The sequence below is a fragment of the Deinococcus sp. Arct2-2 genome (assembly GCF_004801315.1).
Lineage (GTDB): Bacteria > Deinococcota > Deinococci > Deinococcales > Deinococcaceae > Deinococcus.
Genome location: NZ_SSNW01000036.1, coordinates 1 through 52,063, shown reverse-complemented (window position 1 = coordinate 52,063; position 52,063 = coordinate 1). Strand labels below are relative to the sequence as shown.

The window sequence follows — 52,063 nt, the reverse complement described above, 5'->3', positions numbered from 1 at the left end:
TCATGGGGTGCCTCCTATAATCGGGGCTTAACTCCATGTGTGCAAAAGCGACTTAACCTCAATCACTGACTGTGACCGAATCCCAGGCCTGACCACACCCACAGTGCCCTGTCACAGGAAGTGTCAGGACGTCATCAGGATGTTCGACCATCTTCAGCATCTTGCCCGGGTGACCGGGTTGAGCGCCAGAAGACCGGCCGGTCTTCTGGCGCTCACTCTTCGGCGTCCACGGCTTGTCCTGGCTCGGCGGCTGATTCGAGGTTCTGCTGTTCAGCCCGAGACGCGCCTTGATGTCATGAAGCTCAGCAAGCACTGTGGCCAGCTGAGCTTCCAGTTTTTTGCAATTCGGGCAGGGATCGTCGGAGATGCCTCCAGCTTACCCGCTCAGCCATGTCTACGCCCCTGCTGAGTAGTAGCAAACATTTTTCTACGAACGATGACCCTGTTCTCCTGTGGTCGGTCCCAGTCTTGCCGAGTCAGGGGCTGATCCCAGGGTGCCGACGGGTTCGAGCCAGGGCGCGAGCAGCCGCTCGGAGAGCACCCACAAACGCTCCTGCGCGAATTGGTCATAGGCGAGCGGATTGGCGCGGGCCACCTTCTGCCTGAAGAAATACTGCCCGCTCACGCCGTTCACCGCTGGCGACGTGGCGAGGTAGAGACTGGTTCGGGCCCCCTGTTCAGCCGAGATGGCCGTGAGGTTGGCCGCCCAGCTGACCAGCCGATTTAGGCCGGTGGTCGTCTTGCCAAAGCCGGAGTTGATCACGCCGGGATGCAGAACGTTGCTGGTCACGCCGGTGCCCTGAAGCCGCCGCGCCAGCGCAAAGGCAAACAGCACGTTCATCAGCTTGCTCTGCCCGTAGGCCAGCCAGCCGGAGTACCCGGACTGATACTGAAGGTCGTCCCAGCGCATCCGGGCTAGGTTGTTGCCGCTCGAAGACACGCTGACGATCCGGGCACTCCCGGCGGCATTGAGACTGGGGCGAAGCAGATTGGACAGTAAAAAGTAGGTCAAATGATTGAAGGCGAAGGTGTATTCGAAGCCGTCTGCTGTGAGCAGCCGCCGGTCGAACAGACCGCCCGCGTTGTTGATCAGCACGTCAAGTCGGGGGTGGGCGGCGGTCACCTCCAGCGCGACGCGGCGCACGTCAGCCATGCTCGACAGATCGCCGACGAACAGTTCCGGGGCGGCGTCGCGACTGCGAGCCTGAAGTTCACCGAGCACCTGTCGGCCTTTGGCTTCGTCGCGGGAGGTAATCAGAACCCGGAAGCCCTGTCTTGCCAATTCGAGCGCCGCCACCTTGCCGATGCCGTTGGTCGCGCCTGTGATCAGGACGGTTTTTTGCGCTGTCATGCTCTGTGGTCGCGGGATCTGGTGTGTCGTCATATTGGGCAGCCTCGAATTGCAATGAAAATGACCTTGGGTCTGGAAGATGTCCCGCCCACCCCGATGGTGGATGGAGCCTCATAACCAACTGGTTACTTTGGCATTAGATCATGGCGGCACCAGTCTGTCAACTAACTTGTTAGATGAGAAAAATCTAGATATAGTCGAATCATGAAACGTGACGCCCAGGCCACCCGACAACGCATTCTTGAGGCAGCTACGGCGGAATTCTCTCGGTACGGCATTGCTGGCGCGAGGGTCGACCGGATCGCGGCGGCGTCTGGCAGTAACAAATCTCTAATCTACGTCTACTTCGAGAGTAAGGAAAACCTACTCCGGGTGGTGGCAGACGAACTGGTTAAGCACTATATTGAAAATGTGCGGCTCGATGTCCGTGACCTGCCTGAGTTTGCCGCCCAGATGTATGACCAGAACCAGGCATACCCGGAGGTCGTGCGGCTCCTGAGTTGGAACCGTCTCGAAAGTGGAGGAGCAGATCCCAGTGAGACATATGCCTATGAAGACGCTGGTGCCAAGGTTCGGTTGCTGGAACAGGCGCAGCAGGAGGGCGTTATCAACCGCCGCCTACCCCCTGCCCTCTTGCTTGAATTTATCGTTGCCCTCAGTCAGACCGGTATGCACACCGTTGGAGGGATGACCTCGCCCGACGATCAAGCTCAGCGTCGTCAGGCGATCAAGGACGCGGTTCAGCGCTTGGTGGAAAGCTAGACCACCTGATACGGTTGTGTTGCCTTAAGTTGGGTTCAGGTGTGAGGAGGGCAGGGGTGGCCTGAGATTCAGGCCACCCCTGCTGCGACGACTGACCACGTCTGGAACGCTTGTTTCTGATTTCTTCTTTGGGTAGCGGCGGAAACGCTCGTTCGGGAATGATGGTGAAGGTTCGTGATGCGGGCGTGCAACCCCAGGAATTCTTGAGCGCGTTTCCGTCGTCTGAATCCCTGCTGACTTCGCTCCTGTCGTCGTGTCGAGCGCTGTTCCTGCTCAAGAACAGTGTTGCCGCGGGCCGTGGAGATCACCTCCTGGTGGTCGACGTCAGCCAAGCTCGGCATGTCTCGGATCGCGGCTCCGTAACTCTAGAGCTGACCCGGTATGGATGACCTCTGGGACGTCGTATTCACCCAGCAATCTGGCGAGGAAGGTTTTCGCCGCTTCGGTATTTCGGTGCCGTTGAAGAAGAATGCCCTGCACGAAACCGTGCTCGTCTACCGCACGCCACAACCAATACCGGACACCAGCTTCCGTCGTACAGACATCAATCAAAGACCACCGGGAACCCCGCCGGGGTTCCCGGTGACGCAGTGCGTCAGCGAACAGGGAACTGAAGTTGATGCACCACTCGCGGAGGGTCTCGTGGCTGACTTGGAGGCCGCGCTGGTAGAGCAATTCTTGAACATCTCGGTCACTGAGCGGAAAGCGGTGGTACAGCTGTTTGGGCGTGCTGGATGATGGTCGTTGGGAATCGGTGGCGATAAGGTTTCGGCTCGGTCACGGCGGGTTAGCCTACCCCAACCTAGTTAAGGCAACACAACCCTTAGAGCAAAGTAAAAGGCGTCATGACGCCTTTTCGTTGCACTGCGCGCACCACGCCCCAACGTTGTGCGCGACGATCTTCCAGGGCTGCTTCAATATCGTGCACAATCTCCTGTGGCGGTTCTGCCATGGAACACCAGGTGAATGCCGCGATTTCGTCAGGATCCACAATGTGCGGCGTTCCAGACACGATCGTGGCTTGGAAAACATGTGCGAGGATATCTGGCCAACCCCCGCCTTGTAGCAGGTAGATGCCGATCACTTTTTCAATGTTGATCTCAAGTCCGGTTTCTTCGAAGGCTTCACGTATCGCCGCTTGCATGGGCGTTTCGCCAACTTCGACAATGCCACCAGGCGCGCCCCACTGGTGCGCTCCGTAATTCTGCTGAACGAGGAGAACTTCGCCATGAGCGTTAAAGACCAGCGATGCAGCACATTGGCGCAGTGGAAGTGTCATTCATCTAGCGTAGCCGAGGTTCGGTTTTGTCACCCCAAGCTGTGTGCCCACCCTGCAAGGCAGACACGGATGGATCCTGGATTGGGCGGGATGCTCATCAGAGACAACGCGACTCCTGTCCCTGAGCGATACTGCGTGCCCGCCTGAGCCCACGCTTGAGCAGGCGAAAGAGCCTCAGCATGCCCAAAGATAAAATTCCGACCTATCATCAAACCCACCCTCCAGATCTCGCCACCATTGAGGCCCTCAGACTTGAAGGCCTGCAACCCGCCGCTGGTCAAACCGTGGCCGCCCTGTTCAAACTGCGCACGGGTAATCGCGAACACCTTAGCGGCCTGTACCGACGAGCAGACGCCGTGCCCCTGCAGGTCAAAGAGTCCAGTTGAGCCTGCCAGCAGGAGGGCTGGAACAGGCATTGGCTGTCCGCGTCACCCAAGCTGTTCTGACTGCAGCAGCCTCAAGATCACCCCATTTCAGGCTGGCCTAGCCCAGACCCCAGCACCCAAAAGGATCGCTGGGCCGGGCCTTGATGTCTGCTTCGCCGTGGACTTTGGCGTGTTGCAAGGGCGAGAGAACCCAGGGTACAGCACACCAAGAGCCATTAACGGGCACAGGTCATGGCTAATTCTGCCGAAGGTGTCGCCCGCACAGAGGAGCAAAACCTACGCTGTTGGCCGTCCGTTGAGCGAGGCCAACCTCACTCGCTCTCTGCTAACGCTCGGCAGAACCGCCGCAACAAAGGTGGATTCACTGGCCCAGTGGAGCGACAGCAGACCGCTGCGTTCAAAAGTAGTGCTCTGTGTGCCCCCTTCAAGTACAGTTCGACAGCCGAACACAGCCTTGACTGCGTTTTGTTCGAGCTGACCGCCAGCTGACACCTCCATCATGCGGCCTTGACCTCTTGATATTAGGTTCTCAATATGACAAACCAAGGCCCATCCCTGATTGATGAACGCTCACCCGCCGTAGAGCAAAGCTTCTGGCACCGGTTGCTCGACCGTCAACTGACGCGCCGAGGCGCCATTGGTACTGCGGTGGCGACCGCTGCAGTCGCCGTCTTGCCCGTCACGATCAGCTCCGCCGAAGCGGCCGCCAACAACGGCGGCCCTGTCAGCACCGTCGATCCCAAAAGCGTCAACCCCCGCACCTATCCCCCCTTCCGCGCCATTCCTACCGGCCACGCCGATACCCTGACGCTGCCCACGGGCTTCCCCTTTCAGACTGTGGCCTCCTGGGGAGAAGTCTTCACGCTGGATGGCCGCGAAATCGGCTTCAACCATGACTTCATCGGTTACTTCCCCATCGATATGCTGGACGGCGGAACGAGCAGCACTGAAGCCCTGCTCACCATCAACCATGAATATGTCAATGCGCTGTTCGTCGGGGGCGACACCAAGAACCGCACCCCGGCCCAAATTGAGGCCGAGATGAAAGCCGTAGGCGTGAGCGTGGTGCGGGTTCGCAAAGAAGGCCGCGAGTGGAAGGTTGTCATGGATCCCCGCAACCGCCGCATCGACGCGCTGACCGACATCGAACTCACCGGCCCGGTGCGGGGCAGTGCCGCCGTGAAGGGCGCCACGATGGTCAAGGGCAGCGTCGGCAACTGTTCCGGTGGGCAGACCCCCTGGGGCACCCTGCTGACCTGCGAAGAAAACGTGGACGGCTACCAAAAGGCGTGGGAAGGCAGCGGCTACGAAGCCCTGCATCAGGGCTGGGTCACCGAAATCGATCCCTTTGACGCTGCCTGGAGGCCTAAAAAGCGCACCGCCATGGGCCGCTTCCGGCATGAAAACGTCGCCCTCACGGTGGCCAAAGACGGCCGTGTAGTGGGCTATATGGGCGACGATATGCAGGACGCCTGCGTGTACAAGTTCGTGAGCCGGGGCAAATACGACCCCGCCAACCGCGCTGCGAACCGTGATCTGCTGACCGAAGGCGACCTGTACGTGGCCAACTTCGGCAACGGCAGCTGGGTGCTGCTGGATTACGACAAGAATAAAAAGCTGCAAGAGGCCAAAAGCCCCGAAGGCAAGGCGCTGTTTGCCAGCCAAGCCGATGTGCTGGCGGATGCCCGCGCCAGCGCCCTTGCGGTGGGCGGCACGCCGGTTGACCGCCCCGAAGACATCGAAATTCACCCCAAAACAGGCGAGGTGTACGTGGCCTTGACCAACAATGCTAAGCACGGCAACTACTTCGGGCAGATCGTGAAATTCCGGGAAACCGGCGACGACTGGACGGCCAGCACCTTCCTCTGGGAAGTCTTTGCCGTGGGCGGCCCCCAGAGCGGTTTTGCCAGCCCCGACAACCTGGTGTTCGATCCTTACGGCAACCTCTGGATGGTCACGGACAACAGTGACCTGGCCACCAACCCCATTAAGGGGTATCACGGCAACAACGCCATGTTCTTCTTCGCCACCGAAGGCCCCAACGCAGGCCAGGCCCACCGCTTCGCCATCGGGCCAGTAGACGCAGAAATGACCGGCCCGGTGTTCTCGCCCGACGGCAAGACGTTGTTTTTATCGGTGCAGCACCCCGGCGAAGACAGCGAGAGCCTGGAGAAGCTGCGGTCCAACTTTGCGGCCAAACCCGGCAGCAACGTCCCTCGTCCGACCTTGGTGGCCATTGAAGGCTTCCCCGGGTGGCGGGCATGACGGCTGGCCTCACTCTGACGCCCAAAGCGCCGTGGATCGTGGGCCGCACGCCGCTGCTGGAGCACGCTGCCGCCGACTACCTGAATGAACTCACCCGGCAGACGCCCTGGCTCAAGGCCCGCCGGGAAGAGTTGTTGGAAGCTTTTGATGCTTATTTGGGCGAACCTGCGCCGCTGTTGGCCTACACCCCTGTGAGTGGCGAGGCTTGGACGCTGACTCTGCCCGAATCCGAACAGGCCGAAGCCGCCGAACTGCTGGCCGATTTCCGGGCCTACCTACATGATTGGGGTTGGCGGCCAGACAACTCTCTCGTAGAGTTGACCGAGTAAGAGCAGCGCTTGGCAGAAGAGCCTCAGAAACATTCCTGAGGCTCTTCTACAGGATTTAGAAAACTACTGGGATCAAGCGGACTTTGAGCCTTCTGAAAGAGAGGAGGAAGGGCATTGGCCCTTCCTCCTCTCCTGGCTTGTCCCGCTTTCAATCGAGGCGCGTGATCCGGCCCACTGCGGGCGCACTGATGGTGCTGCTCTGAAGGTAGCTGCGGAAAGCGTCGATATCGAGGTCGCCGCCGATTAGGTCTTTGCCCTGACGGAAGGTGGTGAAGCCGTCGCCCCCATCGGCCAGGAAGTTATTGACGGCGACGCGGTAGGTGGTAGCGGGATCAATCGGCGTGCCGTTCAGCACCAGTGCACTGACTTTTTCACCTTTGGATTTGCTGTTGTCCCAGGTGTAGGTGAAGCCCTGGCTGACTTGCAGGATGCGGTGTTGTCCGGCAGCAGGATTGTCGAACTGCTGTTCCAACGGTTGTGTTGCCTTAACTGGGCCGGGGTACGCTGACCGTCCGTGACCGACGCCAAGCCCTACCGCCACCGTTTCCCAATGACGATCATCCAGCACGCCGTGTGGTTGTACCACCGCTTTCCGCTCAGCTACCGGGACGTCCAAGAATTGCTGCACGGGCGCGGCATCGAGGTGAGTCACGAGACCCTCCGCGAATGGTGCATCAACTTCACCTCCCTGTTCGCGGAAGAACTGCGCCACCGGGAACCCCGCCGGGGTTCCCGGTGGCATCTGGACGAGGTGTGTACGAGCGTCGATGGCGTCCGACACTGGTTATGGAGGGCTGTCGACGAGCACGGTTTCGTGCTCGATATCTTGCTTCAACGGCACCGCGACACCGACGCTGCAAAGGCCTTCCTGACCCGGCTGCTGTGTGAATACGACGTTCCAGAGGTCATCCACACCGATCAGCTCCGGAGTTACGGAGCAGCCATCCGGGAGCTCCCGAGCTTGAGAGGGGTCAATCACCAGCAAGTGATTTCCACGGTGCGGTGCAACAACCTTGCCCTGCAAGAACACCGATCCACTCGACGACAGGAGCGAAGTCAGCAGGGGTTCAAGCGGCGAAAACGCGCTCAAGAGTTCCTGGGTTTGCACGCCCGCATCACGAATCTTCACCATCATTCCCGAACGAGCGTTTCCGCCTTGACCAGAAGAAAAAATCAAAAACAAGCGTTCCAGACGTGGTCAGCCATCGCGGCAGGTGTGGCCTGAGATTCAGGCCACACCTGCCCTCCCCATACCCAGCCCCGAATTAAGGCAACACAACCCCACCAAGAGATCGCCTGGAACGTGAGTCAAGAGGTGTTGAAAGAAGCCAATCACCTGGGGGCCTGTGAAGGCCCCGTGCTGCGTGTGCTGCAGAAACTGGCCGGCACTAGTGATCGCACCTAAGGTGGAGACCTTGTCCCAACTGGCTTTGCCGAAGACCACCGGGGTCTGCCCACGCAGAGCCCACGTCTGCTTCACGGTGCCTTTCAGACTGAACCCTACTTCATCGAGAAAGATCAGCGTCGCACCAGCAGCTACTTTTTTTCAGCTCCGCAACCGTGGTTTGAATCCAGGTCGCCACGGCGTCTGGATTCTGTTCCAGGGCGCGTTTGTCGGGCTTCTGACGTGAGAAGCCCATCTGGTGCAGGATGCGACGCACATGATCCCGGTGATGCCAGATGTTGAACTGCCGACCGATGACCTCCCTGACCCGCAGGGTCGTCCAACTCACGTCCGGGAAGCCGTGAACCTGCGCCCCTTCGTTGAGAAGTCGCTTCAGGGTCTCCCGTTGTTCTTGGGAGAGCGCTGACGCTCTCCCAGTGGTGACGGTGGCCTGCAGCGCGTCTGAGCCCTGCTGACGCAGGCGTTGTTTCCAGGTGCGGATGGTACCCATCGAAACCCCCAAAAACTCAGCAAGCTGCTTAGAGCTGTACTGTTGAGCCTCAAATAAGTGGAGGAAGTGCAGTCGACGTTCTTCGAGTTGAGCTCGTGTCAGGTGCGAAGGCTGCCAATGGTCGGTCACCCATACAATCTACCGTCTCCTACTTCAGCCGAGATCAATAATGGTAGTCCGTTGAGTTGTCTTGGTGATCCCAGAAACACGTTGTTTTTCGCGGCGTGGGTTGGTCGACCTCAGCGATGGACACGGCCCCTGGCTCGTTCATCAGGCTCAGTCAACGGACTACCAATAAGCAGCTCAAGCTGTTCGTGGCCGTTGCCGAGGAGCGGAACTTTTCATCACCTCTCTACAGGGTTTGCACCCAATACGACGCTCAACTCAAGAGGAGAATGACAGCATGCGAATTTTTGTTACTGGAGCGAGTGGATTTATCGGTTCTGCGGTGGTGCCCGAGCTGCTGGCTGCCGGTCATCAGGTGCTCGGCCTGGCGCGTTCGGACGAGTCAGCGGCAAAGCTCAGCGCGGCCGGGGCCGAGGTGCAGCGTGGCGCTCTGGACGATCTGGACAGCCTGCGAGATGCAGTCAGCTCGTCGGACGGCGTGATCCACCTGGCCTTCATTCACGACTTTTCCAATTACGCGGCCTCCATCCAGGCCGATGCGCAGGCCGTCAGGGTAATGCTGGACGCACTGGACGGGTCGGGCAAGCCCTTTGTGGGCACCTCCGGCACGTTGGGGCTTTCGCGGGGCCGCCTCGCCACGGAGGACGATGCGCCGTCTTCACAGAGTCTCCGCGCCGCCACCGAGGAGCTAGTGATTGCGGCGGCTGGGCGCGGAGTGCGCTCCAGCGTGATCCGCTTGTCGCCCACGGTTCACGGCGCGGGGGACTACGGCTTCGTGCACACCCTGATCGACATCGCCCGCCGCAGCGGGATGGCCGCTTACGTGGATGGTGGCGAGAACCGCTGGCCCGCCATCCACCGTCAGGACGCCGCGCGCCTGTACCGCCTCGCCCTGGAACGGGCCGCCCCCGGCACACGTCTGAACGGTGTGGCCGAGGAGGGCATCCCCATGCGCAACATCGCCGGAACGATTGGCGAGGGGCTCAGCCTGCCTGTCCGGAACATCTCTGGGAACGAGGCCCCCGCCCACTTCACCTGGCTGTCCACCTTCGTCTCGCTCGATAGCCCCGCCTCCAGCGCCATCACCCGCGAGACGCTAGGCTGGGAGCCCAAAGAAATAGGACTGCTCGAAGACATGCAGGCGCATTACTTTTTGTCGGTCGAGCCGGTCTGACGCGTTGTAAGCGCATCTTGCGCAAGCACATCAACCCTTTCGGGCGTTCCCACTTCGACCTCAGCCGCCTACGCTCCTGACCCAGCCACGGCTTGACTGGGCTTGAATCGGTTCTGCGCACATCTGGTTAAGCCACTTGAGCTTGGCGCTCAAACTCGTATGGTGTCAAGTCGTCCAGGGTCGAGTGGCGTCGGCGTCGATTGTAGAAGACTTCAATGTATTCAAAGATGGCTTGCCGCGCTACCGTTCGGCTTTCAAAGGGAGCAGTGTCCAGCAGCTCCCGTTTCAGGGAGCTGAAAAAGCTCTCTAGAACGCTGTTATCCCAGCACTTGCCCTTCCGGCTCATGCTCCCTTGCGCACCGATGCGCGTCAATTCGGCTTGAACAATTTTGCTGGCGTATTGACTTCCACGGCCCTGCGTGGTGGAGGAGACCAGGCGAAGGTTTCCTTGCGCCCACGGCCATCCGCAAGGCTGCTAAGGGTAAGGTCGCTCGATATTCTACTTCAACGCCACCGCGATACCGACGCTGCAAAGACCTTTCTGACGAGATTGCTTGGTGAATACGCTGTCCCTGAGGTCATTCATACGGATCAACTGCGGAGCTATGGAGCCGCAATTCAAGAGATTCCGAGCCTGGTGAACCTTGACCACCAACAGGTGATGAGTGACGCCCGCTGCAACAACATTCTTGAGCAAGAACATCGTTCAACACGGCGACACGAGCGAAGTCAGCAAGGATTTAAGCGGCGAAAACGCGCGCAGGAATTTCTGGGTCTGCACGCCCGAATTGAGAATCTTCACCATCACTCCCGAACCACCGTTTCCGCCTCCACCAGAAGAAACAATCAGAAGCAAGCATTCCAGACATGGGTAATGGTTGTGGTAGGGGTGGCCTGATCCTCAGGCCATCCCTGGGCTCCGCCTGCTGTACGCCAAGTTAAGGCAACACAGCCCCCATTCATATCCCCGGTGGGTTTGTGGTCTTGAAACGTAGATGGGTTGTCGAACGCACCTTCGCTTGGTTCGGGAAGTCGAGACGGATGAGCCGTGATTTCGAACCACTGGCGGAAACCACCGAAAACCTGGTCTATGAAGTGATGATTCGGCTCATGGCTCGCCGCCTCCCTACGAAGTGCAGGGTCCGTACCAGACGGACTTCCCTGGCCTCCACTCGTCTTGCTGACAGAGTTTTCAGACGCACTTTTATCTCTAGGTCGTGGCAACATTCCTGATCAGAATGAGCTGTCCGGCCAGTCCGGGTCAGCAAGCCAGTACGCACTTTTGGTCGTTCGAGACCGAGCTCTAGATCTGGCTGATCCGGGCGCTTTCTTGCAGACTGCACCCTATATCAGGCTTCGAGCCTGTAGATAAGAGCCAGTCCAAGTAAAGCAGAATTGACCTGACCACCCCACTTTTCGGGAGGTTTTTTATGGTTGTGGTTGGCATCGACATCGGCAAAGACGTGTTCTTTGCCCATCTGCGGACCGCTGAAGGCGGCCCACCGTTCACGCCTTGTGCCCTGCATGGCGTTGCAAACACGGTGTCTGGGTGCGCGCAACTGTTGGAATGGGCCGCGTCCCATGGGCACGCACCGTCTGACTTTCAAGTGGTGATGGAAGCCACGGGTGTGTACTGGGAGACCTGCGCGTTGACGCTCCACCAAGCGGGCTGCCAAGTGAGCGTGATCAACCCGGCGCAGATCAAGCTGTTTGCCCGATCGGTGTTGCGGCGCGGCAAGACCGACACGATGGACGCCGAGATCATTGCTCGGTATGGCGTGGTGATGCAGCCCAGCCCTTGGCAGCCTCCACTCGCCTCCACCGAAGAACTGAAGGTCTTGGTGCGGGAACGCGAAACCTTGCAGCACACCTTGACCCAGGAGCGCAACCGACTGCATGCCCTCCAGCACAAAGCTCGCAGCATCACCACAGTGGTGGCCTTGGTCCAACAACGGATTGATCTGCTCAAAGAGCAGATCACCGCCCTCGAAGGTGCCATGCACGCTCTCGTGGCTCTGAATCCGGCGCTTTCCGAACCGTTGAATCTGTTGTTGACGGTTCCGGGATACGGGTTCGTGACGGCAGTCAGCGTGCTCGCCGAGACTCAGAGCTTTCACGGCCTGCAGTCCAGCCGTCAACTTTTCGCCTACGCGGGCATTGCCCCAGCCCCACATCAATCGGGAGGAATGACGGGGCCAGCCCATATCTCGAAAACTGGCAACGCACATCTCCGTCGCACGGCGTACTTGGCCGCTGTCGGCGCCATGAAGTGCAAAGGGCCTGTGGGACAGTACTATCGTCAGCTTCGTGCACGGGGGAAGCCTGCAAAAGTCGCCCTGGTGGCTCTGGGTCGGAAATTGCTCGGGATCGGATTCGCAGTCGTCACCTCAGGGGTGCCGTACGACGAAGCGTTCGAAAGCAAGCGAAAAACGGCTGCCCAGACTCAGCAGGTACCCTGTTGATTCGCCCCTTGACGCCTCGCCTTTCAGACCCTATCTATTAGTACTCCGTTGAGTTGTCTTGGTGATCCCAGAAACACGTTGTTTTTCGCGGCGTGGGTTGGTCGACCTCAGCGACGGACACGGCCTCTGGCTCGTTCATCAGACTCAGTCAACGGACTACCACTATTGATCTCTGCCAAAGTTGACGACGCTTTTTGCTCTTTAGTTGTTGAAGTAGAACCAAAATTCCGCACTGGGACGATGCCCCTGCACTCATAGCGTCGCAGACTTGTGCAGAGATCAATAACTAGGGGTAAAACGCTCCACTGAGGTCTCCATTTCAAGCTCGAAGTCGCGGATTTCATAACTCATTAACTTCGGGCTAAAGGTAAGTTTCGGCGCACGCGTCATACGAATCGGCAGGCTCAGCAGGCGCTGCAGAAAATGATCGCTTTCATGGATGGCGAGAAACGCACCTGGACAACGGTGCGGGCCGTCCCCAAAACTCATCGCCTGAGGTTGTACGCCGCTCGGAAGGGCACGGTGCGGGCACAGTTCCAGCGGCGCGGCACCCACGGCGGCAGGATCGGCGTTGGCTGTGCGGATGTCCAGCACGATGCGGGCCCCCGCCGGAATCGTCTGTGTGACGCCGCCCTGCTCAATCTGGATCTCGGTCTCAGCGCGGCGCAGCAGGGTGACACCGACAGGCTCCAGCCGGAGGATCTCGTGGAGCAGGCGGTGGCGGGTGGCCTGGTTCCCGGCCAGATACTCGCGGCGGAGAGCCTCATCTTCTAACAGGTGCCAGGCAGCGACACAGATAAATTCTCGGGTGGTCAGCATGCCCGCCGTCGCGTAGGTGATACACTCCACCATAATTTCAAGGTCGCTGCGCCCCTTGCTCAGGAGGTGGCTGATGACGTCCTCCCGGGGAACCTTGCGGCGCGCCACAATGGCCGGACGGACATCCATCCAGTAAAAGCGCATCATGCGCAGCAGTCCTTTGGTCTGATTGGTGGTCTCGGCCAGACGCGAAAGTTGTCCCGCATCATCGCTCAACTCTTTAAGGAGGTCGTCGATGCGCCGGGCCATTCCGGGCCGCCGGGAGTCGGTCAGGCCGATGACCTGCGCACCCACTTCAACCGCGAGCTGCATGGTGAGGTCGCTGAGATCCGCCTTGCCGGCCAGCATGAGCTCGCCGATGATGCTTCCAGTCAAGGTGCCAATCAGCGCGCCATACGATTCGTTCACAGTCTTGGGTGTGAAGTACTTGGCGATCGCCGTACGCTGCTCGCGGTGTGACACACCGTCCTGAAAGATCACAGAAGGATAAAGGCGCTTGACGAGCACATTGTCGGTGGCGACACCCTGACGGACGCGTTCATCGTCGCGGAGCAGTTGGCGCACGGCGGCGTAAGAGCGCACGTGCCACACCTCGCCCTGACGTTCGAGATCAAGGGGAAGGTGGTCATGACCGAAGCCAGTCTTGCGCTGGTTGATGTCGTGAGGAAAGGGGCAATGGGGTGTGGGATCGATCGTCATACCTGAGACCTCCAGAGAACTTTATGATTTATAGAGTATCATAAGATCCTCAGTGTCTCATATCGTGATGACAATTCAGAGCTGCAGGCGCTAGCCCACCAACCGCCTCAACCACGGACGAGTGGACGACGGGTATACTGACCAAACTATCGAGAACAAAGTCATGGCCAACAGCTCAACGTCCCTTCCCCATACAGACCTGCGGATTCGGCGTACACGGCGTTTGCTCACTCAGGCACTGGTCGATATGACCGCTGAACGTCCCCTAGAGACGATCACGATCCGGATGCTGACAGACCGAGCACAAGTTGGCTACGCGACGTTCTATCGCCACTACGCCAGCATCGAGGATCTCCTGCGGGGCATCGTGGACGATCTTTACATCAACTTGGCTGAACTCCTTCCCTCTTTGGCAGGTGCTCAGCCAGAACGGGCTGCGACGCTGGTTTTTCATCAGGTTCGTGAGCATCCTGGACATTACCGCCTGTTACTCCACGCCGACCGATCGCTCGGCTTACTCGATAAGGTCGTCGAGATGGGCACACAGGCGCTACTTGCGGCATATGAGGCGCGGCCAGACAGCCGGGTTCCTCTGGACGTGACTGTCGACCACTGTATTCGCTCGTTTTTAAACCTGATCGCGTGGTGGCTCAGCCATGACATGCCGTATGCACCGGAGCGGATGGGACAAATCTTCCTTGATCTGGTGCTGCACCCAATGGAGGCGATGGCGTTGCGACCCAGAATCTCCCTGGACTGATTACCGCGAATAGATAGCGTAGTTTTTGGACGTTGTCTACAGCGGTCGCCTGTTCGCCGAACCACGCCACACGTGGTGTTACGCTGGTTTCACGTAGGTTTCGCTGAAGGGCTGCCCTGATCTCACGACGGCCAGTCCTGTCCGCAACAATTTATGCCCGAGCGCAATCAAAGCCGCCTTGGGCGGCTTTCCATTGGCTCGCAAACGACGATAGAAGTCACCCAGATGCCCTTTGTTTCGCGTGACACTCAAGGCCGCAAGGTACGCGGAACGCCTCAGGTGAGCATTCCCTGTCTTTGAAATGCGCCCTCGGCCATGGACACTCGTGCCCGACTGAAATGGCGCTGGAGCAATGCCAGCGTGAGCTGCTCTTTGCTTGCCGGTCTCCAACACGGCAAACCCATCTGTTTCCGCCAGTACAGACGCCGCAGTGATCAAGCCGAACCCAGGAACGCTGGTCAAGAGATCAAACGGCTCGCGCAACATGTCATCAGACCGGATGAGTGCTCGGATGGCCGTTTCGAGCTCCAAGACCTGTTGCTTCAGTAGGGTAATGCGCGTGTTCAGCAACGCCACGACGATCTGGCGTTCATGCTGCCGGCGTGCTGAGGCGTGCAGTCGATGCTGATCCTGAGTCAGCGTTTCGCACAACGCCGTGCGTTCACGAACGAGTTGCTTGAGTTCCTGCAGTGCTGTACTGGGCGGTGACCAAGCTGCTCGGCCGCATCATGGCGCCGTACAGGGCAATGACCGCTGCGTCCATGCGGTCTGTCTTGCCACGCTTGAGTGTGGCGCGGGCGAAATACTTGATACTGGTGGGGTTCACCACGCTGACGGTACAGCCCGCACTGAACAGGAAGTTCGCGCACTGCTCCCAATACACCCCCGTGGCTTCCATCACCACGTGCAGCCCCGTTGGCGTCACATCGTGTTGTTGGGCCCACTGCAGGAGGCGCCCGAATCCAGTGGGCGTGTTCGGAAGGTCAGGGAGTGACACTTCTAGGTCATCGTCGAGCTGTAAATGTGCAAAAAAAGAATTTTTTCCGATGTCCAGGCCGAGGGCAAACATAACAACCTCCTAGAGAAAGGGTCGGGGCAGGTCGGACTCTCTCGGCACTGGCTCTTCTGGTGCAGGCTTGGTGGCCTTTGATAGCGTTCAGTCTTCGAGAAGAGCGCCCGAGCCGGTCCTGTCTCTTCGACGGTCTTGCTGGACCTGGGGTTGACGCGGACTTAGCGGCTCGGACTGGCCTGGCACTCTCCATTCTGATCAGGAATGAACCCAGACGTACTACATAAGGGGTTGACACGTCAGCCGTCTCTTGTCATCGCATCACGTCTCAAAATATGCGCCAAGAATAGAAATGTTCTCCAACCCCACAGTATTCAGGATGGGCCGAAGTAATTTAATTTCACCGCTTCTCGAACCACCTGCGTCGTTTGTCCTGCGGGTTGTGTTGCCTTAACTGGGCCGGGGTACGCTGACCGTCCGTGACCGACGCCAAGCCCTACCGCCACCGATTTCCGATGACGATCATCCAGCACGCCATTTGGCTCTATCACCGCTTCCCCTTGAGTTACCGTGACGTGCAGGAACTGCTCCACCAGCGTGGCATTCAGGTCAGCCACGAGACCCTCCGCGAATGGTGCATGAAATTCAGCTCCCTGTTTGCGGAAGAACTGCGCCACCGGGAACCCCGCCGGGGTTCCCGGTGGCATCTGGACGAGGTGTGTACGAGCGTTGATGGCGTCCGATACTGGCTCTGGAGAGCGGTCGACGAGCACGGTTTCGTGCTCGATATCTTGCTTCAGCGGCATCGCGACACCGACGCTGCAAAGACCTTCCTGACCCGGCTGCTGGGTGAATACGATGCCCCAGCGGTCATTCACACCGATCAGCTTCGGAGTTACGGGGCGGCCATCCGAGCGCTTCCCAGCCTAGCCAACGTTGACCACCAGCAGGTGATCTCCACGCGGCGCTGCGACAACATCATTGAGCAAGAACACCGATCTACACGGCGACAAGAGCGAAGTCAGCAGGGTTTCAAGCGGCGGAAACGTGCTCAAGAATTCCTGAATCTACACGCCCGAATCACCAACAGCCACCACTACTCCCGAACCAGCATCTGCGCCTCGACCAGACAAAATCATCAGCGAAAAGCGTTCCAGACATGGTCGAACATCGCGGCAGGGGTGGCCTGAACTTCAGGCCACCCCTGCCCTCCGCCTGCCGAGAGCCAAGTTAAGGCAACACAACCCTCTACTGAGCATCAACAAGGAGGGGGAACGTATGGGGATCGTGTGGGCCGTGGTAGACATTCTGGCAGCAGTGGCCAAAGCCGCTGTCATAGAGCAGACCGACAACAATGCGAAGGAGCTGCAAAGCTACAGGTTCGAGGATCAGGAGACTGAAGACTATTGGTAGTCCGTTGAGTTGTCTTGGTGATCCCAGAAACACGTTGTTTTTCGCGGCGTGGGTTGGTCGACCTCAGCGATGGACACGGCCCCTGGCTCGTTCATCAGGCTCAGTCAACGGACTACCACTATTGATCTCTGCCAAAGTTGGCGACGCTTTTTGCTCTTCACGTGTTGACGTAGAACCAAAATTCCGCACTGGGACGATGCCCCTGCACTCATAGCGTCGCAGACTGATGTAGAGATCAATAGCACCGGACAGCCGCTGCCGACGGCCATTTGGTGCGACAGGTTAGGTTACTTGGACTCGGTTCGGGCCAGCGGCTCGGCCCGGCCCTTCAGCGCGGCGCGGGCGGTGTCCCAGGCGCGGTCCTCAGGGTAGAGTGCGCTGCGGAGGTAGGCCCAGGTCAGCCGCTGAACCGCCGACACCCGCTCGGGGTTTTCATCGGTCGTCTCGGCGGCGTCGTAGCCGGAGACGCCACCGAGGATGTGCTCCCCGCCGACGATCGTCAGCAGATCCTTGGGGCCGGGACTCAGGAAGTACGGGTCGGAACGCCAGTCCACGCGATCTGAAAACATGGGATTTACGTCCTTGTCACCCGCAACCACCAGGGCCGGCGTCGTCATTTCGGCGAAACTGTTGTTGCGCAGATCCGGGTAGTGCTCGGACGCGAAAGCCGCGAGGTCGGCCCCGTTGCCCGGCCCGGCCATCACCACGCCTACCTTGATCCGCGCATCCGAGAGGTCGAGGGCGGTTCCGTCGTTGGGGCTGGTGATCCGCATGCCCGCGAGCATGGCCACGGTGTGCCCGCCCAGAGAATGCCCGACCGCGGCGATCCGGGTGCGGTCGAGTCGTCCGCTCAGGCCTGGCACAGCCGCCTCAATCTGATCCAGATGGTCGAGAATAGAGTGCATGTCGTGGACGCGGGAGCGCCAGAACAAGGGTCCTTCGGGACCCGTGGGGTCGAGGCCGAGCGCCTTGGAGTCCTGATGGGTCGGCTGGATCACAACGAAGCCGTGGGCGGCGTAGAAGTCTACGAGCGGGCCGTACCCGCGCAGTGAGGAGAGATAACTTGATCGCCCGTGGCCGTGCGAGAACAGGATGACCGGCAGCTGGTCGCCCACGGCGGGCACGGACACCTTCAGCTCCAGCGGCACCAGGCGGCCTGGCACGCTGAGCACCACCGGGCTGAAGGAGAGGACGGGCGTAGATTCATTCACGGGGATGAAGTCGGCGGTGCTGACAGGGGTGTTCATGGCAAGACTCCTTGGATGAGGTGTTGGTTGTCCCTTGGTCTCGGCTTGCCCTGGGCGACGAGTGCAGGCGCGTGCGGCGGCTCAGGACTAGAAGGAGAAGGCGTGGGAGTGTTCGAGGTCGTCGAGAAAACCGGGCTGCCCGGCTGGACGCCAGCCCAGTCGCTGCTGGGTCAAGGCGCTTGACGCCGGTGCGGCCATGGCGACGGGGAAGGCCAACCAGCCGAAATGAGCGGCGGCATCCTCGGTGGACAGGGCCACCACCGGCAGCCCAAGGCCCTGTCCGATGGCCTGTGCCATGGCCTTCACCGGCAGGCTCTCTTCAGCCACCGCGTGGTATCTCGCCCCGGCCACGCCCTACTCTAGGGCCAACCGGTAAAGCGGGGCCACGTCAAGCCGGTGGACGGCGGGCCAGCGGCCCTCATCGGCCCCGACGTAAGCTGAGACGCCCTTCTCGCGGGCCAGCGCGATCATGAAGGTGGCGAGCCCCTGCTTGTCGCGGTCATGAACCTGCGGCATCCGGACCACGACGGCCCGCACGCCGCGCTCCACCATCGACAGGGCAGTCTGTTCAGAGACCCTGGGCCTGCTCCCTGGCGCGTCCGGCAGTGCGTCGTCCTCGGTGGTTGGGCGGTTCGGCGTGATGGGCAGCCCGGAGGTGACGATCAGGGGCCGGTCGGTGCCTGCGAGCGCCTCGCCCAGCGCCTCAATAGCCCGGCGATCATTCTCACTATGCTGCGCGAAGTTGGAAAAGTCGTAGTTGAAAGCGGTGTGAATCACGCCCTCAGCGCTAGTTGCGGCGCGGCGCAGGCTCTCCAAGTCTTCGAGGTTGCCCCGATGCACCTCGGCACCCACGGCATTCAGCGACTGGGCCGCCTCGTCGGTGCGGGCGAGGCCCAGCACCTGATGGCCGGCCCGGAGTAAGTCTGAGACGACAGCGGAACCGACGAAGCCGGTGGCACCTGTAACAAAAACACGCATGAAGTCTCCTGGGGACTGTTCCTTGCTGAAAGGGGCGCGGGGAAGATCAGCCGAACGGCGCTGAAGGGTCTGGCTTACCAGGGGATTTCGCCGGTGGCCGGGTTGTACTCCTCGCTGAAGAACTTGCCGCTGGGGCCGTGCTCGTCCAACACGGCGTATTTCACCAGACGCGCCCCGGCTTCCTGCACGGTGCCGGTGCCGCGGTACCCGTTGAAGTCGGTGGCGACAAAGCCGGGGTCAACCGCATTGACTCTAAACGGCGTGTCGCGCAGTTCATAGGCCAAAGCAACGGTGTACAAATTAAGGGCCGCCTTTGACGGGGAGTAGACGGCACCTTTATGCGCGTAGTATTTCCAAGTGGGATCACTTTGTAGGGTGAGCGAGCCTGTGCTTGACGACACCATCACGATGCGCGGCTGCGGGGCCTGCTGGAGCAGATCGATAAACGCCTGGGTGACCATCACGACGCCGAAGTAATTGGTATCGAACACCCGGCGAAAAGCGCTGATGTCGGCTTTGAGCGCCGATTGCGGCATGCCGCCGTTGATTCCAGCGTTGTTGATCAAGACGTCCAGCGACGCCGTCTTGCTGCCGATCTCTGCCCGCGCCGCCTGAATGGACGCCTGATCGGTCACGTCAATCTGGATGGCTTCGACTTCGGTCAAGCCTTCAGCGTTGAGCTGTGCTACGGCTTTCAATCCATTGTCTAAAGTGCGGCTGCCGAGGTAGACGTGATAGCCCTGTTGCAGCAGTTGGCGGGCCGTTTCAAAGCCAATACTCTTGTTGGCTCCGGTGATAAAAGCGGTATGCATGTGGGACTCCGTTGGGTTGAGGAGGTCAGGATCAGAGGGGTCTGGTCACCGGGCGTTCCATCGGCTATGCTGGTTAAGCGGAACGTCGTTCCCATACATTACGGAACAGTGTTCCGTTTGTCAAGCCAGTCAAGGAGATTTGAAGAGTGACCGACATAGACGCGCCCTCCGCGCCACGCATTTCTGCCCAGCGGGCCGACGCTCAGCGCAACAAACAGACGCTGCTGGACGTCGCCGCCGCCCTGTTCGTTACATCTGGCGTCGAAGTCTCGGTACGCGAGATCGCGGCCCAGGCTGGGGTCGGCATCGGCACGGTCTACCGTCATTTCCCGACGCGGGCCGACCTCATCATCGCCGTGTACCGCCATCAGGTCGAGACCTGTGCCGAGGCTGGTCCAGTGCTGCTCGCCCGCTACGCCAGCCCTTACGCTGCATTGGCAGAGTGGATCCAGCTCTTCGTGGATTTTCTGGCGACCAAGCATGGCCTGGCCGACGTGATGCAGCCGGGCGATCCCAGTTTCGACGCATTGCATCGCCACCTGCTCGACCGCTTGGCGCCGGTATGCACGGCTTTTCTGGACGCGGCGGTGGAGGCTGGCGAGATTCGCCCAGGCATCCAGGCCTACGAACTGATGCGCGGGGTGGGCAACCTCTGCATCGGTGCTGGAACCGATCCCCATTACGACGCCCGTCGCCTGGTCGATCTGCTCATCGCTGGACTGCGGCGGGTGAACCCACACGCGCAGGTTGATACTGGAGACGAACCGAGGGGGGAAGAGGTCTGCAACAGGCCATTCCAGTCGCGCGGAAACCGGCATCCTTTGATCAGCCGAAAAAGAGGTTGAATGTATGTGATTAGCGCCTCGCCTATTTGGGGTTGGCAGACGGAAGTCAGGTTCGGTAGGCTGAGGGTAGGGCGGAGGAGCTGACTCGCGAAGCGTTGCTCCTGCTGCTTGGGCTTGAATCGGTTCTGCGCACATCTGGTTAAGCCACTTGAGCTTGGCGCTCAAACTCGTATGGTGTCAAGTCGTCCAGGGTCGAGTGGCGTCGGCGTCGATTGTAGAAGACTTCAATGTATTCAAAGATGGCTTGCCGCGCTACCGTTCGGCTTTCAAAGGGAGCAGTGTCCAGCAGCTCCCGTTTCAGGGAGCTGAAAAAGCTCTCTAGAACGCTGTTATCCCAGCACTTGCCCTTCCGGCTCATGCTCCCTTGCGCACCGATGCGCGTCAATTCGGCTTGAACAATTTTGCTGGCGTATTGACTTCCACGGCCCTGCGTGGTGGAGGAGACCAGGCGAAGGTTTCCTTGCGCCCACGGCCATCCGCAAGGCTGCTAAGGGTAAGGTCGCTGGCATCTGGGCCTCCATGGCGTACCCCACCACCGCCCGTGAATGCAGATCAAGTGTGACGGCCACATACAGCCAACCCTCTTTGGTGGGAATACACGTCAGATCAGAAGCCCACACTGTATTGGCGTGCTGAACGGCAAATTCTCGGTTGAGCACATTGGGGCAGACCGCACAGGTGTGTTCACTGTCCGTCGTTCGTACGAATCGTCGTTTTCCCTTGGCCCGCAGGCCAGCAGCCCGCATCAAGCGCGAAATCCGTTTGCGGGAAACAGGTTGTCCTTCAGCGCGCAGATCGGCCTGAAGACGAGGCGCACCGTAACGCCCTTTGCTGGCTTCGTGCAGCACACGGACGCGCTGTTGGAGCAGCGCGTCTTGCTGAGCGTGTGGTGATGATGGCCTTCTTTGCCAGCTGTAAAGCGCACTGCTGGACACGTCCAGCACCCGGCACAACACTTTCAACGGGTACTGGGTGCGCCACTGTTGGATAAACACGTATCTCAACGCGTGGTCTCTCTGGCAAAGAAGGCCGCGGCTTTTTTCAATATCTCGCGCTCCTGACGCAAAATTTCATTCTCCTTGCGGAGTCGTTTGAGTTCCTCTTGTTCAGGTGTCAAGAGTTGACGGCCCTGACCAGGGAAGGCCAACTCCCCATTGTGCTGGTCGGCTTTAATCCACTTTCTTAAGGCAGAGAGTCCAATGCCAAGGTCGCGGGCGGTGCCCGCTATATTTTCGGTGGACTGCGCGAGTTGGACAGCATCTCGCTTGAATTCGGCGGTGTATGTTTTGCGCTGGGTCATGGGGTGCCTCCTATGATCGGGGCTTAACTCCACGTGTGCAAAACTGACTCACCCTCACACCGCCAATCAACTGCAACTGCGGCTGTTGTAAGAAGAACTCATGGCTCAAGGCCTGAAACACGACTCTGAACGGAACCTGTTGCCGGTAGCGCCGCGAGCTCCAGAGAACGCCAGTGCTGTGGATCAGCCCACAGTCGGTGTGGCATCAGTGACGGCCCCTCTGACCTAAAGCCCCACTCCACCCTGGGCCTCGCGCGCAACGTGGCCTTCATCGCCCACTTGGTGGGGCTCAACTTGGCGAAGGGCCAAATTTTGGCCAACTTGCAGGCGCGCCTCAGCCTTGCGAAAATGGGTTGCCACGGCAGATGATGGCGCAACAGGGTTTTGCAAGGCCGGAAGAGCGTCCTGATCGCGTGCTCAAAAAGGGCGCGGAAACGAGTGTTTTCACACGCCTCTACACTGCAGGTCCGGAAAGCGCTCATGCGAGTTGGCCAGCATTTCACCCTTCACCACGTTCAGCCCCGCAGGAACGGAGCCCACTCCACAGGGCGAGGTCGAGTGAGTCAACTGCGCCTGTACACGTACATTTGCCCGCGCTCGTCTTCCAGAAACAGCAGGTAGTTGGACCCGTTACGTTCATCCGTGCTGAGATGCAGGTCATAGCGGCGGTAGCGGTAGGTATGGGTCTCCAGCGGCTGCTTCTGGGTGGTGCGCGTGGTCTCACCACCCGATGAAGACAGAGCGGCCAGACACTGTGTGTAAGTGCTGGCCCGCTGCGCGGCAGGCAGCGCGGCGGTCACCATCTGACACTGGACCTGGGTCTCCGCGGTGACTGCACCTCCCTTGCTGGCTCCGGCACATTCGGTGGTCAGGGTCTTGGCCGTATCACGGAACTTCAGGACGCCGCCCGCCGTGTCGAACTGACCTTCAAGCTTCAGGGACTGGCGCTGACAGCCCGCTGGAGGCAGGGGCAGATCGAGCGTCAGCAGGTACCGCCCCTTGAACCGGTCCTGGAAACCGACATTCATCAGCGGCCAGGCGGCGTCCGGGCGCAGGGTGGCGGGCCGGCTCCAGTCCCGCGCCTGGGGCAGCGGGCCGGGGAAAGCGCCGATCAGCAGCCAGGTGCCATTGAAGCTGCCGCGTGCAGGCGAAGTGCTTGGCTGTGCCGGGCCAGCCGTCACGGGAATCTGCGCCAGCGCAGGCATCGGCCCCTGAGGGGGTAGTGTTCCCAGCGTTTCAGTCTGGTACAGGTCATCCAGTCGCTTGCTGCCCAGGAACGCCTTCCAGTTGCCGTCGTAGCGGCCCAGGCGGCCCTTCAGTGGATCCACGCCGTCCAGTTGCGCGAGTTCGTCGCCCGCGTCGATCTGCGTGTTGGCGTTCACGTCCCGCCAGGCCAGGAACAGCGCGGGCTGCTCGTTGGGGGGCGTCCAGGTGTAGACCGCGTATTTCCCGGAGCCGCTTAACCGCTGCGCCCGTGACGACGGCGCACAGGCCGGGGTGCCGCTCACGCAGGCCAGCAGCACCGTCCCCGCAACCTCGCCTGATGGCCCGGCCCACAGGATGCCTGCTGAGGTGGCCTGCGCGACGGACGCACCGAGCATCGCAAGCAGGGTCAGCAGGGTCTTCACGGTTTCACCCCGAAGCCCAGCAGCACGCTCTGGGCCAGCGCCTTGGCGGCGGCACTGAGCTGGGCATCCTGGGTTTCATCGCCCTGCTGAAACAGCGTGACGATCAATCCTGCCGTCATCAACGCTGACTCGTAGGTGGCCTGAAGGTCTGCGCGTGTGCCCTTCATGGTCTGGCTGTCGATCAGCACGTCGTTCAGGCCCCGGATCAGCAGGTCGCTTCTGGCTTCATCCAGTTCCTGACCCCGGCTGATCTGCAAACTGACGCCGATCAGGACGGCTAGGGCGGTGGAGACGTTGTGTTTGCGGAACTCTGGCAGCGCCTCCATGTTCTGGAACAGCCCCAGGCATAGCGCGGCCATCTGGCGCTGATCGTCGGGCCGGGTGGCCATCTGGGCGCAGCGACTTTGCTGGGTGGGCTGGCCCTTGAAAGCAAAATCGGTTCTGGCCAGGGCGTATTTGTATTTTACAGGCGCTGCGGGTGGCTTGAGGGCCTGCGTGACGGCCAGGGCCGTGAAATCCGGCTTCACAGTGGCCGCCACGTAGCCCACCGAGCGCTGAGCGAAGGTCTGGTAGTTCTGGAAAGACGGCGTGAAAAACTGTGCCTGGGCGCTGCCCAGCATCAGGGCAGAGAGAACAGCGTGCCGTATGAACCTGCTGTGGCCTGTCATGCCTGCGCCCCCAGTTCCCCGTCATCCTGAAACCAGTCAGGGGCGCCCCTGGTCAGAGCCGTCATCCAAGCTGCCGCTGAACGAACATGCCATCGCCGCTGACTGCGGGGGTCAAACGGACTGGCCTGCCAGGTCTCGCCGGGGGTGGGTTCAGCCGACAGTTCGTGCCACAGACGCAGCACGTAAATCTGGCTGAAGACCGACTGGCCTGCCGTTGCGGTGCGGGAGATCATCGACATGTCCATACGCTAATCCAGGAGGCATGATCGGAGCGTGATCGGGTGATGCCCATCTGTTGTTCAGACCGCTTCCTGGGTCAGTCGCTCGGAAACTGTTCAGGTGTTGCTGGAAATTCCTGTCCTGGAACGGCTACGCCGTCCATCCCCCTCCTTACCCTCCCCCGCAAGGGGAGAGGGCTCTTTTGTCGCTTGAGACGTGATTTGCATGGAGGTCGTTGAAATCAAGTTCAAAAACCGTCCTCACCATGGTGAGTTGAACTCACTCGGAAAGTTTAATGGTGACCTGTCTTTTAAGGGTGAGGTAGTGTTCCTACGCTAGTCAGCCCCCTTGTCTTTGGGTGTGGGTTTGCGGTCAGTCTGATGCCGCTCCCGGTAGGGTTTAAGCCAAAGAATCTGGGATGAACTGCAGATTCAGTCTGCAGTTCCACTGTGCACCGCAGCAAATGCTGTGGCCTCTATTGATTGCGGTGGCCCATTGTGAGCCCGCCATCTCCCCAGCCCCCAGCTACCCCCTGTCCCCTGAGAGATAGTGTGTGCCCGCCTGAGCCCACGCTTGAGCCGGCGCACGAGCCTCAGCATGTCCAAAGATAAAATCTTGACCTCCCACCAGCCCCATCCTCTCGACCTCGCCACCATCAAGGCCCTCAAGCTTGAAGGCCGGCAACCTGCGGACAGTCAGATTGTCGCCGCCCTGTTCAAACTCCAGCGTCGAAGGACTGGGAAACCGTGACTGGGGCGGGGTTGGTCAGAGGAGGAGTGTAATGGAGTCGCGCGGTGTGTCGTTGGTATCTGGAGTGCGTGGAACAGCAAAAACGCCCCCAAAGAGGCGCAGAAAAAATGGAGGGATCAGCTCCAAGCCACGGAGTGGGCCTGAACGGTTCAGGAGGCCGTTTCCTAAGTCTCACAGCTGCTCAAGGCTGGTTTCAGCTGCTTTTATCTGAGTTGCTGTGAAGGGTGAGGAGCCGAATTGACTCCGGCGCGGCGCAGTTGCATCACCGCCAGAACCGCAAACGCCGCTTCGAACAGCAGGGCGAGGACTCCGGAAGGCTCTGCCCAGTTGCCGATATCACCGCGTGCATTGGGGAGTCCAGTGGTGCGGGTCAGGGCGTAGGCCACGATGGCCCCCACGGAGATGATCAAGCCCAGGCCATACCCCGACCGCCACTGGTGACTGAGTAACCAGGCTCCGGCTGCCGAGCAGCCTGCAACCAATAGGATGTACATCCAGCCCAGGTACGGCGTTTCACCCAACTTGTCTGGAATGTCGCGGTAATGCAGCCAGGCTACACCTGCCAAGAGCACAAGGCCCAACCCGTGGTTGAATGTCTGTTTCATCCGGAGGTCTCCTCTGAGACGTTGGCGCCGGGCCGTACCCTCTGCGAACAGTCTCAGACCTATAAGAGCCCCCCAACGTTGGACGGGTGTAAGAGAGGCTGGTCAGGGATTCGGGAGACCAAGCCGTGCCTTCGGGGTGCGTGGCCGGCGTGTGCTCCCGCCTCAGTGTGGAGGCTGCAGTTTCCGGGCCTTCTTTCTGCTCAGTGTTCAAACGAATCTGATGGGGTGTCGAGAGTCCGGCCCGGGAGATGCGGACTGCTTCTGGGCAGAGCCACAGCAACCTGAAGGCCGCTTGGCTGCCGGTTCCTGAAGTGCAGCTGGGAGCCGTGAACTCCGGCAATCTGGTGGGCAATAGCCAGCCCAAGACCGTGCCCCTCGCCGCTGCGGGCGGTGTCGAGCTGGTAAAAAGCTTCTGTCAAGCGCCCTAGAGTTTCGGGGGGAACCCCTGGGCCTGAATCCTGAACGACCAACGACACTTGGTCACCCTGTTCAGTCACGCACACCTCCATGTCCGTGCCCTGACCATGCCGCACCCCATTGTCGATCAGGTTCTCGATCAGGTGCGTTAACAACGCCGTGTCTCCCCAGACGGTCGTGTTTCCCTGCGACTCGAATTCCAGCCGCACATCCGGCAGCTGTTCACGGGTGCGGTCAACCACCTCCCCCGCCACCTGAGCCAGATCCAGAGGAACGGCGTGGATGTGCTGAGTGCCGCGGGCCAACAACAGCAAGTGTTCTGTGAGCCGCTGCATCCGTTCGACATCGGCCAACGCTTCCTGAATCTCGTCTTGCAGTTCCGCTGCCGAGCGTGGTCCTCCCAGCGCCCCCTGCAGGCGGGTCTTGAGCGCGGTCAGGGGTGAGCGCAGGTCATGGGCGGCTGCGCGGGTAAAGTCAGTTTCGCGCTCACGCACCTCTGCCAACTGTCCGAACGACGTTTGCAGCACCCCAGCCAAGCGGCCTACCTCATCGCGTCGCCCCGCGCCGGGCAGCCGGGCACGCAGATTGCCCTCCCGGCCCACCTGCTCAGCAGCAGCTTCCAATCGGGAGAGCGGCTTCAGCAGGCGTCCAGCCCACCAGAAGCTCAGCAGGCTGACCAAGAGGGCCGCCGCGGGTGCCGTGATCATCAAGGCCCGCAGATAGGCCCGCAGCGGATTGACTACGCCGAGTACGTCGCTGGCCAGTTGAGCGGTGGCGGCCTGACCGTTCAGATTAACGGTGGCCACCAAGACGTCATGGCCTGCGCTGGGCCGGTAGCCACGCGGCAACGACTTGGGTACCGGCGGAAAATTGGGCGTCTGGGCCACGATTCGCTCCCCTTGCAGCACGCGCACATCCACATTGCGGGGCAATCCCTGGATCTCAAGGGGCGGTTGCCCTGCTTGGGGCGGCTGGGCAGCCAATTCCTGCTCCAGCTGAGGCACCAGCATCTCCAGCCGCTCATACTCTGCGACAGCTAAAAAGGATCGCAGGGCTAAAAACTGTAGGGCGGCCACCACCAGCACCACCAATATGGTCTGAAGGCCTGCGCCCACTGCCAGCCGCGTCCGAATGTTCACGGGAGCCGGTACCCCAAACCACGCGAACTCAGCAGGGCTTCAGGCGACAGCTTGCGGCGCAAATAGCTGATGTAGACGTCGACCACCCGTCCCTCACCACCAAACTGCGGCCCCCACACCCGTGAGAGCAGTTCGTCACGGGTAAACCAGCGGCCCTGCGTCAACACCAAGGTTTCCAGCAGGGCATATTCACGCGCCGTTAGACCCACCGATTCACCCTCCCACCACACCTGACGGTGGCGAGCGTCCAACAGGCCGCGCCCATCCACAAACGCAACCTGTGCACTCCGTGCTGTTTCGCTCCGCCGGACGATGGCACGCAGCGTGGCCAGCAGCTCGGGCAACTCGAATGGTTTGGTCAGGTAAGCGTCGCCGCCCAGATCCAGCCCTTCTACCCGGTCATGCAGGGCGTCGCGGGCTGTCAGAAACACAATGGGCACCGGATGCTGTTCCGCCCGCAGTCGGCGCGCCACCTCAAACCCGCTGTAACCCGGCAGCATCACGTCCAGCAAGAGGGCATCGTAGCCGCCTGTGCGGGCCGCGTCTAGCCCACGCACACCATCTGACTGGGTATCGACCTGATGCCCCGCGTCGGTCAATGCCCGAGCCGTGGGCAGAGCGATGCGGGCGTCGTCTTCGACCAAGAGGAGCCGCATCTCAGTTGTTCCGGCCCCACTGCTGGGTGGTCTGTAAGAGGGTGCTGCTCACGCCCCTACCCTACGCGCTGATCAATAGGTGAGGGTAAGACGTCGGTGGCACGCTCTCCTTCACAGGAGCTTGAGGCAAAGTTGAGCTGATCTTGACGGCGCCCTCTTCCTTGCACCCGTCTAACACTTCGTCTTTAGCGTTGAGTCCTTCGCCCACCAACCCTTCACCCCGTTCACTTTGGAGACCCCATGAAACACCTGATCTTTATTTCTGTCCTGCTGCTCGGTTCTGCCGTGGCCGGTGCCCAATCTGCGGGCAACCAAGTGCCTGCCACCAGCACCAATACGCCCCAGCCCACGACCGGTCAGCCCAGTGCGACCGGCACTGGCACGGCCTCACCTCTGCCTTACAACGTGCCGACACGCTTGCCCTCGTCGGGCACCGATAATCTGAAACAGAGTGTGGCCGCGCTGCAAAATACCCTTACCGAATTGCAGGCCCTGCAACTTCAGACCAAGCAGGCGCACTGGAACGTCTCAGGCACGCTCTGGTACACCCTGCACGAGCTGCTTCAGGAGCACTACGAGGGCATCAGCCAATATGCCGATGATGTGGCTGAGCGGATGCTGGCAGTCGGATCATCCAGCGACGGCCGCGCCATCACCGTTGTGGCCGCGTCACGCCTGCCCGAAATTCCGGGCGGCTTTCTCGACGATGCCCAGGTGATCCAGTTCTTTACCTACCAATACGAAACGGTCGGCCAGCGTCTGTTTCAGCGTATCGGCGACATCGAAAAAGTTGATCCCACCACCGCCAACCTCTTGCAGGAAGTCGAACATGCCATCGAAAAATACCAGTGGCAGATGCGGGCCTTCTTGCAAAACACACCCCGTGATCCCAACAGCGGCTTTGACCTCAACAACAACCAGCCCGTTCCGCTGCGCGGCAAATAAATCATCTCCCCGCTAAGGCAGGACGAACCTCCGGGTGATCGTCCTGCTCTTTTCTGCTCCAAAGGTCGTGCCATGATGTCTTGTCTTTTTTTCACTCGAACCTCTTGTTTCCCCGGCCTCTCTCTGCTCCCCGGCCGGCGCTAAGCCGATGTCTGTCTTTCTCCATGCCATCGAAACGGCGGTGCCGCCGCACGTGTACCCGCAATCTGTGATTCGGGACGTGATGAAGGCCCAGCCCGAACTAGATCGCCTGGGTCAGCGCATCATCGGCACCATCTTCAACGCCTCCGGCATCGATCAGCGCCACAGCGCCATCGGTGAATTCAACTGGGCCGCCGACGAGCCTGCGGGCGTGTTCTATGACCCGGCCACGCGCCGGATGCTGAAGCCCGGCACAGGGGCACGCAACGCGTTCTATATCGTGGAGGCCAGCAAACTGTTCGTGCAGGCCGCACGTCAGGTCATGGCCGCCGCCAGCCCCAGCATCCAGCCCGGCGACATCACCCATGTGGTCACGGTGTCCTGCACGGGCTTTTTTGCCCCCGGCCCCGATTATGCGGTGGTGCGGGCGCTGGGCCTGCGCCCCGACGTGCAACGCTTCCACGTGGGCTTTATGGGCTGCTATGCGGCGTTTCCAGCCCTGAAGATGGCGAAGGCGTTTTGCGAGGCCGACCGGGACGCGGTGGTGCTGGTGGTCAGCGCCGAGCTGTGTACCATCCATATGCACGCCTCCAACGACCCCGATACGTTGATCGCCAGTTCGGTCTTTGCCGATGGCGCCGCCGCCGCGCTGGTCAGTGCCCGCCGTCCCAGCCCCGGTACACCCGTATTGCGGATGGATCACTTTGAAACCACGCTGACGCCTGCCGGAGTGGGCGAGGCAGACATGGCGTGGACGATTGGCGACCTCGGCTACGACATGGTGCTGAGTACCTACGTGCCGTCCATCATCGAAACGCATATTTCGGGCGCACTGGTGCCGCTGCTGGCCCATGACCCTGAACTGGCGGACGCCCCTCACTCTCAGATCGAACACTGGGCCATTCATCCTGGCGGGCGCAGCATTCTGGACAAGGTGGAAAGCGCCCTGAACCTGAGCGCCGAACAGCTGAAGCCTTCGCGGGAGGTGCTGCGCGAGTACGGCAACATGAGCAGCGCCACCGTACTGTTTATTTTGCATAGCCTGCTGCACAGCGCCCACGACCACGAGCGGGTCTGCGCGATGGCCTTTGGGCCGGGCTTGACGGTGGAATCGGGCTTGCTGACCAAACTCTCCGGGCTCGACTAGGTCGGCGGTCAGGCAGATGAGGTCATTCAGAGAAGCAGTGTTGCTCGCTGTACGGCCCACCCAGTGGATTTATCCCATCTGAGGATGAGGAGAAGGGAGAGAAATGCTCTTGGACAGGCGCAAGCAGGAGTAAGGATTACATTCGGAATGGATCAGCGCCATAGTGGGCTTGACCCGTTGTTGCGGCTCTTCCGCACTCCCGATACGACTGGCTTACTCAGGCAACCTGCGCCAGTAGGGCTTAACCTAGCGAAGGGTTGCAATTTGTCCAACTCGCCCACAATTCCACTGCAAGGCTGTGCAAAAGGGAAGGGATTTGCCGAGCGAAGGATGGTGCGATGAACACGGCCTTTTCTTGTTGCAAAACCCTGTTGCTTTTGTGCTTCTTTTTGCCATAGGGTTTTGCCAAAACTTTCTAGCATGAACCTACACCAGCGCTCTACCGACCTCTTCTCTGGGGCTGCAGTGTCACACCTTCTCCGACCGCACTCCATCATGTCTCACGCTCATGATGTGACTCAGCAGGTCGCCGGGGAAGTAAAGACCGGGAACAACACGGTGGCCGTGTCCTCACCCGCGCTGAACGTCGCAAACACACTGCTCAGCGAGAACTGGTAGATGGTGGTCTCGCTGTCACTCAAGTTGATCCCGAGTTGAAGGTCGGGGTCGCCTTCTTTCATCCCGATGGGGAAGATCTTGAGCGTAGGACTGCCCTTCAACAAGGCCTGACGCTCCAGCCCTTTCCGAGGCAACCCAGGGAAGCTGAGTTCATACCACGTCTCTGACAGCTCAAAGCGGCTGGGTGTGCCGACATCAAACTCCGTTGAGAAGCGGTCAAATTGGATCAGCAGCTCCGTCTCGCTGTTGAAGGCCTCGGCGAGCGTGGTTCGGTACAGTTGAAACCACTCTGGGAGCTTGATGTTCTGTTGCTGGGCCAATTGGGTCACTTGCTCAGCCGTGTTGGCAAAGAAGGTGGCCTTAGGGAAGCGCTCAACGAGAACGAGGTACTTGTCTTGTTCAGCTGTGGAAAGTGCTGATGCACGCACTCTGGCGTGAGCTTGTTGTTGGTTGAACAGGTACAGGGAATGACCTCGAAGAGCTTATGACGGCTGCGGAGTGGTTGGGCCTTGTCTTCATCGACAAGTGTGCCCTAACCGGAGGAGGGGTCTTTGGACGAATCACATAAGCCCTCCTGAGTTGGAACGAACGCTCCACCCTACGGAGAAGCAGCACTCGTATCGATGTGCCCTTCGTGTCTGATGTTTTGGATGCGGCTCAGCAGATCGCCTGGAGAAGCGAAGACGGGGAACAGACTGACTGAAATATCTTCCCCATTGCTGAAAGACGCTTGAACATCTTCAATATGGTATTCGTATATTCTCGTGTCATCTTTATTGAGATTGATCCCGAGTTGATACCGATCGTCCACGATATCTACCGCGATGGGAAACAACTTGATAGATGGGCTACCTTTCAACAGGATATTCCGTTCCTTCTTTCCTTTTGGAAGTCCAGGGAGGGAGAGGGTGTACCACATGTCGCTGAGTTGACGGCGACGGGGAGAGCCGACATGAAACTGGTCAGTGAACGAAGCAAACTGAAGCGCGAGGTCATCTGCCCCGGCATACGCTTCTGCGAGGGTGGAACGGTAAGTTAAGAACCAGGCAGGCAATTTGATTTTTTGATCCTCTTGATACGATTGGAGTGCGTCCATGGTATTCGCGTAGAAGTTTGCACTGGGAAAATGCTCGACAAAATTCAAGTATCTCGACTGTTCAATCTCTTCTAATTCAGACGTGAAAATGCGCTGACGCGCGACCTCTGCATCCATATTTATAACAATATCTGCCATCAGTGGATCGCTCCTTTTATTTTAGTATAATTTTGAGCAATTACTTTGCTTATACTGGCGTACTCTTTTTTGAAGTTAAGATACGTACTCACTCCTGAGCGCCAATAGCTGTCTGGATGAATTTCCAAACTAAACGATTGGTGACCATTCCAAAGATGTTGAGTCATCACAGCATGAATGTTACCCACCACAGCAGTGTGATCTGAGCCTGTTCTAAACGCTGAGCGTAGAGCATTATGGAAGTCTGCCTGTCCGGTTGTTTCCGGCGTGTACGTGGTTCGGTTCTGAAGGTTGGTGCGTCCCAAGTAGGCGGCTCCCGAGTGCCCCTGAATGAGGGCTTTCCCGTTCAATACACGAGGAGTCTTAAAGACCAGATACTGGGTTAAACTGCGAGTAAGATGCTGGAATTTCACCCATTCCACAGCGGTTCCAAGTTGTTGAGCTCGGAACTCTTTTTCGACCACTTCCAAGATCAGATCACAGGGAATCCATTCATGGTGACCTGGCATGGCGGCTCTGAAACGTTCAATCACCTCGCGACGGTGCTCTGTACTGCCAGCAGTCGTGCGGGTCCACAACGCGGCGAACTTGGCACGGTTTAAGCCACCCACAGTTCGGCCAGCGGCAATAGCTTGTAAAAAGGCAATGATGCCGCCGGCTCCATCAATCGCAGCTCCTAAATCATCTGGCGAAGTGATGTGCTGATCCAAGAGAGCAACGGCGGGTGCGATGCGGGCATTGACCTTGGTGATGGTGTCTTTCCCCAACGTAGCGAGTTTGCCGCGGATCGCTTTGGTATTGGCACGGAGCCACGCTTCGTCGGCCGTAGGATTGGCTCCTCGGGGCCGTGTCTGCACGTAGCTCAACATAGCCTGAATCCCCGTGTCAACCAACCCGTTTGCGTCCGACTGGGCTTTATTGACCATGGCCTTTTCAGGGCCGCTCAGGAAGGCGGCGGCCTCCTTCTCCATTTGCGTCAGTTGTTGGCGCAGCGGCAGAGGATTCGAGGCCATGATGACCACCGGGCGCTCGCCCTGAAGTTCGACCCAAAGATGGTGCTTCGTGCCCCGAACCGGCACCTGCTCGGTGAGCCGAGGGGCTGAGCCGCGGAGAGCGATCCAGATATTGTTGAGTCCACCCGTGACCTTCGTGGCGACTGTTCCACCTGCAGCTTTGAGTTTTTGGAAGACCGCTTGGACGGGCTTGCTGCCCACGACATTGTCGATGGCGGTGTTGATCGGCTTTTGCACTGCCGTCAGGCCTCTTCGCAGCGCCCCACCGATCTTGTCGAGCCCCAACAGCTTGGAGACGAACTTCAGCACCAGGCCCGTCACCCGGCCCAAGTTCTGCTCCACCGTCTGGGCGGCCTTGGCCGTCTGTCCTGCCGCGATGTCCTGCACGCTGTCCAAGATCCCTGCCCCGACTTGGCCGAACGTCTGAGCATTCTGCAAGAAAGTACTGACCAGACTGAAGGCCGCCTTCGCTACCGGGCCAAGTCCTCCAGTTGCCAGGAAGCCACTGACCCAGACCACCGCCTGCTGCGCCACTGTCTCCATGGCGTAGCCCCGCGCAGCTGTCAGCATCCCCGTTTTGGCTTGGCTGTCCAGGCTGCGAAACTCGTTGAGTCGGTGTAGGCCGCCTTTGGCCTGCTGCAAGACCGCCAGCTGCCCCTGGGCTTTTTGGACGTTCGCCGCTCCGTACCGTTTGCCCAGCCGCTTCAGCAGCGTGGCGGTATTCAGGTTCAGCAGATTCATTCCGAAGCCCAACAGTTCCTTGCCGTCCAGCGTCTTGGGAAAGGCCAGCATGCCACCCGTAGCGGCGACGGTTGTGCCGGTCAGCCAGTCCAGCAGCGCCGTCTTGAGATGCCGCTCAATATTGGTGCGGAAGAGCTTGAAGCCGTTGCCCACCGCGCCAAACAGACTGCTGAAGAACGCGCCGGGGTTGGCAAAAATCTTTTGGAAGACCCCTTGACTGCGCTTGAAGGCAGCGACGATCACCGCACCGTTGGGCACTTGGGCGGCCCCTTCCAAGGCCAATTCCAATGCTTTATTTTTGAACGTGCCCCACCAGTCGCCCCAGGGACTGCGCTGCAAAGCGACACGTTGTGCCGCGTGGCTGGGCGTCAGTGGGGCGAGGGAGCGCGACACCGCCTGCGAGCGGCGATGTGGGGTCTTCAAGAACGAGGCCGGGGAAAACGTGCGGGCTAGCTCTGCTCCTGTCGTCCGCGCCTCGTCTTCTAGCTCGGCGTCTGGGTCAATGCCTTGTCCGACACGGCCCCGACTCTGCTGAACGGTATGCGTGACCTCGTGGGCCAAGAGTTCTAGGCCGCTTTGGGTGTTGGGATTGAAGTGGCCGCTGCGGAAGTAAATGTCTGTGCCGGTGGTAAAGGCCAGAGCGTTGACCTTCTTGCTGAGTTTGTCCGCTTCGGCGTCGTCATGGATGCGCACCCGGCTCAGATCGTGGTTGAGCCCTTGTTCCAAGTGGCGTTGAATGGCGGCAGGTAAGGGATTGCCCGCCCCACGTCTGGCCTGAATGCGCTTCAAGACAGGCTGCAGGGCTTCGGCTTCTAGCTCAGCTTTCTTCCGTTGCAAGGCATGTTGAGTCAGGGCCGCTTGATCCTGAGCGTCTTGGCTGGCTTGACGTTGTAACGCCTCATCCACCGCCCGTTGCAGAGCAGGCCGCTCGCCTGTTGGAATCAGGGCCATCACCGCACGGGCCACCTGTCCACTCGCGGGATGACGCTGCAACGCGACTAAATGTTCGGCGTACTGGGCTTGGCGCGCGGCTGGAGGCTGACGGTCTTGACGGTAGCCCTGCTGCAAGACCTGCGCCACCTGCCGTTGCAGCGCAGTAAATTGCCCAGCCTGATGCACGTCCATCAAGCGCCCTTCAACTTGCTCGGCCTGAAAACGCATGACTGCTACCCACTCGGCGGGTGACTGCGGCTTTAAGGGGGGCGTAGCTGGAGTTTGCTGGCGTTGAAAAGCAGCAGAGAAGGCATCTGCAGGAAGGGCGGGCAGTGCAGTGAGTTGGCGTTGCACCGCGGCCTGTTCGGTGGTCAGCCGCTGGACTTCACCTCTCTGTACCTCTCCAGCCTGGAAGACGGGCTGTGCGGCACGGCGCTGCACGGAAACGGGCCGGGAGGTGTGGGCGATCAAGGCCCGCTGAATCCCCTCAACCGGATCTGGCCGGGGTTCAAGTGGAGCCGGGGCAGACCATTGGGGCACCACTGCCTGCGAAGTGGCCCTCTTGCGTTTGACCGACTCGTACATAGGGTCAGTTTAGAGCAGCGCGGGGTGAATGGAGAGCACAGGAAAGCCTTGTGGTTTGGAACGGTTCTGCCACCAACCACCCCAGTGCGCGACCATCCCCAACAGGTTCAGGTCTTTGAGCTGGCGTTGTCAGGCATCATCAGGGTACCTGCCTTCTCCATTCCCTTCCACGGGTCTTTCAACGAGCGTTCAAACCCCCTTGGGCATCAATCAAGCCTGTATAACGGCTCTTGAACGTCGGCTTGAGAGGTGTTTTTTCTTTTAAAGGTGATTGAACGGTCGTTTAAGAGCCTTGCACGATGGCGGCAAAGATCGGTGCCCATGGGGTCGCCCGTTTTCCGTTGGCGAGCACCGCTCTCAAGGAATAGCACTGGACGTAATTCAGCCCAGGTTCCGCTGCAAACTCCAGGGGCAACTGGATCACCGTGTCGGGGCGCAGCTTCACATGAGCTGACCTCTGCCCGCCCACCAGGATCTGAGTGCGGTTGTTGAAGCACGCCACGGTGACCCCCACCGTCTCCTCCAGCGCGTTAGCCAGCCCGAGTTCCAGCGGCGTTCCGGCGGGAAATACACTGGCTGAAATGCTCTGAGGGTGCTCCCCCACCAGGGAGACCCGGCTCACCGCCCCTGACGTGGGCACGCCACTCGGCGCCGCGGCGCCGGACCAGGCCGAATCCTGGAAGGTCTCAGCTTCACTCAAGGGCCGGGAGATCAGCAACCCTACCACTGGTTCCTGAAGGGCCGCCTGGATTTCTTCAAGCTTCTCGCGGATGCTGCGCGTGAAGATGACGCTGACCGCATCCTGAGCTGTGGCCGCTACCGTTTGAGTGAAGGTGACGGCTTGGGAGCAGCTTGCCAGTTGATCATTGACCCGTGCCTTCACTTCTCCGTTCACGAGGTAGAGGACGTCGAAGGCGACGGGCATCTCTGGGGTTGAGAACAACTGTAGCGTGGTGCGCAGCTGGAGGTGACCCGCATCCTGAACGTCAAGCTGATGGGTAGCAGCGAGCCCGATCTCGTCTGGAGAGCCACAGGACGCGGGCTTGGTCGCGGTTGAGGAGACGGTCATACAGGCGGTGAGCAGCAGGGCAAGGACACACAAAACCACAGGAAGAGAAGCCACTGGGTGAGCTTAGGGCAGGTTGACCGAGGATTGAGCTGCACTTGAAGCAGGGGGATCCCTGCTGCAGGGTCGTAGCGTGATCCTGGGAAACGGTGGTGGTCGGGTTGCGGGGCAGTTGCAAGGGGTGAACCTCTCCCGATCCAACTCAACCAATCCAAGCGTTCAAACCCCTTATGCTGGCGCGGTGATTCCTGCACCTGTAGCGCTGGAGGCGAGGGTGTTCTACCACTTGCTCATCGCTGACGTCGTTCAGACCGTTGACGTCGTTCGGTGGGCCGATGGTTGGATTGTGCAGCTGCAGACGCCCCCCGAGGCTCTGTTGGAAGTCAGTTTGAATGGCAAGCGCCTGAACGACCTGATTCACAGCCTGCGGGAACTTGCAGACCCAAAGTTTTCTTCCGACAGCGTGGAGATGCTGTGCAGGATGTTGCATCAGCATCTTGTTCAGCAGCCAGACGAATTACAGCGTGTGGTTCGCCTGCTCTACGGGGCGAATGTTGAAGGCGTACTTCCCGATCAGTTCGCACACGAGGTGTCCATGCTGGATGACTTGCTCGATCTTGCTTTCCAGGGCAGCTACGGCACAGTGGACGACATCCATTCAGAAACGGTCGACATTCTCGAAAGGTATGGCGCGGTTCTCCCTGAGCACACCGAGTTGATCTGACCCTGGGAACAGGGTGACTGAGAAGGGCGACGCACATCTCGTCCGAGAGAGACAAAGTTCAGCAGGGGCAACCTTTGAGGTGAGGGTAATTCGCGTGACCACAAGCTTGGTAGCCCTCGTCCTGTTTAGCCCGCCTGTTCATAACTTGTCTCGTTGAGTACTGGGCCAAGCGACATACCCCACTTCATGGCTGGGTGTATTCGTACTGCTTCAGTGAATGTGGTGGCATCTGGGAAGTCCATACTCCACAAGTTCACGTTAGGGAAATCGGGTGCACTCCCAAACATGGCCATTGCTGGGGAGACCACCAAACCCCATTTCTCTCGACTTCCATCATCTTCGTCCCCAGGCTCAAGCATAGAAACTGGCACATAGAGCAATCGCTCGAAATAGAAAACTCCGGAGGAGGCCTCAAAGTGAAGGTAATCCAGAGGAGAAAACTCACCACCCCCCACTCGACAATTCTCTACCCGGATCTCTTCAAAAAACGCCATAAATGCATCGAACAGCGTGGACACGTCGGCCTGACCAAAGCTGATAGAGCGGTCTTTTAGGAAGATGTGGAAGGCTTGCTGTAGGTCTTTCGGATGGATGAGCGTCTGAGTCACAAGACCACTGTACTTATGCCTTGGAGTGGAGAACCATTTTTATTTTTACCCGGATAAAACCCGTCTATCTTTTATGACCTAAGGCGGCTTAGGTCAGAGAACTATTGAGCATGGATCCCGAGTAGAACCGTAACTATTCGGGCGACCAGTGGGCGACGATGGGTTGATAAGCAAGCGCGCGATCGACGATCTCTTCAGCCGTCATTTCTCGGTCTGGCCAGAAAATGTAATCGCTCACTTGAGGATCGAAAAGATCGCGCTGCAAATCCACCAGCAATTGGTCGCCTTCCTCCTCATCGCGATACTCCCCGTGTAGAAGGCGTTGCACTAGCGTGACTAGCTGAGAGCGGCTGGGTAGCTCATCCATGCTCATAGCTTGCTCTCTACTCTCGCCTAAGAGGATTTAGACCAGAGAAAAGAGGGACGCTCAGTTGCTACTTTGCCCTACTCTGCTTCCAGCGATGAAGGTCACATTCACCCCTGCCAGCTCTGTTCCCCTACCTGTGAAGGTCGTCATCTTCCTGCTGTCGCTGAGCTTCATCCTGAGCTTTATCGTTAGCCCCTTCATCGGGATGAGGAGCTACTGGACGGCTGTGAACTGGCCTCCCACTACAGCTATCGTCGAACGGGCCTCCCTGCCTGCCAACTTGCACTCCGGGACAATGCGAAATCCTCAAACATGTGAGTTCAGCTATCGGTACAGCGTAGGTGGTCAGGAGTTTCAGAGCGGCAGAGCTGGATTCGATGATGACTCAAGTGGGACGAGTTTGGATCCTCGCTGCCGAGTTCTCGCAGATCATGGGCTCCCAAGGGTAGGAGATCGCATCACTGTTCTCTATCCACTGAAGCACCCGGAACGAGCGGTGTACCTGCGAGTCTTTCCGGTAGAGGAAGCACGGCGGTTTCGGTTTGGAATCATTGTCGGCGCTGTGATCGTTGCCATCTTCCTCACCCTTAAAAGGCTGGAACTTCAGTAGCCGACAACTTAGGTTTTACGCTGTCCCAGTCGAGGATTTTCACGAAATTGAGATGTTGACTGTGCTGGAGACGTGAAGAGGCGGGAGATTGAGAGGTATGCAGACCTCATCTCCCGCCTCTCCCCACAGTACCGAACTGGCTGCTGAGTTCAAGCGCACGGTGCCTTTCCTCCGAATCGACACCCTCCAGCGCCTGATTGACATCGTCCTGGCGATGATCACGGCCCAGAACGTCAACCACCTCAAACTTTCGCCCCACATGCCAGGGAACAGCAGTGTAGAAGCTAAAAAACGCCGCGTGGAACGCGGCGTCGGGGATCAACAACTGACGATGCGGGTGTTCCTGGCCCTCATTCTGACCCGTATTCCTCCAGGAACATGGCTGCTGAGTCTTGACCGCACCAACTGGGAGTATGGCGAGTCTCCGATGAATCTGCTGGTGTTGGGCGTCGTGATAGATGGCTACACCATCCCTCTGGTCTGGGATGCTCTGGATCACACGGGCAACAGTGACACCCATACCCGCATGTGGCTGGTCAGCCAATTGCTCCGGGTCTTTCTCGCCTCCCGCTGGCGTGGCCTGGTCGCCGACCGGGAATTCATCGGTGCAGAGTGGTTCCGCTTTTTGCGGAGAAGCGGCATCAAGCGGGCGGTGCGCGTGAAGAAAAACACCCAGCTTGACGGTCTGCGAGCGTCCGAATGGTTCGACGATATCGCGCCGGGGCAGTACCGTTGTCTGGCGGAAAAAGCCTGTGTCTTTGGGGAAGTCATGCAGGTCGTCGCCACAAGGTCACCTGCAGGTGACCTTGTGCTCATTGCGACCGATTTCAACGTCTGGGACACGGTTGTCCTGTACCGAAGGCGCTGGTCCGTGGAATGCACCTTCAGCAGTCTAAAATCCAGAGGCTTTGACCTGGAACGCACTGGAATGTCTGATCCACAGGCACTCGAGAGGGTGTTCGGCTTCGTCGTTTTGGCGTGGCTGAACTGCTTGCAGATCGGGGTATGGAGGTCACAGCACAAGCCCATCAAGACGCTGAAACATGGCCGCAAGGCCATCAGCCTTCCGGCCTACGGAGCGCAATACCTCATTGATGCCCTTCGCTGGGGTCACGAGACGCTCCCGACACTCCTTTTCCTGCTGACCCAGCCTATATCCCCTCTGGGACAGGGAAAAAGTAGAGTTGTCGGCTACTGAAGGCTGGAACGGTTGGATCGTAAGGAAAAACCCGGCTGAGGAAGTAGTGTTTCAGGCCCGCCCTTTGGTAGGTTGTTTGGCTGCAGAAAATATCGGATTCCGGCTCGTTTAATGAGTGACGCGAGATGATCCGCAAGCGGATTTAGGCCGGGGCTGCACATTTGTTTGATGTCTTCCCGGCAACTCTCAGAGTGATGCTGCCGTGCCCTCGCCAGCAGCCTAGAAAGTGAGATCTGCTTTTGTAACCTTCAGGGCTAAGACGTCAGGATCGAACGCCTGATCTGGCAAGCGTTGGCCTGAGCAAGGGGGTGGTTCTGATGGAGCGTTTGAGATGGAAGGGAACGTAAGGCAGGATAAGGACAAGGTCACGGTGCGAGGTTTCTTCGCAAGCTGTGACCTGGCCTTCTCACCCCTTCTGCCCTCGCCTCCTCCCAGGTCAGCACCACCAAGCAGGGCCACAGTGGGTTGGGCTTGGACGCGCACCAGGCCAGCGGTCAACTGGATGAGCTGTAGTCGGAGGGGTCTTCACCTCCTGGTGCAGCGTTGTGCGGCTGCTCTGGGAGCACCGTCGAGGGGCGGGCCCCTGAGCTCCAGCGTGAGGGCTTACCGGACAGGCACAAGTTCGTCCTCAAAGCTCAACACGTTTAGGCTGGCCTGACGATCCTCCAGGCGGCGCAGGATAATGTTCAGGTGCAGCGGGTTGCTGCTGAGCCGGTCCAAATCTTCGACGACCAAGACGTCCCCGGAGCGCAGGAGATCGATGGTGCGGTGCAGAACTGGCCGGTTGAGATGATCGCCCCGGCTCATCTCTACAAACACCGCCCGACACCCGGCCGCGATCAGCCGGGCCGCCTGGGGCAAAGGTGAATCCAGCCCATGGCCGGAACGGACAGACCCGATAAGCATGGCTTCTCCCACACAAATAACAAGAACAGAGGAATCAAGGGTTGTGTTGCCTTAACCGGATCGGGGGAGGCTGACCTGCTGTGACTGACCCGAAACCCTCCCGCCACCGATTCAAGGTGACGATCATTCCGCACGCCGTGTGGCTCTCCCACCGTTTTCGCTTGAGCTCCTGAGACGTTCAGGAATGACTCCACCAGTGCGGTTCAACAGGTCAGCCACGAGACCCTCCGCGCATGGTGCATCAAGTTTGGGCCGCTGTTCGCAGAAGAACTGCGCCAGCGGGAATCCCGACGGAGTTTCCGCTGGTATCTGGACGAGATACCGTCGATGGCGTCCGCCACTGGCTCGCCTTGACCAGAACGGACGCGCCTGGGCACCCCTGCCTGCTGGAGGGCGGTTAACGCGCACGGCTTCGTGCTCAACGTTTTCCTCCAACGGCACCGCGCCATTGAAACCGCGAAGACCTTCCTGATCAGGCTCCTGGGTGAATATGACGTCCCTGAGGTCATTCATAATGATCAGCCTCGCAGCTATGGGGCGGCGATTCGGGAGATTCCGGGCTTGGAGGGCGTCGACCACCAACAGGTGATCTCTCCGGCACGCTGGAACAACATGATTGAACAATCTCACCGACCGACACGGCGTCGAGAAGGCCAACAACAGAGATTAAGGCAGAGGAAATGAGCGCAGGAATTCCTTCACCTGCACGGGCGGATCGAGAACCCTCATCATCAGACCCGAACCAGCGTTTCCGCCACGACTAGACAAATCGACCAGCAGCAAGCGTTCCAGACGTGGGCAGGGGTGCCTGAGGTTCAGGCGACCCCTGCCCTCCAGCTGCCTTGGGGCCGATTAAGACAACACAACCCCTCTGTACGCTGAACAGGACTGGTGCGGCTTGTGATCAGCAAGGCGAGACCATGGGGTAGCGGGTTGAGGTCAACACCTCAACCGCAGCACGGACGATCTCCGGATCAAATTGATGTCCTGCCTGCGAGATGAGTTCCGATAAGGCTTCTTGTGACGTCCACGCAGCCTTATATGGCCGCTCACTCGTCAGCGCGTCGTAGACGTCCGCGACACTGAAGATCCGGGCGCCTATTGGAATGTCCGTTCCAGCCAAGCGGTCCGGGTAGCCGGTTCCGTCCCACCGTTCATGATGATGCCGAACTACACTGCGGGCCTGGGCCGTCACTGTAGGAATCCGTGCCACCAGCTCGTCGCCAATCGTTGAATGGCGCTGCATCACCCCCCACTCGTAGGCATCCAGTTGCCCAGGCTTCAGCAAAATCGCGTCGGGAACGGCGAGCTTCCCAATGTCATGCAGGTAGGCGCCCACCCGCAATTCTGCCAACGCCGTCCCCTCCATGCCCAGGCGTTGAGCGATCCTGAGCGCCATTGACACCACCCGCTCGGTGTGCCCCGCCGTCTCAAAATCGCGCAGTTCCAGAGCCATTCCCAAGGTAAGGAGCGCGCCTTCCCGGATGCCCTTCAGGTCTTCGATATGCGCTTCCTGATCCAGCACCTGGCCGATCAGCTCCGCGCTTCGGGTCATCAGGAGCGCTGCCGATTCGGGGAGGACGCCCAAAGGCCGCAACCAGATTAGCGCCACCACCCCTACCCGCTGACCCCGTTCTAGGACTGGCACCTTCACCAGGGCCTGAACCCCCGCTTCCACGAGGGCCGCATGCGCTTCCCCTGCGCTGGGATAGCGGTGAGTCGCGAAGCACAATGCTGCGCGGTCATCCGCACCGGATCCGTGAAGACGTGCTTCAAGTTCTTCTGCTGATACATCACCCAGAGAGGCGGGGACGGCACCGTGGGTCACTGTCAGTGCCCGGTTCGCACAGACAAACACTGCGAGATCCGCATTCAGAAACGTGCGGGCAGCGCCGAGGCACTCCTCCGCGGCGGAGCGGCTGTCATTACCCCGCCCGACGTGTTCCGAAAGCTCTGCAAGAATCTGCAGTTCCTGCGAGCGGCGCCGCTCCTGCGCGGCGGCCTGCAGCCGCTCAAGCGCCGTGACACCCGCCGAGGCGAGCGCTCCGAGCAGCCGACCATCAAGATCACTGAATGTCAATGGGGCGGCGCGCACGGCCGCCAGTGCGCCCACTGGGGCGTCTGCAACCGGCGCAAGGGGGGCAATTATCAACGCGCCATCGATCAGTCCTTCCCTGAGATAGATCCGCTCATCGTCCAACATCTTGGGAACGTGCACAACATCTTGGGCCTGAATGGCCTGCCACGCCACGCCTTGCCCGTGCGGCAGCAAGCCCGGCGAATACTGAGCATACATGCCCGACGGAGACACCAGCCGCAGGGCGTGAGTGTCGTGCTCGTAACGGGCGAAGACCACATGCTCGGTGCGCAGCAACGCCCGGGTTTCCGCGACCAGAATCTGCTCCACCTCCTCTGGGGTCTGCACCGCACTGAGTGCGGCGCTGGCATGCACGAGCACTTCGAGCTCCTGCGTGCGTGCGGCCTCCCGCGCGTGCCGGTCATGGGCGGCCAGGATGGCCGCCGCCTGCCGGGCGAACTCCTGAGCCATCCTCACCTCGTACGGCGCGAAGGCCCGCGGTGAGCGCAGGTTGTCGAGATTTAAAGCGGCCACGACCCGCCCGCGTACCACCACGGGCACCAACAGGTTGGCGAGCAGCTGCTGCACGGCACACAGGTCGTTCATCGTCAGGGACGCTGACTCACGTGGAAGCTGCTCGTAACCACGGGCGCGAGCGACAATCTCAGTTGAACCGCGGAGCACGCGGGCCACGCCTCCCTGCCACCCTTCCGACCCATGCCAGCGGCGCATGGTGGCTGGAGAGCGGCCGGCACCTAGCAGCGCAGCCGAGTACCCCACCTGCGCCTGTAGGACAAACATGGTGCCTTCCAGCACGTAGAGGGATCCCGCCTCTGCTCCGGGCAGGGCCGCCACCGCCGCTTCCAGGAAGGCTTGCCAGCCCGCCTGATCAATCACGCCATCGGCACTGATCAGAGTGGACGTCGCCCGCAGGGCCTGCCAGAGCAGTTCCCCGGACCAGATAGTAGGTTGGCTATCAAGGGCATGGCCGCTCAGGCCACGCGCCGCGCGCCGCGCGGCCTTCTCGCGCAGCATGCGCTGGTCTGCCAGGCGCAGCAGGTCATTCGGTGCCAGGGCGTCCAACGGGAATTCGGCCATTCCGATGGACACGCGTGCGCCAGGCAGGCCTCTGAGCCTGACTTGCTGCTCCACCCGATTGACCTGGGTTCGCACACTTTGAAGGGCAGGCGCGTTCCCTCTCCGCAGCACCACGAACTCATCGCCGCCCCACCGGTAGATGTGGCCTTGTGCGCCGAACTCGTCCTGCAGAGCCCAGGCGAAACTAGACAGCAGATGGTCCCCTTGCGCGTGGCCCTGTGCATCATTGACCTGTTTGAGCTCATCCAGATCCAGCAGCATCAGTCCAAACGGCTCACCGGCGCTCACGGCGTCCTCAAAGGCGTCTTCGAAAGCGCGGCGGTTTGGTAGACCAGTCAAGGAGTCCTGTGAGGCCATTTTCAGCAGTTCAGCAGTTCGTTCTGTCTGGCCTTGGAGGCGGTTCAGGACGTCTTGGACTAACCCCGCCAAGTCCAACAGGGCCGCCTGTTGACTGGGAGACAGCGGGACGCGGGGCACCGTGTCCAAGAGGTAGAACGTGCCCAGGAGCGCGCCGGTGCGAGTCAGCAACGGCACGCTAACGTAATACCGGAAGGCGTCTGAACCGATAACGAGCGGATGCACTGCAAAATCAGGGTGCAAGGTGAGGTCTGGCACTTCAAGCAGAGCCGTTGGGTGGGCGTCACCGAACGGCAGTTCCGGCGAAGAGGACGACAGAAAGTGATCATGCCCTGGGAAGAGCCGCTGCCGCGTCTCGTCGGTGAGGCTGATCTGAGCCAAGGAGACATTAAACAAGCGGGCAGCCGCGCGAGTGATCCGGCTGAATTCTCCGTCGGGCGACGCCCCCAAAGACTGGTTGCCCTGCCGGGGGGTTAACCGATGATGTTGATGATCATTCATGCCCGGTTCTCTCTCACTTGAACTCCTGCCGCCACTGGGCGGCCCGTTTCTGATCAGGGACGCGATGCGCCCCGCCGCACCATACGCCACGGCCTCTGCCAACAGTGAGACTGAGGCGGCCGCTGTTGCCAGACCAAAGCTCCTACCGCAACGACAAAGCGCGTCCGGAACGCATACTGACAATGTTCTTCTCTCAGCGTTGCGCTCGTACTGGTAGGGGAGTGCCGGTGAGGAGCTCCCCCGTCTGGAGTGCGAGTCAGACAGGCAAGTGCTGCCAGGCGATTGGCTGACCATCTGGGCTGTGGGCGTGGAGCGCGAAGTTCAGGAGATCTTGTTGGGTCTGTCCAACACAAACGAAAGGGGCAGCGCCCGCAACTGGGGGTGGTCCCTGGGCCCTGACGCTGGGGAGGAGGGGGGCGTGCCTGAACTGCAGCCAGCCGAACGCCCGCTGCGCTGTTAAAAATAACCTGAGCGGAGAACCAGAAACGTGCCTGAGAGATAGGTTGTATCCCGCGCACAGCCAAAGAAATGAAGAGCGACCCGCTGAGGTTGCCTGTCTTCCCGGACTAGAGCGACTTGCGCCTCTAGCTCAGGGTTGAAACAGCAGCTCTCGATCTCGCTTGTCTCCGCATCCAGGTGCCGTTCAGGTCAGCCCCAGGAGGGCGTCAAGTCGTCGAGTGAACCGCTGTACTGCACGGTGGGATCCCGCTCCAACCGCAAGAACAGGTTGGCGATGGCCGTCTCAGCACGCGGGTACAGCGCCAAGGTCTCGTGTGGCCGGGAGCGCGTGATGAGTCGATGATCGACCCGAAACCACCACGTTTGCGGCTGCGGAAACAAGGCGGCAGCCCCAAAGTCTGCGCCCATCAACGTCGCTACTTGGTCTTGCTCCAACGCCCGAACTTCTGCCCTGTAAAACTGCCCCTGCGCTGTTCGGAACAGCGCCCAGTGCCCTTGCCGACCTCGAAACGTCAAGGTGATCATGTCCCAGTGTACGTTCACCCCCACCGACTCCGTCAACGAGCAGCAGTTCGGTCTGGAATCCCAGCACTCCAACCACAGAGCAGACTCCACCCTGACGCCGGGCAGGCACAGTGCTCCTTCCCGTGCCCTGCGCGCGAACCTCCCCATGACGACTGCCCTGCTGAATGACTTGACTCGCCTGTCCCGTGACGCGGCCACTGCCCAGCGCGCTGCAGGGGGCCTGCTGCCTGCGGCCCACTGGGACGCACTATTGGCCGCCTTGGTGCACCATCTTCCGCACGTTGACCGGGCCACCCTCACCCTGCGGGAAGGGGCCCACTTCCGGGTGCATGCCCTGTGCGGCTATCCCGAAGCGCTGCGCGGCGTACATTTACCAGGCTTCACCGAACGGGCTTGGTACGGCGGGCCAGATGCCCACTGGCATGCCGGACACCCCCGCACCCTGACTGGGAGAGCCTTACAAGCGCGCCTGGACACGATCGAGGCTTCGTTCGGGCCGCTAGAGCATTATGAAGTCCTGCGGGAATGTGGCCACCTGGACACGCTCCAGCGCAACACCTTGGTGCCCCTCGCGCTCAATGGGAGTGTCCAGGCGCATCTCAACCTCGACAGTGAGACTGATGCAGGTGATCCGGTCGCCCCGGTGCCCGAAGCCGTGCTGAACCTGTTCACGTGTCTGCTCGAAGCCGGTGGCGCTGGGGCGCAGAGTTTGGATCTTCCCGCCGAGAACCGGGCGCTGCGGGTCATTGCCGGACTCAGCGATCTGCTGCGCCCCCTGCAAGACCCGCAGGAATTGCTGCGCACCGGGCTGCGCTTCGCGGCGTCTGGCTTCGGAGCACAGGCCGCGTTCCTCGCGGGGCCAGACCGGATCAAGTCGCTGACCGGTGACTTGACCCTACGCTACAGCGGCCTGCTGCACGTCCAGCATCCGTGCTGGACTCAGGTGGGCCTGCAATCGGCTAGCCTCCTGATCGAACCCTTTGGAACCCAACACCTGATCTTGGCCTGGCCCAGTGCCCCCCCCGCTCTGCCCCTAGCCGCCACCGCCTTGCGCGGCATTGCTGAACGGGCTCAGCACGCCACTCTGCGCGCCCAGGAGGGTCAGCAGTTGCGCGAAGCCCGCGACCAGGCGCTCGAGATGATCGGAGCCCTGCTGGAAGCGCGCGATCTGGAAACCCAGGGCCACACCCAGCGCGTCGCGCAGCTGGCCCGGCGAGTCGCGCAGCAGGCCGGCCTCAATACACAGGACACTGAAGCCCTGTATTTGGGCGCGCTGCTCCACGACGTCGGCAAGGTGGGGTTGCCCGATCACGTGCTGCTCAAGGCGGGGCCGCTGAGTGAGGAGGAATGGGCCTGGGTGCGCACCCATCCCCGCCTGGGCCATGACCTGGCCGTCCGGATTCCTAACCTCCCTACAGGCGCTCTGGACGTCGTGCTGCATCATCATGAGCGCTGGGACGGGGGTGGCTACCCAATGGGGTTGAGCGGAGAGCGCATTCCACTGTTGGCCCGGCTGTTCTGCGTGATTGACGCGTTTGACGCCATGACCAGCGCCCGGCCCTACAAACCCGCCTGGACATCGCAGCATGCTCTAAAAGCATTACAGGAAGGCGCAGGGCAGCAGTTCGATCCCGCCGCCGTTCGAGCGCTGATGCAGAGCAAAAGAACGGTGGAGTGATCTGGAGGGTTCGGCCGCTCAACTCGAAAGCTTTGGTGCGATCATCAGCTGCTCTACCTCAGCACCGAGGCGCACGAAGTGCTTGGCGTTGAGGGTGACCAGCCCTGCCGCTCCCGCCCGCAGCGCCGCCTGCGTGATGAGGGTGTCGTAGATCGCCCCACCTTGCAGCCTCAGGTCTCGGCAGCGGGTCATGGCGTCAAAGGAGTCCGCTGGTAGAAGCGGCAACACGGTCCACGTCTAAGCAAGACTGTCCAGCACGGCGCGGACTTGCGTGCTCTGCTCAACACACAAAGATTTCAGCTGTCGTTGATCAGCAGAAAGCGCTGCGGCTGCAACACATTGGCACTTTAAGGAAATTCTCAAGACTTATACTACGTTTCCTCAGAGTTGCTTCAAAAGAGATGGACTAACCCCGGCACAGAAAAGAGTTGGACGCCTATATGCTGCTGAAGGTTCAGATCGCTGTCATACGCCGAGCGCTACGCTGAACGGCAACATGCGAACGGGCCGAGCGACCAAAGATGCGTCCCACCGCGCACTCGAGGACGCGCTCCAGGAGGTCACCACCATCTTGGAGAGCATCACCGACGCGTTATTCGCCCTCGACCATGAATGGCGCTTCACCCGTGTGAACGCCAGCGCCGAGCGTCTCCTGAAACGCTCCCGCGAGAGCCTCATCGGCCGAGTGGTCTGGGAGGAGTTCCCGGCCGCGCTCGACTCGATTTTCGAGCGCGAGTACCGCCGTGCCGTAACCGAGAACGTCGCTGTTGCGTTCGAGGCGTACTACGAGCCACTGAAGGCCTGGCGAGAGGTACGGGCCTACCCCTCCGCAGTGGGCCTGAGCGTGTACCTCCACGACATCACCGAGAAGCGGGCGCTCCTGGAGGAGCTGCGCTATCAAGCGCATCACGACAGCCTGACCGCACTACCGAATCGCACGCTCTTCGAGGACCGGCTCGAGCTGGCCATCACCCGCGCTCGGCGCTCTGGCCGTCGCGTGGCCGTTGGCTTCCTGGACCTCGACGATTTCAAGACGGTGAATGACTCGCTCGGCCATCACACCGGAGACCTCCTCTTGCGTGAGGCAGCCGGACGACTGCAGGCCCTTATGCGCAAGGGTGACACGCTCTCGCGCCGCGGTGGCGACGAGTTCCTGTTCATCGCCGACGACCTTCTCACCCCAGAGGACGGCGTCCGGGTCGGTCAGCGGCTGCTCCAGGCACTGGCCGACCCTTTCGAGATCGCAGGGCATTCGCTTCACGTCACAGCCTGCATCGGCCTGAGCGTATTCCCGGAGGACGGCGAGGACACAGAAACCCTCAAGAGCAATGCGGACGCGGCAATGTACCGCGCCAAAGCCAAAGGCCGCGGCCTCATCGCATGCTTCGAGCCCGTGATGGGTGAAGCTGCCGCCGAGCGTCTGCGCCTCGAGAGTGACCTGCGCCGCGCGCTCGAGCGAGGCGAGCTCCACCTCGTTTATCAACCTCTGTTCGACGCGGTAACTCGAGAGCTCGTGAGCGCCGAGGCGCTGCTTCGCTGGAGGCACCCGGTGCTGGGCCCTGTCCCGCCGGGGCGTTTCATCCCGGTGGCCGAGGCGAGCGGAATGATGGTGGGGATTGGCGCGTGGGTGCTGCGAGAAGCCTGTAGGCAGGCGGGCGAGTGGGCACGCTCACCCGCAGGGCCATTGAGGGTCGCGGTCAACGTGAGCGCAATGCAATTCAGCCGAGCGGACTTCTTGGATGAGGTCGTGCGAGCGCTCGAGGACAGCGGGCTGGAGCCTCACCTGTTGGAGCTTGAGCTGACGGAATCCCTCGTGATGGCTGATGTGGTTGAGACGCGCAGGCAGCTCGTGCTGCTGCGGTCGCTGGGCGTGGGTGTAGCGGTGGATGACTTCGGCACTGGCTATTCGAGCCTGGCTCACCTGCAGAACCTGCCGTTGGACACGTTGAAGATCGATAAGAGCTTCGTGAACCGGCTTGAGGCGACGCCGAGCAGCTTGGCGCTGGTAAGGGCGGTGGTGAACCTTGGGAGGGATCTGGAGATGCGCGTGGTCGCGGAGGGTGTGGAGAGCGAGGCGCAACTCGAGACGCTTCGAGGGTTGGGTTGTCATCACATCCAGGGCTACCTTCTCGCCAAGCCTCTCCCACCGGAGGACTTGGTGCGCCTCCGAGCAAACTGGTCGGATTCAAGCCTAGCCTGAGCGACCTCGAACTCGCGCCAGCAGCGGGTGAGGTCATCGAGCCGGGCTCGTCCGGCCAGTACAAACCGGCTCTCGATCGTTACCGCGCCTTCGCCACAGCTCTCCTACCAAAGCCGGTTAATGCATTTGGGTAAGTCGGGGCCACCAGTGGAAGAGGGTGGACGCCTTCACCACCAAAGACTTACCCAACAACCGCACACACTGCTCCTCCAACCACGAAAGGTGGTCAACGTGTGCTGACACATGGCTCGGATGAGGGTGCGTAAACACCAGTGCTGCATGGCGTACCCGTGGGCTTGTTCCTTATTGCTCTGTTTGAACCGCATACTTGGACACCCGTCGACAGGGCGGTATTGGAAACGACCATGCGCAGTCTCACCCTGGCGCTTGAGCGGGCCGAACACATCCAACAGTTGACGGCCCAGTGTGACCTCCTCGATACCCGCACCCTGGTGCTGAGTGACGCCAATGAAGAACTCGAGGCCTTTGCCTACAGCGTGTCGCATGACTTGCGCACACCTGGGCGGCATATTGCGGGCTTCAGCCAGCTACTGCGCACCTCACTGAAAGACCAGCTGACCGACCAGTCCACCCGGTATCTCACGATTATTGAGCAAGCGGCCCGACGCATGAACGGGCTGATCGACTCCATGCTTGACCTCGCCCGTACCTCCCAGCAGCCCCTCCAGCTCCAAGGGGTGGGGTTGGACGCCTTGCTGACGGACATCCAAGCGGAACTTGAACCAGACGTGCAAGGACGAACCATCACGTGGCAGGTTAACCCTCTGCCCAGAGTGATGGCGGATCAAGACCTATTGCGGCAAGTCTTGCAGCGTCCTGCCGTTACCTGTCCAGGGCGTCTTTCAGCGTGCCGAGTGAGGGCACAGTGCCGATTTGGACCCGGAAGGTCAGAAAGTCGTCGTTGCCGACCCGGTCCGTGCGGGTCACGGTGAACTGCAGGCGGCCCCAGGGCTGGGGGTTGGCCTGGACGCCGCGGTAGCGCCGGCGCTGGTCCGGGAGGCCGGTGACGTTGTTGCGGTCATCGAAGGTGCCGCCCTCGATGTAGGCGGTCAGCACGTCTTTGAGGGACAGCGTGCCTTCTGGCTGGGCTTGCTGCTCGGTGATGGTCCAGCGCCCAACTGTGACGTCATCGTCGTGGGGCCGGTCCTAGGCGTCGGGTGAGCGTCAGGGCGCTGGGGGCGGTGGATTCAGTCCAGATGGAGGAGGTCATGCCCTCTGTCGCCGCCGGAACGTGGGCGTCAGCCCCGGTCCGGCGGAGGATCAGCTTCGTGACCCAAGACGAAGCTCGGGAGCGCACAAAAAAGGACGGGTTCCCCGCCGGGCCTGAGGCGCTTACGCTGAATCAAGCTCGGCGGGAATCTGGCCCTCTGCCAAGAAGAACGGTACACGGCTCCTGTGCTGCCCGTCAAAGAAGCGCGCAACGGGCGTGCACTGCAGCACACGGGGCCTTGCTTTGCTTCCGGACCGGGGCTGCGGGCGTGGAGAGGTGCGGCATGTTGCTGCAAGCGGCCGGGGCACCATATCTTTTTTCTGAACTGAAATACGGTTGTCATACGCCGTGTTGTTGAGTACTGGATGACTGACGCGTTGTGAGGAGACTGCCCTGAAGAAAATAATTGTTTTGCTCGCGAGTTTGTTCTCCTTAAACAGCGCCGCTTCTGCTCAAATCCTGATGGCCGATGCCGATAATGGGACCAACGGCAACGCTCCGTTGGTTTCCAATGACACGGTGCCGACCCCGGGTGTGTACACCAACGGAATCGTCGTGAGCACTCCAGGGGTGTACCTCAACGGCGTTCAGGTGACCCCGGGGGTATACACCGACGGAACCGTCTTGATCACTCCAGGGGTGTTCATCGACGACGTTCAGATAACCCCAGGGGTGTACATCAACGGCGTTTTGCAATCCCCTGATGTGTCCATGAACGACGTTCAGCTGACCCCATAGCCGGTTGCACGGGCAGGCGCTCGTCTGCGGCAGAAAGCGAGCGGGAGCAGCGCCCTGCAGCGGAGGCCGGGTTTCGCAGGAGAAAAGAAGAAACGTCTTTTGAGACGTTGTGGAATTGCGCGGACCTGCTCATCAAGAGTTTGATTCGTGCTGAGTAGCTACTTTATTTCTTCGTCTACTTGAGCGGTCGCTGTTCCTTCTTTGAGTGAGCAGGACGGGAAAGGAGCGGTAGGATCTGCGCGAAGGCGCCGTACACGGTGACGGTCAGCAGCTGTGGAAACTGAACTTCAAGGTCACGCACGACGCGCTGAATGTGTGGAATGAACCCAAAGTACCGGGCCAGCAGGCAAGTCACTTCTAAGCGCAATGA

At 60.2% G+C, this 52,063-nt stretch carries 47 protein-coding genes and 6 pseudogenes; 21 read left to right on the top strand and 32 right to left on the bottom strand.

Annotated elements, in window-relative coordinates; genetic code table 11:
• Window positions 1-427 precede the first annotated feature (427 nt).
• Window positions 428-1,351 (bottom strand): SDR family oxidoreductase, encoded by a 924-nt coding sequence (locus tag E7T06_RS14640; RefSeq protein ID WP_276605576.1) that lies wholly within the window; start codon window positions 1,349-1,351, stop codon window positions 428-430.
• A 204-nt stretch (window positions 1,352-1,555) separates the two neighbouring features.
• Here E7T06_RS14640 and E7T06_RS14635 point away from each other — a divergent pair, with 204 nt between their 5' ends.
• A complete protein-coding gene (locus tag E7T06_RS14635) occupies window positions 1,556-2,113 on the top strand; it encodes a TetR family transcriptional regulator (RefSeq protein ID WP_136366516.1) in 558 nt (185 codons plus the stop codon).
• A gap of 68 nt (window positions 2,114-2,181) precedes the next feature.
• On the opposite strand, the pseudogene E7T06_RS14630 reads toward E7T06_RS14635, so the two are convergent.
• Window positions 2,182-2,894, bottom strand: a pseudogene (locus E7T06_RS14630) (IS6 family transposase).
• 42 nt (window positions 2,895-2,936) lie between these two features.
• On the bottom strand, window positions 2,937-3,392 hold the full coding sequence (locus tag E7T06_RS14625) for an NUDIX hydrolase (RefSeq protein WP_136366515.1): 456 nt from the start codon (window positions 3,390-3,392) through the stop codon (window positions 2,937-2,939).
• A gap of 179 nt (window positions 3,393-3,571) precedes the next feature.
• On the opposite strand from E7T06_RS14625, the gene E7T06_RS14620 reads away from it, so the two are divergent.
• From E7T06_RS14620 to E7T06_RS14610, 3 genes are all read left to right on the top strand, one after another.
• A complete protein-coding gene (locus E7T06_RS14620; protein ID WP_136366514.1) occupies window positions 3,572-3,778 on the top strand; it encodes a hypothetical protein in 207 nt (68 codons plus the stop codon).
• Between the two features lie 534 nt (window positions 3,779-4,312).
• Window positions 4,313-6,043 (top strand): alkaline phosphatase PhoX, encoded by a 1,731-nt coding sequence (locus E7T06_RS14615; RefSeq protein WP_136366513.1) that lies wholly within the window; start codon window positions 4,313-4,315, stop codon window positions 6,041-6,043.
• Complete coding sequence (locus tag E7T06_RS14610; RefSeq protein ID WP_136366512.1) at window positions 6,040-6,372, top strand: hypothetical protein; 333 nt, start codon at window positions 6,040-6,042, stop codon at window positions 6,370-6,372. The genes E7T06_RS14615 and E7T06_RS14610 overlap by 4 nt, the downstream gene beginning before the upstream one ends.
• 148 nt (window positions 6,373-6,520) lie before the next feature.
• On the opposite strand, the gene E7T06_RS14605 is transcribed toward E7T06_RS14610, so the two are convergent.
• Window positions 6,521-7,024, bottom strand: a complete 504-nt coding sequence (locus E7T06_RS14605; RefSeq protein ID WP_240741082.1) for a 5'-nucleotidase — start codon at window positions 7,022-7,024, stop codon at window positions 6,521-6,523.
• On the opposite strand from E7T06_RS14605, the gene E7T06_RS14600 reads away from it, so the two are divergent.
• On the top strand, window positions 6,923-7,597 hold the full coding sequence (locus E7T06_RS14600) for an IS6 family transposase (RefSeq protein ID WP_240741081.1): 675 nt from the start codon (window positions 6,923-6,925) through the stop codon (window positions 7,595-7,597). The genes E7T06_RS14605 and E7T06_RS14600 overlap by 102 nt on opposite strands.
• A gap of 280 nt (window positions 7,598-7,877) precedes the next feature.
• On the opposite strand, the gene E7T06_RS21520 is transcribed toward E7T06_RS14600, so the two are convergent.
• Window positions 7,878-8,396, bottom strand: a complete 519-nt coding sequence (locus E7T06_RS21520; protein WP_205750943.1) for a winged helix-turn-helix domain-containing protein — start codon at window positions 8,394-8,396, stop codon at window positions 7,878-7,880.
• Window positions 8,397-8,670: 274 nt separating this feature from the next.
• On the opposite strand from E7T06_RS21520, the gene E7T06_RS14590 reads away from it, so the two are divergent.
• Window positions 8,671-9,567: an SDR family oxidoreductase gene (locus E7T06_RS14590; RefSeq protein WP_136366509.1), complete on the top strand. Its 897-nt coding sequence runs from the start codon at window positions 8,671-8,673 to the stop codon at window positions 9,565-9,567.
• 127 nt (window positions 9,568-9,694) lie between these two features.
• On the opposite strand, the pseudogene E7T06_RS21870 reads toward E7T06_RS14590, so the two are convergent.
• Window positions 9,695-10,076 (bottom strand): annotated as a pseudogene (locus E7T06_RS21870) (IS3 family transposase); the annotation flags it as partial.
• Here E7T06_RS21870 and E7T06_RS14580 point away from each other — a divergent pair.
• The 3 genes and pseudogenes from E7T06_RS14580 to E7T06_RS14570 form a co-directional block, all read left to right on the top strand.
• A pseudogene (locus E7T06_RS14580) lies at window positions 10,058-10,465 on the top strand (DDE-type integrase/transposase/recombinase); the annotation flags it as partial. The pseudogenes E7T06_RS21870 and E7T06_RS14580 sit on opposite strands and share 19 nt — an antisense overlap.
• Window positions 10,466-10,539: 74 nt before the next feature.
• A pseudogene (locus E7T06_RS14575) lies at window positions 10,540-10,692 on the top strand (transposase); the annotation flags it as partial.
• Between the two features lie 305 nt (window positions 10,693-10,997).
• Complete coding sequence (locus E7T06_RS14570; RefSeq protein WP_240741080.1) at window positions 10,998-12,029, top strand: IS110 family transposase; 1,032 nt, start codon at window positions 10,998-11,000, stop codon at window positions 12,027-12,029.
• A 279-nt stretch (window positions 12,030-12,308) separates the two neighbouring features.
• Here E7T06_RS14570 and E7T06_RS14565 read toward each other — a convergent pair whose 3' ends face one another.
• Complete coding sequence (locus tag E7T06_RS14565; protein ID WP_136366507.1) at window positions 12,309-13,547, bottom strand: cytochrome P450; 1,239 nt, start codon at window positions 13,545-13,547, stop codon at window positions 12,309-12,311.
• 247 nt (window positions 13,548-13,794) lie between these two features.
• Here E7T06_RS14565 and E7T06_RS14560 point away from each other — a divergent pair, with 247 nt between their 5' ends.
• Entirely contained in the window at window positions 13,795-14,307 is a 513-nt protein-coding gene (locus tag E7T06_RS14560; RefSeq protein ID WP_168733560.1) for a TetR/AcrR family transcriptional regulator, read from the top strand.
• A 78-nt stretch (window positions 14,308-14,385) separates the two neighbouring features.
• Here E7T06_RS14560 and E7T06_RS14555 read toward each other — a convergent pair whose 3' ends face one another.
• Together E7T06_RS14555 and E7T06_RS14550 are read right to left on the bottom strand one after the other, a co-directional pair.
• Entirely contained in the window at window positions 14,386-14,958 is a 573-nt protein-coding gene (locus E7T06_RS14555) for a transposase (RefSeq protein WP_136366505.1), read from the bottom strand.
• Window positions 14,959-14,968: 10 nt separating this feature from the next.
• The gene (locus E7T06_RS14550; RefSeq protein ID WP_136366504.1) at window positions 14,969-15,376 is read right to left on the bottom strand and encodes a transposase; all 408 of its coding nucleotides are present in this window, start codon (window positions 15,374-15,376) and stop codon (window positions 14,969-14,971) included.
• A 419-nt stretch (window positions 15,377-15,795) separates the two neighbouring features.
• Here E7T06_RS14550 and E7T06_RS14545 point away from each other — a divergent pair, with 419 nt between their 5' ends.
• The gene (locus E7T06_RS14545; protein ID WP_136366503.1) at window positions 15,796-16,506 is read left to right on the top strand and encodes an IS6 family transposase; all 711 of its coding nucleotides are present in this window, start codon (window positions 15,796-15,798) and stop codon (window positions 16,504-16,506) included.
• Window positions 16,507-17,016: 510 nt separating this feature from the next.
• Here E7T06_RS14545 and E7T06_RS14540 read toward each other — a convergent pair.
• The 4 genes from E7T06_RS14540 to E7T06_RS14530 all read right to left on the bottom strand — a co-directional run bounded on the left by E7T06_RS14540 (window position 17,017) and on the right by E7T06_RS14530 (window position 19,766).
• The gene (locus E7T06_RS14540; protein WP_136366502.1) at window positions 17,017-17,976 is read right to left on the bottom strand and encodes an alpha/beta fold hydrolase; all 960 of its coding nucleotides are present in this window, start codon (window positions 17,974-17,976) and stop codon (window positions 17,017-17,019) included.
• Window positions 17,977-18,063: 87 nt separating this feature from the next.
• Window positions 18,064-18,273 (bottom strand): hypothetical protein, encoded by a 210-nt coding sequence (locus E7T06_RS21515; RefSeq protein ID WP_205750942.1) that lies wholly within the window; start codon window positions 18,271-18,273, stop codon window positions 18,064-18,066.
• 57 nt (window positions 18,274-18,330) lie between these two features.
• Window positions 18,331-18,954, bottom strand: a complete 624-nt coding sequence (locus E7T06_RS14535) for an NAD-dependent epimerase/dehydratase family protein (protein ID WP_205750941.1) — start codon at window positions 18,952-18,954, stop codon at window positions 18,331-18,333.
• A 74-nt stretch (window positions 18,955-19,028) separates the two neighbouring features.
• Complete coding sequence (locus E7T06_RS14530; protein WP_136366501.1) at window positions 19,029-19,766, bottom strand: SDR family oxidoreductase; 738 nt, start codon at window positions 19,764-19,766, stop codon at window positions 19,029-19,031.
• A gap of 146 nt (window positions 19,767-19,912) precedes the next feature.
• On the opposite strand from E7T06_RS14530, the gene E7T06_RS14525 reads away from it, so the two are divergent.
• Entirely contained in the window at window positions 19,913-20,611 is a 699-nt protein-coding gene (locus tag E7T06_RS14525) for a TetR/AcrR family transcriptional regulator (RefSeq protein ID WP_240741079.1), read from the top strand.
• A 139-nt stretch (window positions 20,612-20,750) separates the two neighbouring features.
• On the opposite strand, the pseudogene E7T06_RS14520 reads toward E7T06_RS14525, so the two are convergent.
• From E7T06_RS14520 to E7T06_RS14490, 7 genes and pseudogenes are all read right to left on the bottom strand, one after another.
• Window positions 20,751-21,911, bottom strand: a pseudogene (locus tag E7T06_RS14520) (IS3 family transposase).
• Window positions 21,912-22,474: 563 nt separating this feature from the next.
• Window positions 22,475-23,539, bottom strand: a complete 1,065-nt coding sequence (locus E7T06_RS14515; RefSeq protein WP_136366500.1) for a hypothetical protein — start codon at window positions 23,537-23,539, stop codon at window positions 22,475-22,477.
• Window positions 23,536-24,159, bottom strand: coding sequence for a DUF6683 family protein (locus E7T06_RS14510; RefSeq protein WP_136366499.1), 624 nt, complete (start codon window positions 24,157-24,159; stop codon window positions 23,536-23,538). The genes E7T06_RS14515 and E7T06_RS14510 overlap by 4 nt, the downstream gene beginning before the upstream one ends.
• 44 nt (window positions 24,160-24,203) lie before the next feature.
• Entirely contained in the window at window positions 24,204-24,446 is a 243-nt protein-coding gene (locus E7T06_RS14505; protein ID WP_136366498.1) for a hypothetical protein, read from the bottom strand.
• A 933-nt stretch (window positions 24,447-25,379) separates the two neighbouring features.
• Entirely contained in the window at window positions 25,380-25,781 is a 402-nt protein-coding gene (locus E7T06_RS14500) for a hypothetical protein (RefSeq protein WP_136366497.1), read from the bottom strand.
• 200 nt (window positions 25,782-25,981) lie between these two features.
• Entirely contained in the window at window positions 25,982-27,337 is a 1,356-nt protein-coding gene (locus tag E7T06_RS14495) for a HAMP domain-containing sensor histidine kinase (protein ID WP_136366496.1), read from the bottom strand.
• A complete protein-coding gene (locus E7T06_RS14490) occupies window positions 27,334-27,993 on the bottom strand; it encodes a response regulator transcription factor (RefSeq protein ID WP_136366495.1) in 660 nt (219 codons plus the stop codon). The genes E7T06_RS14495 and E7T06_RS14490 overlap by 4 nt, the downstream gene beginning before the upstream one ends.
• Window positions 27,994-28,233: 240 nt before the next feature.
• Here E7T06_RS14490 and E7T06_RS14485 point away from each other — a divergent pair, with 240 nt between their 5' ends.
• Window positions 28,234-28,938, top strand: coding sequence for a Dps family protein (locus E7T06_RS14485; RefSeq protein ID WP_136366494.1), 705 nt, complete (start codon window positions 28,234-28,236; stop codon window positions 28,936-28,938).
• A 148-nt stretch (window positions 28,939-29,086) separates the two neighbouring features.
• Window positions 29,087-30,226 (top strand): type III polyketide synthase, encoded by a 1,140-nt coding sequence (locus E7T06_RS14480; protein ID WP_136366493.1) that lies wholly within the window; start codon window positions 29,087-29,089, stop codon window positions 30,224-30,226.
• Between the two features lie 518 nt (window positions 30,227-30,744).
• Here the strand turns inward: E7T06_RS14480 and E7T06_RS14475 are convergent.
• The 4 genes from E7T06_RS14475 to E7T06_RS14460 form a co-directional block, all read right to left on the bottom strand.
• Window positions 30,745-31,164, bottom strand: coding sequence for a hypothetical protein (locus E7T06_RS14475; protein ID WP_136366492.1), 420 nt, complete (start codon window positions 31,162-31,164; stop codon window positions 30,745-30,747).
• Between the two features lie 278 nt (window positions 31,165-31,442).
• Window positions 31,443-32,078 (bottom strand): hypothetical protein, encoded by a 636-nt coding sequence (locus E7T06_RS14470; RefSeq protein WP_136366491.1) that lies wholly within the window; start codon window positions 32,076-32,078, stop codon window positions 31,443-31,445.
• Complete coding sequence (locus tag E7T06_RS14465) at window positions 32,078-35,350, bottom strand: DUF4157 domain-containing protein (RefSeq protein ID WP_136366490.1); 3,273 nt, start codon at window positions 35,348-35,350, stop codon at window positions 32,078-32,080. The genes E7T06_RS14470 and E7T06_RS14465 overlap by 1 nt, the downstream gene beginning before the upstream one ends.
• 283 nt (window positions 35,351-35,633) lie before the next feature.
• Complete coding sequence (locus E7T06_RS14460) at window positions 35,634-36,473, bottom strand: hypothetical protein (RefSeq protein ID WP_136366489.1); 840 nt, start codon at window positions 36,471-36,473, stop codon at window positions 35,634-35,636.
• A gap of 76 nt (window positions 36,474-36,549) precedes the next feature.
• Between E7T06_RS14460 and E7T06_RS14455 the strand changes: the two genes are divergently transcribed.
• The gene (locus tag E7T06_RS14455) at window positions 36,550-37,140 is read left to right on the top strand and encodes a hypothetical protein (protein WP_136366488.1); all 591 of its coding nucleotides are present in this window, start codon (window positions 36,550-36,552) and stop codon (window positions 37,138-37,140) included.
• 125 nt (window positions 37,141-37,265) lie between these two features.
• Here E7T06_RS14455 and E7T06_RS14450 read toward each other — a convergent pair whose 3' ends face one another.
• Together E7T06_RS14450 and E7T06_RS14445 are read right to left on the bottom strand one after the other, a co-directional pair.
• Window positions 37,266-37,748 carry a hypothetical protein gene (locus E7T06_RS14450; protein WP_136366487.1) on the bottom strand — a complete coding sequence of 161 codons (483 nt, stop codon included), beginning with the start codon at window positions 37,746-37,748 and terminating at the stop codon, window positions 37,266-37,268.
• A gap of 133 nt (window positions 37,749-37,881) precedes the next feature.
• The gene (locus E7T06_RS14445) at window positions 37,882-38,115 is read right to left on the bottom strand and encodes a hypothetical protein (RefSeq protein ID WP_136366486.1); all 234 of its coding nucleotides are present in this window, start codon (window positions 38,113-38,115) and stop codon (window positions 37,882-37,884) included.
• Window positions 38,116-38,939: 824 nt separating this feature from the next.
• Between E7T06_RS14445 and E7T06_RS14435 the strand changes: the two genes are divergently transcribed.
• On the top strand, window positions 38,940-39,923 hold the full coding sequence (locus E7T06_RS14435) for an IS4 family transposase (RefSeq protein ID WP_168733558.1): 984 nt from the start codon (window positions 38,940-38,942) through the stop codon (window positions 39,921-39,923).
• Window positions 39,924-40,526: 603 nt separating this feature from the next.
• On the opposite strand, the gene E7T06_RS14430 is transcribed toward E7T06_RS14435, so the two are convergent.
• Window positions 40,527-40,829 (bottom strand): recombinase family protein, encoded by a 303-nt coding sequence (locus tag E7T06_RS14430; RefSeq protein WP_136366483.1) that lies wholly within the window; start codon window positions 40,827-40,829, stop codon window positions 40,527-40,529.
• Between the two features lie 80 nt (window positions 40,830-40,909).
• Here E7T06_RS14430 and E7T06_RS14425 point away from each other — a divergent pair.
• A pseudogene (locus E7T06_RS14425) lies at window positions 40,910-41,627 on the top strand (DDE-type integrase/transposase/recombinase); the annotation flags it as partial.
• Between the two features lie 106 nt (window positions 41,628-41,733).
• Here E7T06_RS14425 and E7T06_RS14420 read toward each other — a convergent pair.
• Together E7T06_RS14420 and E7T06_RS14415 are read right to left on the bottom strand one after the other, a co-directional pair.
• Window positions 41,734-44,862: an HD domain-containing phosphohydrolase gene (locus tag E7T06_RS14420; protein WP_168733555.1), complete on the bottom strand. Its 3,129-nt coding sequence runs from the start codon at window positions 44,860-44,862 to the stop codon at window positions 41,734-41,736.
• 648 nt (window positions 44,863-45,510) lie between these two features.
• Entirely contained in the window at window positions 45,511-45,846 is a 336-nt protein-coding gene (locus E7T06_RS14415; protein ID WP_136366481.1) for a hypothetical protein, read from the bottom strand.
• Between E7T06_RS14415 and E7T06_RS14410 the strand changes: the two genes are divergently transcribed.
• Window positions 45,845-47,524: an HD-GYP domain-containing protein gene (locus E7T06_RS14410; protein WP_136366480.1), complete on the top strand. Its 1,680-nt coding sequence runs from the start codon at window positions 45,845-45,847 to the stop codon at window positions 47,522-47,524. The genes E7T06_RS14415 and E7T06_RS14410 overlap by 2 nt on opposite strands.
• An 18-nt stretch (window positions 47,525-47,542) precedes the next feature.
• Here the strand turns inward: E7T06_RS14410 and E7T06_RS21285 are convergent, their stop codons facing one another.
• Window positions 47,543-47,716: a hypothetical protein gene (locus tag E7T06_RS21285; protein ID WP_168733554.1), complete on the bottom strand. Its 174-nt coding sequence runs from the start codon at window positions 47,714-47,716 to the stop codon at window positions 47,543-47,545.
• A gap of 304 nt (window positions 47,717-48,020) precedes the next feature.
• Here E7T06_RS21285 and E7T06_RS14405 point away from each other — a divergent pair, with 304 nt between their 5' ends.
• Together E7T06_RS14405 and E7T06_RS14400 are read left to right on the top strand one after the other, a co-directional pair.
• Window positions 48,021-49,724, top strand: a complete 1,704-nt coding sequence (locus tag E7T06_RS14405; RefSeq protein WP_136366479.1) for an EAL domain-containing protein — start codon at window positions 48,021-48,023, stop codon at window positions 49,722-49,724.
• A gap of 365 nt (window positions 49,725-50,089) precedes the next feature.
• Entirely contained in the window at window positions 50,090-50,677 is a 588-nt protein-coding gene (locus tag E7T06_RS14400) for a histidine kinase dimerization/phospho-acceptor domain-containing protein (RefSeq protein WP_240741078.1), read from the top strand.
• On the opposite strand, the gene E7T06_RS21280 is transcribed toward E7T06_RS14400, so the two are convergent.
• Complete coding sequence (locus tag E7T06_RS21280; protein ID WP_168733552.1) at window positions 50,568-50,801, bottom strand: hypothetical protein; 234 nt, start codon at window positions 50,799-50,801, stop codon at window positions 50,568-50,570. The two genes, E7T06_RS14400 and E7T06_RS21280, sit on opposite strands and share 110 nt — an antisense overlap.
• A gap of 616 nt (window positions 50,802-51,417) precedes the next feature.
• Here E7T06_RS21280 and E7T06_RS21275 point away from each other — a divergent pair.
• Window positions 51,418-51,693 carry a hypothetical protein gene (locus E7T06_RS21275; RefSeq protein WP_168733553.1) on the top strand — a complete coding sequence of 92 codons (276 nt, stop codon included), beginning with the start codon at window positions 51,418-51,420 and terminating at the stop codon, window positions 51,691-51,693.
• Between the two features lie 175 nt (window positions 51,694-51,868).
• Here E7T06_RS21275 and E7T06_RS21510 read toward each other — a convergent pair.
• Window positions 51,869-52,063 (bottom strand): hypothetical protein (locus tag E7T06_RS21510; protein ID WP_205750939.1); only part of this gene is annotated, 195 nt, incomplete at its 5' end.

Excerpts from the sequence above, each read along its gene's own strand:
- E7T06_RS14640 (WP_276605576.1), bottom strand. The coding sequence starts at position 1,351 with ATGACAGCGCAAAAAACCGTCCTGATCACAGGCGCGACCAACGGCATC.
- E7T06_RS14635 (WP_136366516.1), top strand. The coding sequence starts at position 1,556 with ATGAAACGTGACGCCCAGGCCACCCGACAACGCATTCTTGAGGCAGCT.
- E7T06_RS14625 (WP_136366515.1), bottom strand. The coding sequence starts at position 3,392 with ATGACACTTCCACTGCGCCAATGTGCTGCATCGCTGGTCTTTAACGCT.
- E7T06_RS14620 (WP_136366514.1), top strand. The coding sequence starts at position 3,572 with ATGCCCAAAGATAAAATTCCGACCTATCATCAAACCCACCCTCCAGAT.
- E7T06_RS14615 (WP_136366513.1), top strand. The coding sequence starts at position 4,313 with ATGACAAACCAAGGCCCATCCCTGATTGATGAACGCTCACCCGCCGTA.
- E7T06_RS14610 (WP_136366512.1), top strand. The coding sequence starts at position 6,040 with ATGACGGCTGGCCTCACTCTGACGCCCAAAGCGCCGTGGATCGTGGGC.
- E7T06_RS14600 (WP_240741081.1), top strand. The coding sequence starts at position 6,923 with ATGACGATCATCCAGCACGCCGTGTGGTTGTACCACCGCTTTCCGCTC.
- E7T06_RS14590 (WP_136366509.1), top strand. The coding sequence starts at position 8,671 with ATGCGAATTTTTGTTACTGGAGCGAGTGGATTTATCGGTTCTGCGGTG.
- E7T06_RS14570 (WP_240741080.1), top strand. The coding sequence starts at position 10,998 with ATGGTTGTGGTTGGCATCGACATCGGCAAAGACGTGTTCTTTGCCCAT.
- E7T06_RS14565 (WP_136366507.1), bottom strand. The coding sequence starts at position 13,547 with ATGACGATCGATCCCACACCCCATTGCCCCTTTCCTCACGACATCAAC.
- E7T06_RS14560 (WP_168733560.1), top strand. The coding sequence starts at position 13,795 with ATGACCGCTGAACGTCCCCTAGAGACGATCACGATCCGGATGCTGACA.
- E7T06_RS14550 (WP_136366504.1), bottom strand. The coding sequence starts at position 15,376 with ATGTTTGCCCTCGGCCTGGACATCGGAAAAAATTCTTTTTTTGCACAT.
- E7T06_RS14540 (WP_136366502.1), bottom strand. The coding sequence starts at position 17,976 with ATGAACACCCCTGTCAGCACCGCCGACTTCATCCCCGTGAATGAATCT.
- E7T06_RS21515 (WP_205750942.1), bottom strand. The coding sequence starts at position 18,273 with ATGGCACAGGCCATCGGACAGGGCCTTGGGCTGCCGGTGGTGGCCCTG.
- E7T06_RS14535 (WP_205750941.1), bottom strand. The coding sequence starts at position 18,954 with ATGCGTGTTTTTGTTACAGGTGCCACCGGCTTCGTCGGTTCCGCTGTC.
- E7T06_RS14530 (WP_136366501.1), bottom strand. The coding sequence starts at position 19,766 with ATGCATACCGCTTTTATCACCGGAGCCAACAAGAGTATTGGCTTTGAA.
- E7T06_RS14510 (WP_136366499.1), bottom strand. The coding sequence starts at position 24,159 with ATGCTGGGCAGCGCCCAGGCACAGTTTTTCACGCCGTCTTTCCAGAAC.
- E7T06_RS14505 (WP_136366498.1), bottom strand. The coding sequence starts at position 24,446 with ATGTCGATGATCTCCCGCACCGCAACGGCAGGCCAGTCGGTCTTCAGC.
- E7T06_RS14500 (WP_136366497.1), bottom strand. The coding sequence starts at position 25,781 with ATGAAACAGACATTCAACCACGGGTTGGGCCTTGTGCTCTTGGCAGGT.
- E7T06_RS14490 (WP_136366495.1), bottom strand. The coding sequence starts at position 27,993 with ATGCGGCTCCTCTTGGTCGAAGACGACGCCCGCATCGCTCTGCCCACG.
- E7T06_RS14485 (WP_136366494.1), top strand. The coding sequence starts at position 28,234 with ATGAAACACCTGATCTTTATTTCTGTCCTGCTGCTCGGTTCTGCCGTG.
- E7T06_RS14480 (WP_136366493.1), top strand. The coding sequence starts at position 29,087 with ATGTCTGTCTTTCTCCATGCCATCGAAACGGCGGTGCCGCCGCACGTG.
- E7T06_RS14470 (WP_136366491.1), bottom strand. The coding sequence starts at position 32,078 with ATGGCAGATATTGTTATAAATATGGATGCAGAGGTCGCGCGTCAGCGC.
- E7T06_RS14465 (WP_136366490.1), bottom strand. The coding sequence starts at position 35,350 with ATGTACGAGTCGGTCAAACGCAAGAGGGCCACTTCGCAGGCAGTGGTG.
- E7T06_RS14445 (WP_136366486.1), bottom strand. The coding sequence starts at position 38,115 with ATGGATGAGCTACCCAGCCGCTCTCAGCTAGTCACGCTAGTGCAACGC.
- E7T06_RS14435 (WP_168733558.1), top strand. The coding sequence starts at position 38,940 with ATGATCACGGCCCAGAACGTCAACCACCTCAAACTTTCGCCCCACATG.
- E7T06_RS14430 (WP_136366483.1), bottom strand. The coding sequence starts at position 40,829 with ATGCTTATCGGGTCTGTCCGTTCCGGCCATGGGCTGGATTCACCTTTG.
- E7T06_RS14420 (WP_168733555.1), bottom strand. The coding sequence starts at position 44,862 with ATGAATGATCATCAACATCATCGGTTAACCCCCCGGCAGGGCAACCAG.
- E7T06_RS14410 (WP_136366480.1), top strand. The coding sequence starts at position 45,845 with ATGTCCCAGTGTACGTTCACCCCCACCGACTCCGTCAACGAGCAGCAG.
- E7T06_RS14415 (WP_136366481.1), bottom strand. The coding sequence starts at position 45,846 with ATGATCACCTTGACGTTTCGAGGTCGGCAAGGGCACTGGGCGCTGTTC.
- E7T06_RS21285 (WP_168733554.1), bottom strand. The coding sequence starts at position 47,716 with ATGACCCGCTGCCGAGACCTGAGGCTGCAAGGTGGGGCGATCTACGAC.
- E7T06_RS14405 (WP_136366479.1), top strand. The coding sequence starts at position 48,021 with ATGCGAACGGGCCGAGCGACCAAAGATGCGTCCCACCGCGCACTCGAG.
- E7T06_RS14400 (WP_240741078.1), top strand. The coding sequence starts at position 50,090 with ATGCGCAGTCTCACCCTGGCGCTTGAGCGGGCCGAACACATCCAACAG.
- E7T06_RS21275 (WP_168733553.1), top strand. The coding sequence starts at position 51,418 with ATGGCCGATGCCGATAATGGGACCAACGGCAACGCTCCGTTGGTTTCC.